General features: G+C 71.4%; 51 protein-coding genes and 3 tRNA genes (2 of these 54 only partly in view). 25 read left to right on the forward strand and 29 right to left on the reverse strand.

All coding sequences use genetic code 11. The features are described 5' to 3' along the window. Positions 1-475, forward strand: the 3' portion of a protein-coding gene (locus ACZ7L4_RS18525; protein WP_472103707.1) for a hypothetical protein. The gene continues 83 nt to the left of window position 1, outside the view; only the last 475 of its 558 coding nucleotides appear in the window; its start codon lies off the left edge, out of view; the stop codon is at positions 473-475. A gap of 151 nt (positions 476-626) precedes the next feature. On the opposite strand, the gene ACZ7L4_RS18530 is transcribed toward ACZ7L4_RS18525, so the two are convergent. Together ACZ7L4_RS18530 and ACZ7L4_RS18535 are read right to left on the reverse strand one after the other, a co-directional pair. Continuing rightward, the gene (locus tag ACZ7L4_RS18530; RefSeq protein WP_472103709.1) at positions 627-1,499 is read right to left on the reverse strand and encodes a spermidine synthase; all 873 of its coding nucleotides are present in this window, start codon (positions 1,497-1,499) and stop codon (positions 627-629) included. 33 nt (positions 1,500-1,532) lie between these two features. Continuing rightward, positions 1,533-1,958 carry a hypothetical protein gene (locus ACZ7L4_RS18535; RefSeq protein ID WP_472104060.1) on the reverse strand — a complete coding sequence of 142 codons (426 nt, stop codon included), beginning with the start codon at positions 1,956-1,958 and terminating at the stop codon, positions 1,533-1,535. 303 nt (positions 1,959-2,261) lie between these two features. On the opposite strand from ACZ7L4_RS18535, the gene ACZ7L4_RS18540 reads away from it, so the two are divergent. Next, the gene (locus ACZ7L4_RS18540; protein WP_472103711.1) at positions 2,262-3,629 is read left to right on the forward strand and encodes a tetratricopeptide repeat protein; all 1,368 of its coding nucleotides are present in this window, start codon (positions 2,262-2,264) and stop codon (positions 3,627-3,629) included. A gap of 24 nt (positions 3,630-3,653) precedes the next feature. On the opposite strand, the gene ACZ7L4_RS18545 is transcribed toward ACZ7L4_RS18540, so the two are convergent. Next, a complete protein-coding gene (locus ACZ7L4_RS18545) occupies positions 3,654-4,253 on the reverse strand; it encodes a histidine phosphatase family protein (protein WP_472103713.1) in 600 nt (199 codons plus the stop codon). A gap of 240 nt (positions 4,254-4,493) precedes the next feature. Here ACZ7L4_RS18545 and ACZ7L4_RS18550 point away from each other — a divergent pair, with 240 nt between their 5' ends. From ACZ7L4_RS18550 to ACZ7L4_RS18580, 7 genes are all read left to right on the forward strand, one after another. Continuing rightward, positions 4,494-5,423: a phosphatase PAP2 family protein gene (locus ACZ7L4_RS18550; RefSeq protein WP_472103715.1), complete on the forward strand. Its 930-nt coding sequence runs from the start codon at positions 4,494-4,496 to the stop codon at positions 5,421-5,423. Further along, positions 5,347-6,504, forward strand: a complete 1,158-nt coding sequence (locus ACZ7L4_RS18555) for a hypothetical protein (protein ID WP_472103717.1) — start codon at positions 5,347-5,349, stop codon at positions 6,502-6,504. Before ACZ7L4_RS18550 ends, ACZ7L4_RS18555 begins: the two co-directional genes overlap by 77 nt. A gap of 46 nt (positions 6,505-6,550) precedes the next feature. Further along, positions 6,551-8,137 (forward strand): hypothetical protein, encoded by a 1,587-nt coding sequence (locus tag ACZ7L4_RS18560; RefSeq protein WP_472103719.1) that lies wholly within the window; start codon positions 6,551-6,553, stop codon positions 8,135-8,137. Next, a complete protein-coding gene (locus tag ACZ7L4_RS18565) occupies positions 8,134-9,492 on the forward strand; it encodes an AAA domain-containing protein (RefSeq protein ID WP_472103721.1) in 1,359 nt (452 codons plus the stop codon). Before ACZ7L4_RS18560 ends, ACZ7L4_RS18565 begins: the two co-directional genes overlap by 4 nt. Positions 9,493-9,638: 146 nt before the next feature. Further along, positions 9,639-9,989 carry a hypothetical protein gene (locus tag ACZ7L4_RS18570; RefSeq protein WP_472103723.1) on the forward strand — a complete coding sequence of 117 codons (351 nt, stop codon included), beginning with the start codon at positions 9,639-9,641 and terminating at the stop codon, positions 9,987-9,989. Between the two features lie 133 nt (positions 9,990-10,122). Beyond that, entirely contained in the window at positions 10,123-10,764 is a 642-nt protein-coding gene (locus tag ACZ7L4_RS18575) for a bifunctional DNA primase/polymerase (RefSeq protein WP_450814228.1), read from the forward strand. Further along, a tRNA-Lys gene (locus ACZ7L4_RS18580) sits at positions 10,755-10,828 on the forward strand. The genes ACZ7L4_RS18575 and ACZ7L4_RS18580 overlap by 10 nt, the downstream gene beginning before the upstream one ends. A 149-nt stretch (positions 10,829-10,977) precedes the next feature. Here the strand turns inward: ACZ7L4_RS18580 and ACZ7L4_RS18585 are convergent. Continuing rightward, a complete protein-coding gene (locus ACZ7L4_RS18585; protein WP_472103725.1) occupies positions 10,978-12,267 on the reverse strand; it encodes a M6 family metalloprotease domain-containing protein in 1,290 nt (429 codons plus the stop codon). A gap of 306 nt (positions 12,268-12,573) precedes the next feature. Here ACZ7L4_RS18585 and ACZ7L4_RS18590 point away from each other — a divergent pair, with 306 nt between their 5' ends. Beyond that, positions 12,574-14,424, forward strand: a complete 1,851-nt coding sequence (locus ACZ7L4_RS18590; RefSeq protein ID WP_472103727.1) for a putative bifunctional diguanylate cyclase/phosphodiesterase — start codon at positions 12,574-12,576, stop codon at positions 14,422-14,424. Between the two features lie 28 nt (positions 14,425-14,452). Here the strand turns inward: ACZ7L4_RS18590 and ACZ7L4_RS18595 are convergent, their stop codons facing one another. From ACZ7L4_RS18595 to ACZ7L4_RS18605, 3 genes are all read right to left on the reverse strand, one after another. Next, the gene (locus tag ACZ7L4_RS18595) at positions 14,453-15,532 is read right to left on the reverse strand and encodes an LLM class flavin-dependent oxidoreductase (protein WP_472103729.1); all 1,080 of its coding nucleotides are present in this window, start codon (positions 15,530-15,532) and stop codon (positions 14,453-14,455) included. Positions 15,533-15,801: 269 nt separating this feature from the next. Next, the gene (locus tag ACZ7L4_RS18600; protein WP_472103731.1) at positions 15,802-16,533 is read right to left on the reverse strand and encodes a maleate cis-trans isomerase family protein; all 732 of its coding nucleotides are present in this window, start codon (positions 16,531-16,533) and stop codon (positions 15,802-15,804) included. 3 nt (positions 16,534-16,536) lie between these two features. Further along, on the reverse strand, positions 16,537-17,361 hold the full coding sequence (locus ACZ7L4_RS18605) for a maleate cis-trans isomerase family protein (protein ID WP_472103733.1): 825 nt from the start codon (positions 17,359-17,361) through the stop codon (positions 16,537-16,539). 346 nt (positions 17,362-17,707) lie between these two features. On the opposite strand from ACZ7L4_RS18605, the gene ACZ7L4_RS18610 reads away from it, so the two are divergent. From ACZ7L4_RS18610 to ACZ7L4_RS18635, 6 genes are all read left to right on the forward strand, one after another. Continuing rightward, on the forward strand, positions 17,708-19,114 hold the full coding sequence (locus ACZ7L4_RS18610) for an amidase (protein WP_472103735.1): 1,407 nt from the start codon (positions 17,708-17,710) through the stop codon (positions 19,112-19,114). Positions 19,115-19,222: 108 nt separating this feature from the next. Then, positions 19,223-20,155, forward strand: a complete 933-nt coding sequence (ehuB, locus tag ACZ7L4_RS18615) for an ectoine/hydroxyectoine ABC transporter substrate-binding protein EhuB (RefSeq protein WP_472103736.1) — start codon at positions 19,223-19,225, stop codon at positions 20,153-20,155. Then, on the forward strand, positions 20,152-20,895 hold the full coding sequence (gene ehuC / locus ACZ7L4_RS18620) for an ectoine/hydroxyectoine ABC transporter permease subunit EhuC (protein WP_472103738.1): 744 nt from the start codon (positions 20,152-20,154) through the stop codon (positions 20,893-20,895). Before ehuB ends, ehuC begins: the two co-directional genes overlap by 4 nt. Then, complete coding sequence (gene ehuD, locus ACZ7L4_RS18625) at positions 20,892-21,539, forward strand: ectoine/hydroxyectoine ABC transporter permease subunit EhuD (protein WP_472103740.1); 648 nt, start codon at positions 20,892-20,894, stop codon at positions 21,537-21,539. Before ehuC ends, ehuD begins: the two co-directional genes overlap by 4 nt. Continuing rightward, entirely contained in the window at positions 21,529-22,344 is an 816-nt protein-coding gene (gene ehuA / locus ACZ7L4_RS18630) for an ectoine/hydroxyectoine ABC transporter ATP-binding protein EhuA (protein ID WP_472103742.1), read from the forward strand. Before ehuD ends, ehuA begins: the two co-directional genes overlap by 11 nt. 175 nt (positions 22,345-22,519) lie before the next feature. Further along, positions 22,520-23,290, forward strand: coding sequence for an IclR family transcriptional regulator (locus ACZ7L4_RS18635; RefSeq protein WP_472103744.1), 771 nt, complete (start codon positions 22,520-22,522; stop codon positions 23,288-23,290). Between the two features lie 353 nt (positions 23,291-23,643). On the opposite strand, the gene ACZ7L4_RS18640 is transcribed toward ACZ7L4_RS18635, so the two are convergent. The 5 genes from ACZ7L4_RS18640 to ACZ7L4_RS18660 all read right to left on the reverse strand — a co-directional run bounded on the left by ACZ7L4_RS18640 (position 23,644) and on the right by ACZ7L4_RS18660 (position 28,734). Continuing rightward, a tRNA-Lys gene (locus ACZ7L4_RS18640) sits at positions 23,644-23,717 on the reverse strand. Positions 23,718-23,780: 63 nt separating this feature from the next. Continuing rightward, positions 23,781-25,451: an AMP-binding protein gene (locus tag ACZ7L4_RS18645; RefSeq protein ID WP_472103746.1), complete on the reverse strand. Its 1,671-nt coding sequence runs from the start codon at positions 25,449-25,451 to the stop codon at positions 23,781-23,783. 103 nt (positions 25,452-25,554) lie between these two features. Next, a complete protein-coding gene (locus tag ACZ7L4_RS18650) occupies positions 25,555-26,166 on the reverse strand; it encodes a lytic polysaccharide monooxygenase auxiliary activity family 9 protein (protein WP_472103748.1) in 612 nt (203 codons plus the stop codon). A gap of 160 nt (positions 26,167-26,326) precedes the next feature. Then, the gene (locus ACZ7L4_RS18655; protein ID WP_472103750.1) at positions 26,327-27,427 is read right to left on the reverse strand and encodes an SPFH domain-containing protein; all 1,101 of its coding nucleotides are present in this window, start codon (positions 27,425-27,427) and stop codon (positions 26,327-26,329) included. A 20-nt stretch (positions 27,428-27,447) separates the two neighbouring features. After that, the gene (locus tag ACZ7L4_RS18660; RefSeq protein WP_472104062.1) at positions 27,448-28,734 is read right to left on the reverse strand and encodes a peptidoglycan-binding protein; all 1,287 of its coding nucleotides are present in this window, start codon (positions 28,732-28,734) and stop codon (positions 27,448-27,450) included. Between the two features lie 234 nt (positions 28,735-28,968). Between ACZ7L4_RS18660 and ACZ7L4_RS18665 the strand changes: the two genes are divergently transcribed. From ACZ7L4_RS18665 to glxA, 3 genes are all read left to right on the forward strand, one after another. Then, a tRNA-Lys gene (locus ACZ7L4_RS18665) sits at positions 28,969-29,042 on the forward strand. Between the two features lie 487 nt (positions 29,043-29,529). Then, on the forward strand, positions 29,530-31,500 hold the full coding sequence (locus ACZ7L4_RS18670) for a glycosyltransferase family 2 protein (RefSeq protein ID WP_472103752.1): 1,971 nt from the start codon (positions 29,530-29,532) through the stop codon (positions 31,498-31,500). Beyond that, the gene (gene glxA / locus ACZ7L4_RS18675; RefSeq protein WP_472103754.1) at positions 31,497-33,434 is read left to right on the forward strand and encodes a radical copper oxidase GlxA; all 1,938 of its coding nucleotides are present in this window, start codon (positions 31,497-31,499) and stop codon (positions 33,432-33,434) included. Before ACZ7L4_RS18670 ends, glxA begins: the two co-directional genes overlap by 4 nt. Positions 33,435-33,488: 54 nt before the next feature. Here glxA and ACZ7L4_RS18680 read toward each other — a convergent pair whose 3' ends face one another. From ACZ7L4_RS18680 to ACZ7L4_RS18690, 3 genes are all read right to left on the reverse strand, one after another. Continuing rightward, positions 33,489-34,490, reverse strand: a complete 1,002-nt coding sequence (locus ACZ7L4_RS18680; protein WP_472103756.1) for a glycoside hydrolase family 6 protein — start codon at positions 34,488-34,490, stop codon at positions 33,489-33,491. Between the two features lie 334 nt (positions 34,491-34,824). Then, complete coding sequence (locus ACZ7L4_RS18685; RefSeq protein WP_472103758.1) at positions 34,825-35,496, reverse strand: class F sortase; 672 nt, start codon at positions 35,494-35,496, stop codon at positions 34,825-34,827. A 7-nt stretch (positions 35,497-35,503) separates the two neighbouring features. Next, positions 35,504-36,091 carry a hypothetical protein gene (locus ACZ7L4_RS18690; RefSeq protein ID WP_472103760.1) on the reverse strand — a complete coding sequence of 196 codons (588 nt, stop codon included), beginning with the start codon at positions 36,089-36,091 and terminating at the stop codon, positions 35,504-35,506. A 135-nt stretch (positions 36,092-36,226) separates the two neighbouring features. Here ACZ7L4_RS18690 and ACZ7L4_RS18695 point away from each other — a divergent pair, with 135 nt between their 5' ends. After that, positions 36,227-37,006: an HAD-IIA family hydrolase gene (locus tag ACZ7L4_RS18695; protein ID WP_385760173.1), complete on the forward strand. Its 780-nt coding sequence runs from the start codon at positions 36,227-36,229 to the stop codon at positions 37,004-37,006. A 24-nt stretch (positions 37,007-37,030) separates the two neighbouring features. On the opposite strand, the gene ACZ7L4_RS18700 is transcribed toward ACZ7L4_RS18695, so the two are convergent. The 7 genes from ACZ7L4_RS18700 to ACZ7L4_RS18730 all read right to left on the reverse strand — a co-directional run bounded on the left by ACZ7L4_RS18700 (position 37,031) and on the right by ACZ7L4_RS18730 (position 44,063). Beyond that, positions 37,031-38,092, reverse strand: a complete 1,062-nt coding sequence (locus tag ACZ7L4_RS18700) for a 2-aminoethylphosphonate ABC transporter substrate-binding protein (protein WP_472103762.1) — start codon at positions 38,090-38,092, stop codon at positions 37,031-37,033. Positions 38,093-38,124: 32 nt separating this feature from the next. Then, positions 38,125-38,922 carry an ABC transporter permease gene (locus ACZ7L4_RS18705; RefSeq protein ID WP_472103764.1) on the reverse strand — a complete coding sequence of 266 codons (798 nt, stop codon included), beginning with the start codon at positions 38,920-38,922 and terminating at the stop codon, positions 38,125-38,127. A gap of 140 nt (positions 38,923-39,062) precedes the next feature. Further along, positions 39,063-39,935, reverse strand: coding sequence for a 2-aminoethylphosphonate ABC transporter permease subunit (locus ACZ7L4_RS18710; RefSeq protein ID WP_472103766.1), 873 nt, complete (start codon positions 39,933-39,935; stop codon positions 39,063-39,065). Then, positions 39,928-41,001 (reverse strand): ABC transporter ATP-binding protein, encoded by a 1,074-nt coding sequence (locus ACZ7L4_RS18715; protein ID WP_472103768.1) that lies wholly within the window; start codon positions 40,999-41,001, stop codon positions 39,928-39,930. The genes ACZ7L4_RS18710 and ACZ7L4_RS18715 overlap by 8 nt, the downstream gene beginning before the upstream one ends. Positions 41,002-41,148: 147 nt before the next feature. After that, the gene (locus tag ACZ7L4_RS18720; protein ID WP_472103770.1) at positions 41,149-41,916 is read right to left on the reverse strand and encodes a GntR family transcriptional regulator; all 768 of its coding nucleotides are present in this window, start codon (positions 41,914-41,916) and stop codon (positions 41,149-41,151) included. A gap of 37 nt (positions 41,917-41,953) precedes the next feature. Beyond that, on the reverse strand, positions 41,954-42,667 hold the full coding sequence (locus ACZ7L4_RS18725) for a hypothetical protein (protein WP_472103772.1): 714 nt from the start codon (positions 42,665-42,667) through the stop codon (positions 41,954-41,956). 292 nt (positions 42,668-42,959) lie between these two features. Beyond that, positions 42,960-44,063, reverse strand: a complete 1,104-nt coding sequence (locus ACZ7L4_RS18730; RefSeq protein WP_472103774.1) for an ROK family transcriptional regulator — start codon at positions 44,061-44,063, stop codon at positions 42,960-42,962. A gap of 91 nt (positions 44,064-44,154) precedes the next feature. Here ACZ7L4_RS18730 and ACZ7L4_RS18735 point away from each other — a divergent pair, with 91 nt between their 5' ends. Together ACZ7L4_RS18735 and ACZ7L4_RS18740 are read left to right on the forward strand one after the other, a co-directional pair. After that, complete coding sequence (locus ACZ7L4_RS18735; RefSeq protein ID WP_472103776.1) at positions 44,155-45,237, forward strand: Gfo/Idh/MocA family protein; 1,083 nt, start codon at positions 44,155-44,157, stop codon at positions 45,235-45,237. 11 nt (positions 45,238-45,248) lie between these two features. Then, complete coding sequence (locus tag ACZ7L4_RS18740; protein ID WP_472104064.1) at positions 45,249-45,722, forward strand: heme-degrading domain-containing protein; 474 nt, start codon at positions 45,249-45,251, stop codon at positions 45,720-45,722. Positions 45,723-45,741: 19 nt separating this feature from the next. Here ACZ7L4_RS18740 and ACZ7L4_RS18745 read toward each other — a convergent pair whose 3' ends face one another. The 3 genes from ACZ7L4_RS18745 to ACZ7L4_RS18755 all read right to left on the reverse strand — a co-directional run bounded on the left by ACZ7L4_RS18745 (position 45,742) and on the right by ACZ7L4_RS18755 (position 47,909). Further along, positions 45,742-46,599 (reverse strand): fumarylacetoacetate hydrolase family protein, encoded by an 858-nt coding sequence (locus tag ACZ7L4_RS18745; protein WP_472103778.1) that lies wholly within the window; start codon positions 46,597-46,599, stop codon positions 45,742-45,744. A 143-nt stretch (positions 46,600-46,742) separates the two neighbouring features. Further along, positions 46,743-47,504, reverse strand: coding sequence for a YidC/Oxa1 family membrane protein insertase (locus tag ACZ7L4_RS18750; RefSeq protein WP_472103780.1), 762 nt, complete (start codon positions 47,502-47,504; stop codon positions 46,743-46,745). A gap of 87 nt (positions 47,505-47,591) precedes the next feature. Further along, positions 47,592-47,909 (reverse strand): DUF6412 domain-containing protein, encoded by a 318-nt coding sequence (locus ACZ7L4_RS18755; RefSeq protein WP_472103782.1) that lies wholly within the window; start codon positions 47,907-47,909, stop codon positions 47,592-47,594. 246 nt (positions 47,910-48,155) lie between these two features. Here ACZ7L4_RS18755 and ACZ7L4_RS18760 point away from each other — a divergent pair, with 246 nt between their 5' ends. After that, entirely contained in the window at positions 48,156-50,672 is a 2,517-nt protein-coding gene (locus ACZ7L4_RS18760) for an FtsX-like permease family protein (RefSeq protein WP_472103784.1), read from the forward strand. 31 nt (positions 50,673-50,703) lie between these two features. Here ACZ7L4_RS18760 and ACZ7L4_RS18765 read toward each other — a convergent pair whose 3' ends face one another. Genes ACZ7L4_RS18765 through ACZ7L4_RS18775 form a run of 3 tightly spaced genes read right to left on the reverse strand, consistent with a single transcriptional unit; the run spans position 50,704 to position 53,269 of the window. Then, positions 50,704-52,197: a sodium:solute symporter family protein gene (locus ACZ7L4_RS18765; RefSeq protein ID WP_472103786.1), complete on the reverse strand. Its 1,494-nt coding sequence runs from the start codon at positions 52,195-52,197 to the stop codon at positions 50,704-50,706. Then, entirely contained in the window at positions 52,194-52,418 is a 225-nt protein-coding gene (locus ACZ7L4_RS18770) for a DUF3311 domain-containing protein (protein ID WP_472103788.1), read from the reverse strand. Before ACZ7L4_RS18770 ends, ACZ7L4_RS18765 begins: the two co-directional genes overlap by 4 nt. A 50-nt stretch (positions 52,419-52,468) precedes the next feature. Then, the gene (locus ACZ7L4_RS18775; protein WP_472104066.1) at positions 52,469-53,269 is read right to left on the reverse strand and encodes a class E sortase; all 801 of its coding nucleotides are present in this window, start codon (positions 53,267-53,269) and stop codon (positions 52,469-52,471) included. A gap of 195 nt (positions 53,270-53,464) precedes the next feature. Between ACZ7L4_RS18775 and ACZ7L4_RS18780 the strand changes: the two genes are divergently transcribed. Next, on the forward strand, positions 53,465-54,511 hold the full coding sequence (locus ACZ7L4_RS18780; protein WP_472103790.1) for a tetratricopeptide repeat protein: 1,047 nt from the start codon (positions 53,465-53,467) through the stop codon (positions 54,509-54,511). A gap of 207 nt (positions 54,512-54,718) precedes the next feature. Further along, positions 54,719-55,183, forward strand: a complete 465-nt coding sequence (locus ACZ7L4_RS18785; protein WP_472103792.1) for a very short patch repair endonuclease — start codon at positions 54,719-54,721, stop codon at positions 55,181-55,183. Positions 55,184-55,282: 99 nt separating this feature from the next. On the opposite strand, the gene ACZ7L4_RS18790 is transcribed toward ACZ7L4_RS18785, so the two are convergent. Next, positions 55,283-55,851 carry the 3' portion of a protein NO VEIN domain-containing protein gene (locus ACZ7L4_RS18790; RefSeq protein WP_472103794.1) on the reverse strand. Its footprint extends 259 nt past the window's final position, so 569 of the gene's 828 nt are visible here — the last part of the coding sequence; its start codon lies off the right edge, out of view; it ends in the stop codon at positions 55,283-55,285.

Below are 55,851 nucleotides of genomic sequence, written 5' to 3' on the forward strand. Positions count from 1 at the left end.
CGGGGCGGCGGTGACGCTGTCGTGGTGGGGCGTGCACACGGTGATGGCGGGCACGGTGTACGACCCGCCGCAGGCGCTCCCCGTCGCGGCGACCCAGGAGGAACCGACCGCGAAGCCCCCGGTCTCATCCTCGACCCACCGCCCGGAACCGTCGGCGTCGACCTCCGCCCCCTCGGCGTCCCCGAGCCGCACCTCCCACTCCCCGAAGCCCACGCCCACCCCGCGCACGACGTCCCCGGCCCCACCGTCCTCCGGCTCCGTCAAGAGCTACGCGACGGCCGGCGGCCGCGCCGTCTTCGACCTCCAGAAGACGTCCGCGACCCTCGTCTCCGCGACCCCGGCGGCCGGCTGGTCGGTCCAGGTCTGGAAACAGCCCACGTGGATCCGCGTCGAATTCACCTCGGGCGCCAAGAAGGTCTCAGCCTTCTGCACCTGGCACGACCACGAACCAACGGTAGAAATCGCCAACTACTGACCCGATCAAGCCCCTGCGGCGATTGAGCAGCGGGGTACGGGGCAGCGCCCCGATCTTTTCGCCCTCGTCGGCGATCGGAACGCGGATTTTCAAGCCCCGCCGGCGATTGAGGCGCGGGGCCCGGGGCAGAGCCCCGCGACGTAGGCAACGACTACCGAAACACAGATGGCGGCGGCGCCGGAGACGCCTTCGCCGAGGCATCACCCACCGCAACCGCCCCACCCGCAAAATCCAAAAGCGCCTTACCGTGCTCAACCCGCCCCGGATGCGAATCCCCCGCCGCCCGCCGGGTCAGCTCACCCACGTCCAACACCCCCGCGGACGCGACAAGCACCGCGTTCCCGAACCGCTTCCCCCTCAGCACCGTCGGATCCGCGACAAGCGCGAGCTCGGGAAAGACGGCCGCCGCCGTGGCGATCTGCCCCCGCAAATACGCGAGCGGCGGCCCGTCCGCGACATTGGCGACGTACGTCCCCGTGGGCCGCAGCACCCGCCGCACCTCGGTCAGGAACTCCGTACTGGTGAGATGCCCCGGCGTCCGCGCCCCACTGAACACGTCGGCCACGAGCACATCGGCCCAGTCGTCGGGCAGCTTGGCCAGCGCCTCCCGCGCGTCGGCCGTCCGCACCCGAATCCGCTGCCCCGGATCCAACGGCAGCGTGGAACGCACGAGTTGGACCAGCGCCCCGTCGCGTTCCACGACCTGCTGCGTGGACCGCGGCCGGGTCGCGGCGACGTACCGCGCCAGCGTGAACGCCCCGCCGCCGAGGTGCACGGCCTGCACGGGCCGCCCCCGCTCGGCGGCCAGATCGATGACGTGCCCGATCCGCCGCTGGTACTCGAAGGACAGATGCGACGGGTCGTCGAGGTCCACGTGGGACTGCGGCGCCCCGTCCACGAGCAGCGTCCAGCCGGCCGGCCTGTCCCGGTCGGGCACCAGCTCGGCGAGCCCGCCGTCGACCTCCTCGACCACGGCTTCCCGCCCCGCGCGCCCGCGCCCCTGACTCCCTCGTGACCTTGCCATTCGGCCATTATCGACGGCCGCGCGCGGTTCGGCTCAGCGGCAGCTGTCCGCGGCGTCGATCATGCGCGCCGCCTCGTCGAGCGCGGCCCGCAGCACCGCGGGATCGGTGACCAGGTCCGTGGGCCGCTCCGCGGGGTCCGGCGGGAGCAGCCAGCCCGTGCCCTCGACGGGCGGGTCGGGCCGCACGCCGATCGCGAGGCCGCGGCCCCGGGTCTGCGTGCAGTCGCTGCCGGGCACGTCCCAGCCGTCCGCGGTGCCGGGCGGAACGAGGAAGCCGAGGGTGTCGCCGCCCCCGTCGTGCAGCACGGGGCCAACCGTTTCCGTACAGCCGCGGCGCAGGATGTCGACCGCCTCGAGGCCCTGCCGGGACGGCACCGTGACCAGGTCGCAGTCGCCGGGCGGCGGAGCGCTGCACTCCTCGCTCGGCCGATGCCGCACCGTCGTGGGGGGCGTGGGCAGTGAAACCGTGGGCTTGGACGCGTTCAACACGTCGGCCCCTCCTCACTCGTGGGGATTCGCCGCATGGTTCAACGCGCACGCGCTGTCAACAGCTACGGCGGCACGCCGCCGCAAAGGATGGCAGTTCATGGCGGATCGTGGGTGAGATATCCGGTTTGTAGCCAAACCCTGCGTGTCGCGGTCGTGACAGCCGGTACCTTCGAGCCTCGCCGGAACAAGGAAGTTGCGGCAGCCCTCCCCTCGGGATCCGGGCGCTCCCAACTTCCCTGCCGCCCGGCACGGTTCGCACGGGAGGACCCGCTCATGACGTCGTCGCCGATCGCCCCGGACACCTCGACGCCGCAGTCTCCACGGCCGAACCTCGCCTTCCGAGAGCTGCGCGGTCAGCGCTCACCGGGCGAGTTCGCGGCCGCGGTGCGGCGCGCGGCCCGGGAGATCGGTGAGCGGGTCAGCTGCGACGCGCGCTACATCGGACGCGTGGAGGCCGGCGAGATCCGCTGTCCCAACTACGCGTACGAGCGGGTGTTCCTGCACATGTTCCCGGGCCGCACCCTCGCGGACCTGGGGTTCGCACCCCGCTCTGCGGTACGTGGCCGGGGCGCGCGCCCCGTCTCCGCTTCCGCCGACCCGCAGTTTCCGTACGACGAGGAGAGCGACGTGCGACGTCGCGCATTCATGACCGGCATGACCGGCTCGACCGCCACCGTGGCCGTCGCGACCCTGACGCCCTTCGGTGTCCCCACGCTGCCCGCGGACCTCGACCGGCATCCGGCGCGGGCCGGGGTCGGCGCCGTCGAGGAGGCGATCCGGCGGATCCGGCTGCTCGACGACCGGCACGGCGCCGACGGCCTGTACCGGCGGGCCTCGGCCCCGCTGCGTACCGCCTTCGAGCTGCTCGACGCGGGCACGGGGCGGCGCGAGGTCACCGAGCGCCTGCAGGCCGGCGCGGGCGAACTGGCGATCTCCGTCGGCTGGTTGGCCCACGACTCGGGCCGCTTCGACGACGCGCGCTCGCACTACGCGGAGGCGCTCGCGACGGCGCGGATGGCGGGCGACGAGGCGCTGGAGGCGCACGCGTTCTGCAACACGGCGTTCCTGGCGCGCGACGCGGGGCACCCGCGCGAGGCGGTGCGCGCCGCCCAGGCGGCGGCCCGCGTGGCGTCCCGCCTCGGCTCGCCGCGCCTGCTCTCCCTGCTCGCGCTGCGCGAGGCGGGCGGCTGGGCGGGACTCGGCGACCAGTCCTCCTGCGAACGCTCCCTGGCCCGCGCGCAGGCGCTGTTCGCGCGGGGGGTGTCGGACGCGGATCCGGAGTGGATGTCGTTCTACGGCGAGGCCGAGCTGGAGGGCCTGGAGGCGCAGTGCTGGTCGGCGCTCGGCGGCTGGGACCGCGCGTCCCTGCACGCGCGGCGCGCGGTGGCCCTCCAGGACCCGCACTTCACCCGCAACATGGCGCTCTACACGGCCGAGTTGGCCGACGACCTGGCGCGCGCGGGCCATCCGGACGAGTCGGCCTCCGCCGGTCTGCGCACCCTCAATCTGCTCCAGGACGTCCGCTCGTCCCGCATCGAGGGCATGCTGGCCGCGACGGCCCGAGTACTGCTCCCGCACCGCCGCGCCCCGGGCGTCTCCACGTTCCTGGACACGCACGCGCTGTCGCGCCGCTCGGCGTAACTCCCCACGGGGGACGGGCCGGGCTCAGCCCGCCGTCAGGTGGCCCGTCTCGTTCCACGACTCCAGTGCGGGCTCCCCGTACGCCCATCCCAGTACGGACAGCGACGTCGGGTTCAGGCGGATCCGCGCGGCGAAGTCCAGCGGGAGGCCGAGCCAGCGCGCGCCGATCGAGCGCAGGATGTGGCCGTGGGCGAAGACGAGGACGTCCCGGTCGGCGGAGCGCGCCCACTGGACGACCTCGTCGGCCCGCGCCGTCACCTCGGCGAGCGTCTCGCCCTCCGGCACCCCGTCCCGCCAGATGAACCAGCCGGGCCTGAGCTCCTGGATCTGCGCCGGCGTCAGCCCCTCGTACGCCCCGTAGTCCCACTCCAGGAGCGCATCCCAGGGAGTCGCCCGCTCACCGAACCCGGCGAGCTCGCACGTCTCGCTCGCGCGCACCAGCGGTGACGTGCGCACCTCGACCCCGTCGAGCCCGTCGTACGGCGCGCGCCCGAGGCGCTCGCCGAGCAGTTTCGCGCCGCGCCTGCCCTCCTCAAGGAGCGGAATGTCCGTCCTCCCGGTGTGCCGTCCGGACAGCGACCATTCGGTCTGTCCGTGCCGGGCCAACAGGATGCGCGGTGCCATGAGGAGGCCTCTTTCGAAACTACAAGCATCTACAAGGGTTCAAGGGTGAACATAGGGCGAGCGGGAAGGATCGCCCCGTCCATCATCGCGCAACCCACAGGGAGGACGCCCGGCGGGCAACCCGCAGTGTGATCGCTGCGTCTAGGAGGGTCAGGGGTCGCCCGGACAGAGCCCCGTACACCGTAAGAGTGAGGCCGTGGCCAGAGGCCGCCGCACGAGCGAAGAGGGGGAGCGGCCCGCATGTCGCAGACCGACGAGGCACCGCGCACGGAAGCGATACCCGGCGCCGGGCTCCGCTGGTGGACGGAGCTGCCGCTGATCCTTCTGGTGTACGGCGCCTACTCCGCGGGCCGGCTGCTCGCGCGCGGGGACGTGGGTCAGGCCGTCGACCACGGTGTCGCGATACTCAAGGCCGAACAGGCCGTCCACCTCAACCTCGAACACCCGCTGAACCGTCTCTTCACCCGCGAACCCTGGCTCGGCGTCCCCGCCGACTTCTGGTACGCCTCGCTTCACTATCTGGTCACGCCGATCGTCCTCGTCTGGCTGTTCCGCCGCCGCGCGGAGATCTACCGGACGGCCCGGACCTGGCTGATGACCTCGACGATGATCGGCCTCGTCGGCTTCGTCCTGCTGCCGACCTGCCCGCCCCGGCTGCTCGCCGCGCACCACGGCTTCATCGACACGATGGCCCACTACAGCTCGTACGGCTGGTGGGGCGGCGCGGCCAGCGCCCCCAAGGGCATGGGCGGCCTGACCAACCAGTACGCGGCGATGCCCAGCCTGCACGTCGGCTGGGCCCTGTGGTGCGGTGTCCTGCTGTGGCGGCACGCGCGCTCCCCGTACGTGAAGGCGATCGGCGTCGTGTATCCGCTGATGACCACGATCATCGTGATGGGCACGGCCAACCACTACTTCTTCGACGCGCTCGCCGGGGTCGCGGTGATGGCCGCCGGTCTGCTCCTGACGAAGCCGGTGCGGCTCGTCGCGGCCCTCCTGAAGAACCGGGCGTACGGCGTGTTCGCGGGGGCGCCGGCCTCCCCTTCCGCCACGCACGCCCCGATTGTCAGTGGAGAGTGCCAGACTTTCCCGGGTGAGCGAATTCCCCGACAGCGCAAGGAAGCCACGTCGCACGACAGCAGCGACGGGGCTGCGGCACCGGCTCGCTGAGCTGCGCGGCCCGGACCATCCGCCGCGTCCGCTGGACGCCCGGGCCCTGGCCGCCCTCGCGGCCAATCCGGGCTGCCGAAGGCGGGCGCTCCTGGACGGCGCGGGCGTCGACAAGGCGCGCATAGCGGATGCGCTGGGCTCACCGTCCTCGTTCGGCCAGTCCCAGTTCGCCCTGGCCCGCGGCAATGTGTTCGAGGCGCGAGTGAAGGCGGACGGCGGCTCCGAACTGCTCAGGCTGGTGCACGCGCGCGTGGACGGCGCCGCGCCCGAGCCCACCCCCGATCTCGTACGGGCCCCGGACCTGTCGGCGATCGGCCCCGAGGGCCGCACGGCGCGCACGGCGCTGGCCCTGCGGGAGGCCGTCGAGTCGCCCGGGACCTGGACGTTCCTCGACCACCCGATGCTGGCACTGGACGTGGCGGGCAGCCCGGCGTTCCTCGAGCCGGACGCTGTGGTGGTGCATCCGGACGGCAGCTGGACGGTCGTCGAGATCAAGTCCTTCCCGATGATCGACGGCGCGGCGGACGCGTCGAAGGTGGGCGCGGCGGCCCGCCAGTCCGCGGTGTACGTGCTGGCCCTTGAGGAGGTCGCGGCGCGGATGCCGGACGCGGAGGTGCGGGTGCGCGACCGGATCGTGCTCGTGTGCCCCAAGGACTTCTCGAACCTGCCGGCGGCCTCGGCGGTCGACGTGCGCAAGCAACGCGCGGTGACGCGTCGCCAGTTGGCGCGCCTGACGCGCGTGGAGGACATCGCGGCGGCGCTCCCGCCGGGCACGGTCTTCGACCCTGAGCTGCCCGCGGCCGAGCTGACGGCGGCCGTCGAGTCGGTTCCCGCGACGTACGCGCCGGAGTGCCTGGCGGCGTGCGAGCTGGCGTTCCACTGCCGTGACCGTGCGCGTGAGCGCGGCGCGGTGACGGCCCTCGGCCGCCCCCTGCGCGCCGAACTCGGCTCGCTGACGACGGTCGACGCGGTCCTGGCCGCAGCCCGCGGCGAGGCGGGGGATCCTGCGGATCCGACGGTGGCGGCGCTGCGCCGTGCGGCGGAGTTGCGGCAAGAGGCGCTCGGGGGTGCCCGTTGCTGACCCTGAACACGCGGCACGTCGGCGCTGAACCCGAGAAGGAGCGCCGGTGAGCCTGATCAACCACCTGGCCCGGCTGGAAGCCACGAGCACGGGCCGCGCCCAACCCACGGCCACCGTTCGGCACCGCCATCTGTCCCAGCGCCCACTGGTGGTCGTGCCGCTCACGACGGCCGGCGAGACCGGCGCGCCGCTCGGCGCGCTCGTCGGCACCGAGCGCACGTCACCGCGCCTCCTGGTCGTCCCGCAGCCCCGCGACCGCGACCTCCGCTTCGCGTTCCTGACGCACCTGGCCGACGAGGTCCTGCCGTACATCGACACGTACGCCACCGAGGTCGAGGCGGCGGAGCGCAGCGAGGTCGACCCGGAGACCGGAAAGAAGGTCAAGGTCGAGGTCGAACTGTGCGCGGACGCCCCGCAGTTGATCGTGCCGAGCCGCGCGGGCATCGAGTTCGTCCGCCTGCTGGGCCGCTCCATGCGCTTTCGCCGCACCGCCGAGCAGGACCCGGAGACGCCCTACCCGGCGCCGCCGCACGTCCCGCTCCTCGGCCGCTGGCTCACGCACTTCGGGGAGCGCGCGCGGGTCCCCGGCTCCGCCCTTCTCCTCGCGATGACGGACTTGCTGTCGCGGCACTGGGCGACGGGCCAGTCGAGCCTGGAGGACCAGCACTTGGGCGCGCTGCTCGCCTGGATCGAGGCGCCGGAGGGCACGTCGGGCGCCGCGGCGGCGCTCGGCGCCGAGCTGGACCGCGACCGGCACGGCCAGCTGCTCTGCCCGCCGGCGGGCCCGGCCACGGATCCCGCCTTCGACAACAAGCTGCTCGCGCCCGCGATCGAGCGCTACGACAAGGCCCGTACGCGGTACGCGGCCGCCGAGGACGCGATCGAGGCGGAGGGCCGGCTCGCCGAACTGACCGCGGCGGAGCGGGAGATCAACGCCCTGGTCGAGTCCCGGACACGCCCCACCTGGGACGCGGTGTGGCGCGGCCTCGACCAGCTGTGCACGCTGCCCGAGGGCGGGTACGCGGCGGAGCGCTGGACCCGCGACCGCTGGTCGTTCACCGGGCACCGCGACCGGGTCCTGGCGGGCGAGCCCCCGCAGCCGCGCCGGGACGACGCGGTGACGGCGGCGAACAAGCTGGCCACGCGCGAGCGCGAGCAGGCCCGACTGGACGCGCAGGAGGCGCTGGACGACCCGCTGGTGATGGCGGGCCGCCGCCTCTCGGGCGAGGCCTTCGCCGGAGAGGTGACCGAGGTGGTCCCGGCGTACAACGAGAAGAAGCGCCCCCGCCCGCTCGTCACGCTCACGACGGACGACGGTCCGCGTCTCGGCGTGGGCGTGAAGGTGTACCGCACGCTCGAAGGCAAGCCGCAGACGGCCGAGTTCGTGGGGTACGAGGAGGACGACACCTGCGCGGTCGTGCTGCGGATCCTGGACAAGATGGGGCGCGGCAAGGAGCCGGCCGAGGGCTCGCTGCCGGAGAAGGGCGAGCGGGTGTGCTGGACGCTGTTCGAGCACGAGCAGCGCGGCGGCCCCAAGCTGCCGGAGCCGGAGGAGACACCGTGGACGCACGGCGGCCCGCCGGGGACGGACGCGGAGACGCCCGACACCGTGACTTCGGAGGACGTACTGTGACCGCGCCGACCCTCGCCCTCAGCCCGTCCGATGCGGCCGGGCAGGCGACCGCCGCCATCCTCCACGACACCCTGCACGGCACGGCGCGCGGCATCGTCGTCGACTCGCCCCCGGGCGCGGGAAAGTCGACCCTCGTGGTGCGGGCGGCGCTCGAACTCGCGGACGCGGGCCGCCCATTGATGATCGTGGCGCAGACGAACGCGCAGGTGGACGACCTCGTCCTGCGCCTCCACGCGAAGAACCCGGAGCTCGCCGTCGGCCGCCTGCACAGCAGCGACCCGGACGCGTACGACAAGGCGCTCGACGACCTGCCGAACGTCCGTCTGTCGACGAAGGCCGGCGACCTGGCCCCGCTGCCGGTGGTCGTCTCGACGGCCGCGAAGTGGGCGCACGTCAAGGACGTCGAGCCGTGGCCGCACGCGATCGTCGACGAGGCGTACCAGATGCGCTCCGACGCCCTGCTGGCCGTGGCGGGTCTTTTCGAGCGGGCGCTGTTCGTGGGCGACCCGGGGCAGCTGGACCCGTTCTCGATCGTCGGGTCGGAGCAGTGGGCGGGCCTGTCCTACGACCCGTCGGCCTCGGCGGTGTCCACGCTCCTCGCCCACAACCCGGACCTCCCGCAGCACCGCCTCCCGGTCTCCTGGCGGCTCCCGGCCTCGGCGGCGCCGCTCGTCTCCGACGCGTTCTACCCGTACACGCCGTTCCGCAGCGGCACGGGCGAGGGCGACCGGGAGCTGGACTTCACGGTGGAGTCGGACGGTTCGGGCCCCGACCGGGTCATCGACGAGGCGGCGGCCTCCGGCTGGGGCCTGCTGGAACTGCCCGCCGCGCACACGCCCCGTACGGACCCGGAGGCAGTCCGGGCGGTGGCGCAGGTGGTCCGCCGCCTGCTCGACCGGGAGGGCGTCACGCGCTCCGAGTCCGGCGAGGGCGCGCTGACGGCCGAGCGGATCTGCGTCGGCACCGCGCACCGCGACCAGGCGGCGGCGGTCCGGGCGGCGCTGGCGGACCTCGACGTCCACGACGTCACGGTCGACACGGCGAACCGGCTGCAGGGCCGGGAGTTCGACGTCACGGTCGTCCTGCACCCCCTGTCGGGACGCCCGGACGCGACGGCGTTCCACCTGGAGACGGGCCGCCTGTGCGTACTGGCCTCGCGGCATCGGCACGCGTGCGTGGTGGTGTGCCGGGCGGGCGTCGCGGACCTCCTGGACGAACACCCGTCGGCGGACCCGGTGCAGCTCGGGGTGACGGTGAAGTTCCCCGACGGCTGGGAGGCGAACCATTCGGTGCTGGCCCGGCTGAGCGAGCACCGGGTGCAGCATCCGGTCCACCGATCGAGCCCCGCCTTTTGAACGGGAGCCCGCGGGGTCCGGGGCAGAGCCCCGAACTTTTGAGCCCGCTCCCGGGCGGAGCCCGTTCGCCCTCTTGCGGCCCGACGGACAATGGAAGGTGGCCCGGCACGAACCCGCGGGCCACCCCGGCAACAGGAGGCCGCACCATGGCGGAGCCCGACCGTAACCACCAGCCCCGGCTGCGACCCGCCCCGCTGATCTTCGAACCCGCGGAGGCGTCGGCCGACCCGGAGCACTTCTTCGACCTGGAGTCCATCGAGGACCCCCGCGACCTGCTCACCCGTGCCACGGAGCTGACGCACGCGTTCCGCTCCGCGGCGGACCGGTCGATGGAGTTCCAGGCCGTCGCCGCGGCCCAGCTCGCCGACCCGCGCCGCTTCGACCGGCTCACCACGGCGGACATCGCGGAGCGCGCGGACTGGACCGAGGACTACGCGAAGAAGATGGTCGAGTTCGGCCGCGACCTGCTGCGCGGGACCACGGAGCAGTCGACGTAAAGAGGCCGGCCCGGGGCCGTAATGATCGTTTGGCATATGCCAGAGGGGCAAGATACTCCACCCCGCCCCCTCCTGTCCCGATTTTCCACAACCCCTGGGAATCGCCCCGTCACCCCCTGTAGATGTATGAGGCATGAGCACCGCGACGCCTCCGTACTCCCCCCACGCCCCGTCGGCCACGGCCCCTGGCGCGCGTGACCACTTCGACATCTGCGACGTCACCCCCGAGGGCGCGGCCTGGCTCGCCTCCGCCGGGGCGTACCCCCGTTCCACGCTCGCCCACTGGGAGGCCAGGCCCACGGCCCCCGTCGTCCTCCCCTGCGGATCCGTCTTCGACGTGGTGAACGTCCCCGCGATCTTCGGCCGGCGGATGTTAGACCGGCTCTGGTCCGAGGGCCCCGGCTCCGGGCCCGTCGCCACGCACCGGGGCCGCATGCTCCTGTTCACCGCGCCCGGCACGGCCCAGCGCCTGCCGTCCCTCCTGCGCTGGGAGGAGTGGGGCCCCTCCGTGCCGCCGCTGCTCTTCCACGGCGCCGGCGACGCGGTCACAGGACCCGCCCCCACGACCAGCGCCGCGCTCCGCCCCGACCAGCGCCAGGAGTCCCGCTGGGTGGTCGCCCCGGACACCCGGCACCCCTGGCTCCCGGGCGCCGAGGTCATGCGCTGGGCCTGCGTCCGGGCGGCCCGCGCGAGTGCGCAGGCCGCGGTGCGGATTTCGATTTTTCCTGCCACGGATCCTGGTGCTAATGTCTACGACGTCAACCGGCGCCATTAGCTCAGTTGGTTAGAGCAGCGGACTCTTAATCCGCGTGTCCGGGGTTCGAGTCCCTGATGGCGCACGTTGTCGGTGGCGGCCTGTATTCGCGGAAAACGCGAATCGGGCCGCCATCGTCGTTTCTGCGCGGCTTCGCCAATCAAGCCCCTGCGGCGTTTGAGCAGCGGGGTCCGGGGCGGAGCCCCGTGGCCGCAACACCGGTGCCGGTGGGGATCACCCGGCCGTCGTCACCTTCACCGTCCAGGCCCCCGAGCCCGTCCGGCCTTCGGCCTCCACGCGGATGTCGTCCCCCGGCACCGTAAAGGTCTCACCCACCCCCACCGGCGCATCGGCCAGCGGCGGATAGACGGACTCCCCGTAACAGGCCTCCGTACGCGGATGCGCGTCGAGCACCTCCATCGGCCCACCCCCGGACGAGGAATCGCTGCGCACCCGGTACACCAGGACGCCCCGGCTGCACGTCGCCGCGTCATTGCCGGAGCCACCCCGCGCCTCCAGGGCGATGGCACTGTCCACGCCCGTACGGATGACGGCGAGCTTGGTGCCCCCACCCGTACCGAACGGCGCACCCGCCCCCCGCGGCGCCGTACTCAGCGGCTCAAGGGTCAGCCGGGTCTCACCGCTCCGCTTCACGCACGCCACCTGCCGCCGGTCCAGCCACCCCAGCTTCCACTTGTGCCAGCCGAACAGATCCGGCGAGAGCCCGAACTGGCTGCCCATGACGTCCCAGTCCCCGACGTACGTGTCCCAGTCGCCCTTCCCGTCGGTGGGCCGGTGGTAGAGGTCCGGCAGGTCGAAGACGTGGCCCGTCTCGTGCGCGAGCACATTGCGGTCCGGCGGGTGCCGCTCGAAGACCGTGACGATGCGGCGGATGTCCGTGCCGTCCGCGTGCATCGGCCGGTCGAAGTTCACGACCTTCGTCGCGTCGGAGTCGACACCGGGCGCGTCCGGATCGGCGACGAAGTAGACGACGTCGTACTTGCTGAAGTCCGTGTGCGGATCCGCCGCCGCCAGGGCGTCCCGCAGATACGCGCTGCGGTGCCCGGCGTCCCAGTCGCGCTGTATGGCGTACGAGGTCGAGGCGTGCGGCATCTGGATCCACCGCCGCTGCGGATGCGGGACCAGGGAGAACTTCCCGTACGAGGCCCGGTCGAAGAAGCGGCTGGTGGACGGGAAGTAGTCGGAGGCCAGTTGGTCGGGCGTGGACAGGGGCCGCGAGTCGGGGAACGAGAGGAAGACCATCACGGCGTTGAGGGTCTTCGTGGGCTTCGGGTACGCCGAGTTCCACGTGTCCAGCCCCTCGGAGTGGTGCGCCGCGGTGCGCTCGAGGGCGCAGGGCCCGGCGAACGGAACGGCCGCGGCCGGCCCCGCGACGAGCCCCATGGCGGCGACGGCGGCGAAGGCGGTGAGCGCCGCCGTGAGTGCACGCGGGCGCGGCTTGTCCACTCCCCCGAGTGGCTGCGGACGCGGCAAGTCGACCTCCGGGACGGGAATGCGGGGCACCCAACCCAGAGTGTTGGTGTTTATATGGATCTGCCCTGTTTATCTGGCCCGGATGAGTGAGTGGACGACACTCCGGCCGAACACGGAACGTCACAGTCGATCGGCCGCGATCGGGCCACGACAGAAGGTGTGGCAGCACCGAGCAGAAACGATCTACCGGGGCGGGGTCCGGCCGTCCGGAACCCGTGCACACTGCAATCCAGGCTGGATAGGCCGTCCGACCTGCCTCTATGATCGGCACACTTTCCTGCCGGGACCCGGCCGCAGCAGTCCACGCAACCATCCGACGCACCACGGGAGCGAGCGGTGAGCGCACAGCCCGAAGGGCCCACGACCGCGCGCCGGGTGGCCCCACCCGGCCAGATCACGGAGAGTGATGATCTGCGGTCGGCTTCGCGGCCCCCGTCCGCACAGGCCCTCTACCGTCCGGCGTTCGCGACGTCGCCGCTGGCCATGGCGGTCGTCGACCGCGACGGCGTGATCGTCGGGGCCAATGACGCCGCTCGCGCGCTGCTGTGCGGCGAGGACACCGGCGAGGCGGCCGCGGAGGGAGCCGGAGCGGACGCCGGGCAGCTCGTCGGCCGCACCGCCGACGAACTGCTCGACCTGCACTCGGACCCGCGCACCGCGGACGCCTACCGGGAGATCCTGCGCGGTCGCCAGGCCCGGCTCAGCCGCACCCGCCGCCTCAAGCACCCCTCGGGCCACTCGGTCTGGCTGCGCGTCACGGTGTCGCCGCTCCCGGACGCGGAGGCCGTGCTGCTCTCGCTCGGCGACATCACCGCGCACCGCGGCCTCCAGGACCGGCTGCACCATCTGGAGCTGCACGATCCGCTGACCCGGCTGCCCAATCGCGCGCTGTTCTTCGAGCGCGTCTCCGCCGCCCTGGAGGCGGGCGCGTACGAGAGCACGGGCGCGACCGGGCGCGTGGGGCTCTGCCTCCTCGACCTCGACGGGTTCAAGGCGGTCAACGACTCGCTCGGGCACGCCGTCGGCGACCGGCTGCTCCTCGCCGTCGCCGAGCGGCTCACGCACTGCGCGGACCGCGCGCAGAGCGCCACGGGCGCCCCGCTGGTGGCCCGGCTCGGCGGCGACGAGTTCGCGCTGCTCGTCGAGGACTCCACCGGGACGGAGCAGCTGGCCGAGCTCGCCCGGACGGTGCTCGACGCGCTGCGGGAGCCCTTCGACCTGGCCGGCCACGAGGTGTCGGTCTCCGCCTCGATCGGCGTGGTCGAGCGGCAGGTCACGGGGACCAGTACGACGGCCCTGATGCAGGCGGCCGACACCACGCTGTACTGGGCGAAGGCCGACGGAAAGGCCCGCTGGACCTTCTTCGACCCGGAGCGCAACGCCCACCGGATGACCCGCCAGGCCCTGTCCTCCAGCCTGCGGCCCGCGGTCGACCGGGGTGAATTCGCTCTGGAGTACCAGCCGTTGGTGGAGATGGCGGGCGGCGGACTGAGCGGGGTCGAGGCGCTGGTGCGCTGGCGGCACCCGCAGTTCGGCCTGCTGACGCCGAATCGGTTCATCGGACTGGCCGAGGAGGACGGCTCCATCGTGGAGCTGGGGCGGTGGGTGCTGCGGACGGCCTGCGCGCAGGCGCGGCGCTGGCAGGTGGAGCACCGGGAGGCGCCGCCGGTGTTCGTGAGCGTGAATGTGGCAGTGCGTCAGATGTGGGACTCGGACCTGGTGGCGGACGTCGCGCAGATCCTCGCCGAGACCGGACTGCCGCCGGAACTCCTGCAGTTGGAGCTGATCGAGTCCGCCGTGATGGGCCCGACGGGGCGGCCGCTGCAGGCCCTGCGGGCGCTGAACGACATGGGTGTGCGCATCGCCATCGACGACTTCGGCACCGGGTACTCCAACCTCGCGTACCTCAGCCGGCTGCCGGTGTCGGTGCTCAAGCTCGACGGGGCGTTCGTGCGGGGGTTCCGGGAGGACGGGGACGCGCCGACGGAGCCGGCGGACACGATGATCGTGGAGGCGCTCGTGCAGTTGGCGCACCGGCTCGGGCTCACGGTGACCGCCGAGTGCGTGGAGACGGCGGAGCAGGCGGAGCGGCTGCGCCGGCTCGGCTGCGACACCGGGCAGGGCTGGCTCTACTCGCGGCCGGTGGCGGCGGATCGTATCTCTGGGCTCCTCGCGGAGCGCGGGTGATCCGCCGCCGTCGGACGGTCCTCGGACGTCAGGCGCGCGGCAACCCGTAGGCGTCGGCGATGAGTTCGTAGGAACGCAGGCGTACGTCGCCGCCGTGGGCGTTGGCCGTGAGCATCAACTCGTCGGCGCCCGTGCGCTTTTGCAGCTCGTCGAGGCCGGAGCGGACCTCGTCGGGGGTGCCGTGGATGACGTTGGAGTTCCAGGACTGGACGAAGTCCCGCTCCATCTCGTTGAACTGGTACGCCTCCGCCTCCTCGGGCGTCGGTACGAGGCCGGGGCGGCCGGTGCGCAGCCGGACCATGTTGAGGGCGGCGGCGAGCACCTGGCGGCGGGCCTCCGTGCCGTCGTCGTCGGTCGCGAGGGCGGAGACGCCGATCAGGGCGTACGGCTCGGCCAGCAGCTCGGACGGGCGGAAGTTCTCCCGGTACAGGTCGAGCGCCGGGAGGGTGTTCTGCGCCGAGAAGTGGTGCGCGAAGGCGAACGGGAGGCCGAGGGTCGCGGCCAGGCGGGCGCTGAAGCCGGAGGAGCCGAGGAGCCAGACCGGCGGGCGGTTCGGGTCCTGTACGCCGCCGGGGGAAGTGGCCTGGACCGGGCCCGGGACGGCGTGGATGCGGGAGTACGGGTGGCCGTCGGGGAAGTCGTCGTCGAGGAAGCGGGTGAGCTCGACGAGCTGCTGCGGGAAGTCGTCGGCGCCCTCGTTGAGCCGGTCGGTGCGGCGCAGGGCGGCGGCGGTGGCACCGTCCGTGCCGGGAGCGCGACCGAGGCCGAGATCGACACGCCCCGGGGCCATCGCCTCAAGCGTGCCGAACTGTTCCGCGATCACGAGCGGGGCGTGGTTCGGGAGCATGACGCCACCGGAGCCGAGGCGGATGCGGTCGGTGTGGGCGGCCAGGTGGGCCAGGATCACGGCGGGGCTGCTGGAGGCGACGCCGGGCATCGAGTGGTGCTCGGCGACCCAGTAGCGGTGGTAGCCGCGGGACTCGGCGAGGCGGGCGATGTCGACGCTGGTGTGCAGGGCCTGCGTGGCCGTGCGACCCGCTCCCACGGTGACCAGGTCCAGGACGGAGAGCGGGGTGGGTGCGGTCCCGAGGGCTGCGCCGCGGATCACGGGTCCTCCTGCGAATACGTACGTACGGGTGAGTGTCTCGACCCCGACGTAACGGAGGCCTACTCCGCTTTATTCCCGCATCGTGGCCGGGGCCGCCGTCCTGGGTGCGCGGCACCGGGGGCCGCCTTGCCCACCCTGCCGCCCAAGGCGGCAGATTGCCCAAGGCGGGACCGGCATCGGGCGGTGCCGACAAATCAAGCCCCGCCGGCGATTGAGGCGCGGGGTCCGGGGCGGAGCCCCGAGGCGTAGGACCGGGGGGCCGCAACCCGTCAGACCTGGACCACCGGCTCCTTCGTGAAGAGGGCGCCCAGGGCCGGAGCGTTGACCCGGCGGTCGACGAGTCGCAGCGCCTCCCAGACCGTGACCTGGTTCGCCGTGAGGACCGGCTTGCCGAGTTCGGCCTCCAGGTCGCGGACGTACGCCGCCGTGTGCAACGCCGTGTCCGGCAGCAGCACCGCGTCCGCGTCGGGATGGTCGCCCGCGCGGGCCATGGCGCGGACCTCCTCCCAGCCCCACGTCCCCACCTCGGCCGCCGTGATGATCCCGCTCCCCCGGACGGCCAGCACCTCCGCCCCCGCCGCCTTGAGGAACGTGGCGAAGTGGTCCGCGACGTCCTCCGGATAGGTCGCGGCGACCGCCACCCGCCGCGCCCGCACCTCCCGCAGCGCGTGCGCGAACGCGAAGGACGTACTGGAGGCGGGCAGCCCCGCCGCCATCGCGAGGCCGCGGACCTGTTCGTGCGCGCCGTCCCAGCCGAAGACGAAGCTCCCGGACGTGCACGCCCAGACCACCGCCTCCGCCCCGGACAGCCGCAGCTCCTCGACGCCCGCGGCGAGCCGGTCGGGCGCGCCCATCTTCAGCAGCGCGTCGACCCGGTGCGCGTCCTCCCCGATGTCGGTGTGGACGACGGGCAGCCGCACATCACTGTCGATCAGCATCTCGATGCGCGGGTAGTCGTCCTCCGCGGAGTGTCCGGGGTAGAGAAATCCCAGCGAGGTCATGCGCTATGCCCACCCTTCCTGTTCCTTCGGCCGTTCCCTCGGCAGCTCCTCCGGAGGCAGCGCCTCCGGCAGCTCCGACGGGGGCCAGACCCGCGCCGCCGGATCGAGCAGCGCCTGGTACGGCCCCACAGCACGGGTACCCAGCCGGGCGAGGGCTGCCCACATCGTGACTTGATTGGCCGAGATCACCGGCACCCGCAGCTCCGCCTCGAGCTGCGGGATGACGTCGTACGTCGGCAGGTTGGTGCAGCTGATGAAGAGCGCCTCGGCCCCGGAGCCCACCGCTTCCCTGGCCATCTCCGCCACATCCCGGTACGGCACCCTCCAGATGTGCCGGGTCAGCCCGAGGAAGGCCCGCCCGGTGACCGTGATCCCCGCCTCCGCCAGATACTCCTCCAGCGATTCGGTGACCGACCGCGTATAGGGGGTGACGAGGGCGATGCGCCGCGCGCCCAGTTCGGACAGGGCCTCGAGCAGGGCCCCCGACGTGGTCACGGCGGGCAGCTCCCCGGCCCTCCGCATCGCCGCGCACAGCGCCCGCTCCCCCGCGAGCCCGCCGACGAAGCTGCCGGAGGCGCACGCGTAGGCGAGGACCTCGGGCTCGGTGGCGCCGAGCGCGCGCACCGCCTCGCCGAGCGTCTCGTGCTCGCTGACGAGCCGCGCCAGATCGAGTCCGACCTCGACGGGCACGAACGGCGTACGGGTGAGATGGAGGGAGACGTGGTCGGGTACCCAGCGCCACAGCTCGCGGTCGAGGGCGAAGTCGAACGGGGCGACGACGCCCACGCCGCGCTGCGGTTTCGGTCCCCCCAGGAATGAGACGTCCATGAGCAGGCCCCAAGTTCAGCTGTCTGATCATTGCCGGTGCGGTGCTTGAGCCGGCGAACCGCCGGGACGTCGGGACAGCGACACAGCGCGAAACTAGGTGCAGGAACCCTGGTGGAGTACCTCTGTTGTCGACGGTAGGTTCCGGTGCCTGCGGGGTCAATCCGCACATGTCGGCAGGTCCCACGATTCTTGCCGAGTTCACGAATTCGCCGCCCGTTCCCGACTCCTCGCCCCCAGCAGAGCGGATCTTCATTGCCGGACGGTTTCGCGGCGATGTCCGTGCCCGACGAGGTGTTCCTGGGTAGGCCCCCGGCAACGTATCGCGAGCGCTGGTGCTGGAGGGCGGATGACGAGCGAGCTCATCGGACTGACCGCGCAGGACCTCATCGAGGGATATCGCAAGGGAGAGTTCAGCCCGGTCGACGCGACCCGCGCCGTGCTCGCCAGGATCGAGGAGACCGAACCGGCGCTGAACGCGTTCGTGCGGGTCGACGCGGCGGGTGCGCTGGCCCGGGCGGAGGAGAGCGCCCGGCGGTGGCGCGAGGGCGATCCGGTGGGCCTGGTCGACGGGGTGCCGGTGTCGGTGAAGGACATCCTGCTGCAGAAGGGCGCGCCCACGCTGCGGGGCTCGCTGACCGTCTCCGAGCAGGGCCGCTGGGACGAGGACTCGCCGTCGGTGGCCCGGCTGCGCGAGCACGGCGCGGTCCTCGTCGGCAAGACGACGACGCCCGAGTTCGGCTGGAAGGGCGTGACCGACTCGCCGCTGTCGGGCGCGACCCGCAATCCGTACGACACCTCGCGCACCGCCGGCGGTTCGAGCGGCGGCAGCGCGGCGGCCGTCGCGGTGGGCGCGGGGCCGCTGTCGCTCGGCACGGATGGCGGGGGTTCGGTGCGGATCCCGGCCTCGTTCTGCGGGATCTTCGGCCTCAAGCCGACGTACGGGCGGGTGCCGCTGTATCCGGCGTCGGCGTTCGGGACGCTGTCGCACGTGGGGCCGCTGGCCCGCACGGCGGCCGACGCGGCGCTGATGATGGACGTGATCTCGGGCCCCGACCCCCGGGACTGGTCGGCCTCGGGCCCGCCGACCGGCGGCTTCCGGGACGCGCTGCACGGCGGGGTGCGCGGCCTTCGGGTCGCGTACTCGCCGACGCTGGGCGGACAGGTGGCGGTGCGGCCCGACGTCGCCGCGGTGGTGCGCGCGGCGGTGACCCGGCTCGCCGAACTCGGGGCGTACGTCGAGGAGGTGGATCCGGACTTCACGGATCCGGTCGAGGCCTTCCACACCCTGTGGTTCAGCGGGGCCGCGCGCGTGGTGCAGCATCTCCCGGCGTCCAGGCGGCAGTTGCTCGACCCCGGACTGCGCGAGATATGCACCCGGGGCGCGCGGTACAGCGCGCTCGACTACCTGGCGGCGGTCGACACCCGGATGGCGCTCGGGCGGCGGATGGGCGCCTTCCACTCGACGTACGACCTGCTGGTGACGCCGACCGTGCCGATCACCGCGTTCGAGGCGGGGGTCGAGGTGCCGCGCGGCTCCGGCCTGCGACGATGGACGGGCTGGACCCCGTTCACGTACCCCTTCAACCTGACCCAGCAGCCCGCCGCTTCGGTGCCCGTGGGGCTCGACGGGGACGGACTTCCGGTCGGCCTCCAGCTCGTGGCCGGGCGCCACAGGGACGATCTCGTGCTCAGGACCGCGCACGCGTTCTACGAGTCCGGGGTGGCGAGTCACGCCAGTCCCAACAACGCTTGAATCGCGTGAAGTTAGGACATGGCCGTATTGCCGTGAATTCAGATCTCGGCTTTGTCAAGGGCCGAAAACGATAGGCATACCTCCCGGGGCTTCGGGTAATGGCGCGCCATGGCTCCACCACTTGGTAACAATGAGGGATTCATCGCCAGACCAGTCCGCCGCCGCTCCCTGCTCTACGGTGCGGGGGCGGCGGCGCTGGGTGTTTTCGGTGCCGCGGCCTGTACCCGCGTACCGGAGGAGGGGAAGGTCGAGGGCGGGGATCTGCTGGACCGGCTGCGCGACGCCGGGGAGGTCAAGATCGGCGTCGCGGGTGAGGTCCCGTTCGGATACATCGACGAGAACGGCGAGGTCACCGGAGAGGCGCCGGCGATCGCCAAGGTGATTTTCCCCCGTCTCGGTGTGCCCAAGGTGAAGGCGGTGCCGACCCAGTTCAGCGCGCTGATTCCGGGCCTCACCCAGGCGCAGCAGTTCGACGTGGTGTCGGCGGGGATGTACATCAACCCGGACCGCTGCGCACAGGTGCTGTTCTCCGATCCCGACTACCTGATGCCCGACTCGTTCATCGTGCGCAAGGGGAACCCGCACGGCATCAAGACGTACAAGGAAATCGCGGACAAGAAGCTGAAGTTCGCGACGGGCACGGCGTACGCGGAGATCGATACCGCCAAGGCCCTCGGCATCAAGGACATGCTGATCCTGCCCGACCAGGTCGCGGGCCTCGACGCCGTGCGCCAGGGCCGGGTCGACGCCTTCGCCGGCACGGCCGTCACGGTCCGTACGGTGATCAAGGGCAAGAGCGGGGTCGAGGCCGTCGAGCCCTTCCAGCCCTACGTGGACGGAAAGCCGGTCTACGGAGCGGGCGGATTCGCGTTCCGGAAGTCGGAGAAGAACCTGCGCGACGCGTTCAACAAGGAGCTGCACAAGCTCAAGGACAGCGGTGAACTCCTGCGCATCATGGCGCCCTTCGGCTTCACCAAGGAGGAGATGACCGACCTCACGGTCGAGAAACTCTGCCCCCCTGCCAAGGGAGCCGCCTCATGATGTCCGCGAAGTTCTTCGAGAACTGGTTCCTGCCGGGTATCTGGATCACGCTCGAGATCACGATCCTCAGCGCGATCTTCGCCTTCGTCGTCGCGATCATCATCGGCGTGCTGCGCACGTCCAATGTGTGGTTCGTGCGCTTCCTTTCCGGGGCGTACTTCGAGATCTTCCGCAGCACGTCGTCGCTGGTCTTCATGTTCTGGATCGCGTTCACCGTGCCGATGCTGTTCCAGATCAAGTTCGATCCGCTCTTCTCGGGCGTTCTGGCGCTCAGCATCACCTACGGCGCCTACGGTTCGGAGATCGTGCGCGGTGCACTCGCCGCGGTGCCGCCCGCCCAGCGCGAGGCCGGCATCGCCCTCAACTTCACGCGCGCCCAGCGCCTGCGCCGCATCGAACTCCCGCAGGCCTGGCCGGAGATGATCCCGCCGTTCAACAACCTGCTGATCGAGCTGCTCAAGGGAACCTCGCTGGTGTCCCTCATCGCGGTGGCCGACATGACGTTCGCGGGCAACCTCAAGCGACTCGTCTCCGGCGACAGCGCGCCGATCTACACGCTGCTGCTCGTCCTGTACTTCGTGTTCGCCTTCATCTTCACGCGCCTCATGCGCCTGCTTGAGCGCCACGCCAAGAGCCGTGTCGGCCAGGCGCCCGAGCAGGGCGGTCTGCGCGTGCTCCTCGGCGGGATGCGCTCCAAGTCGACGATCGACGCCGTGACCGGTGCCGGAGGTGCCAAGTGAACTGGGACTGGTCGCACGTCGCGGACTTCATGCCGCAGTTCTGGGACGGCCTGCTCGTCACGCTCCAGGCGCTCGTCGGGGGCGCGGTCATCGCCTTCGCCCTCGGCCTTGTGTGGGCGATCGCCCAGCGCTCGAAGTTGAAGTGGATCAGCTGGCCGGTGACGGCGGTCACCGAGTTCATCCGGAACACCCCGCTCCTGGTGCAGCTGTTCTTCCTCTTCTACGTCGTTCCCTCCTGGGGCATCTCGATGTCCCCGCTGGTCACCGGCGTCGTCGGGCTCGGCCTGCACTACTCGACGTACACGTCCGAGGTCTATCGGGCCGGCATCGACGGCGTGCCCGTCGGCCAGTGGGAGGCGGCCACGGCGCTCAACCTCCCCAAGGGCCGCACCTGGCGCGCGGTGATCCTGCCGCAGGCCGTGCGCAGGGTGATCCCCGCGCTCGGCAACTACGTGATCGTCATGCTGAAGGAATCGCCGCAGATCATGGCGATCGGTGCGCTGGACATGCTGGGCGAGGCCCAGGGCTTCAGCCAGACCACCTTCACCTACGAGGCCATCAGCGTCGTCGGTGTCGCCTTCATCGTCATCGCCTACCCGGCTTCTCTTCTTCTGCGAGTTTTGGAGCGTCGTCTTGTCCGCTGACAGCAGCACTTCCCAGGAAATCCCGAATCCTGCCGTCGACGGCAGCGAGCTCATCCGCTTCGACAAGGTCACCAAGCGGTTCGGCAGCAACACCGTCCTGGACAACCTGGACTTCTCGGTCGACTCCGGCAAGCACGTCACGCTGATCGGCCCGTCCGGATCCGGCAAGACCACGATCCTGCGGCTCCTGATGACGCTGATGAAGCCCGACGAGGGCACCATCAAGGTCGGCGGCGAGTACCTCACGCACGAGCAGAAGGACGGAAAGCTCGTCCCGGCCGGCGAGAAGCACATCCGCGAGATCCGCAAGAACATCGGGATGGTGTTCCAGCAGTTCAACCTGTTCCCGAACATGAACGTGCTGCGCAACATCACCGAGGCGCCGGTCAACGTGCTCGGCCTGTCCAAGGACGAGGCGGAGCACCGGGCCAAGGAGCTGCTCGACATGGTCGGCCTGGGCGACCGCTGCGAGGCGTACCCGTCCCAGCTCTCCGGCGGTCAGCAGCAGCGTGTGGCGATCGCCCGCGCGCTGGCGATGCGCCCGCAGGTCCTGCTGCTCGACGAGGTCACGTCGGCGCTCGACCCGGAGCTGGTGGCCGGCGTCCTCGACGTCCTGCGGGACATCGCGCACAGCACGGACATCACCATGCTGTGCGTGACGCACGAGATGAACTTCGCGCGGGACATCTCGGACCAGGTCCTGATGTTCGACTCGGGCCGCATCATCGAGTCCGGTTCGCCGGAGAAGATGTTCGGGGAGCCGGAGCACGAGCGCACCAGGGAGTTCCTGAGCGCGGTCCTGTGACCAGCCGCTCACCGAGTGGTGCATGACTTTGGCATATGCCATGGTGGCGCGTTCCTGTTGAGAGGCACGGGGCGCGCCACCAATCTCCCCAACCGGCGCCCCCGAAAGGGGTGTTGGCGGCTATCGTGGACTTCAGCCCAGCTGTCCGGAACCGGTCCATGCAGGGGGAAGAACCGTGGCGCTGAAGCACGAGCAGGGTGCGTCCTCGCACCAGCCGCACGAGGCGGTGCAGCACGCGTTGCGCGTGCTGGAGACCGTCGCACACCGAGGCGTGGGCGTGACCGACACGGAGCTGGCGCGGGTCACGGCGCTGCCCGCCGAGCAGCTGACTGTCCTGCTGCGCATGCTGCGCCGCGAGGGGTACGTCCAGCAGACCGCCGACGGGGCGTACATCACCGGCGAGACCCTGAGCAGGCTCGGTGCGGCGGACGGCCATGCGGCCGCGCTCACCGCGAAGCTCCAGGGCACGCTCGACCGGCTGCGGGACGACGTGGGCGCGGCGGTCTACATGAGCCGCTACGTCGACGGGGAGATCCGGGTCACGCAGATGGCGACGGGGCCCGAGACGCCCGCGGTCAACGAGTGGGTGGACTTCCGTGTCTCGGCGCACGCGAGCGCGATCGGCAAGAGCCTCCTCGGGCAGCTGGACATGAACGGGCGGCGGGATCATCTGTCCCGGCACAAGATGGCGCGGCTCACGTCGCGGACGATCACGAACGAGAAGGTGCTGCTGTCCCGACTGGCCTCGCAGCCGGCGACGGTTCCGGTGCTGGATCTTCAGGAGTACGCGGTGGGTACGGTGTGCGCCGCGGTTCCCATCACGGCGGGGGCGTCCGTCGGGTGTCTGGCGCTTTCCCTGCCGGTCGAGCATGCGCATCGGTTGCACGATGCGGCGGAGCAGCTCAACAAGGAGGCGGCGCCGGTCCTCCTGTCCTTGGCCATCTGACCGCTCACCGGCGACGGCGTTACGGCCACGGGGCTCTGCCCCGGACCCCGCGCCTCAATCGCCGGCGGGGCTTGATTGGCCCACCCGCGCTTGTGCCCGATCGCAACGACAAGAGCCCCCCGCTGATGCGGAGGGCTCTCACCTTTAGGTGCGCCATCAGGGACTCGAACCCCGGACACGCGGATGCTGTATTCCCCGGGGGATAACCCCCGGACCCCCAGCCGCGCTTGTCGGCGACGGCGATAAGGCCTCGGGGAGCGACTGCTTTCGCCCGACAGCGGGGCCAATTTTGCCCGCCCGGGCCGAGCGCACGACGAAGGCCCCCGCTACTGCAGGGGCCTTCGGTTTGTCTGTGCGCCATCAGGGACTCGAACCCCGGACACGCGGATTAAGAGTCCGCTGCTCTAACCAACTGAGCTAATGGCGCCGGTTGACGAGGTAAATACTACCTGGCCCCAGGGGGTGCTTTTGACCACCGGGGGCGCAGGGGTCACGGCGGGGTGAGGAGGTGGTCGCGGGCGTGGTCGCGGTAGGTCGTCGTCAGGGTCGTGCGGTCCTCGGGGGTCAGGGGGCGGTAGGCGGGGGCGGTCGGTGGGCGCCACCACAGGGTGCCGCCGGACCAGAAGCCCTCGCGGCGCAGCTCCCCGCGCCGCACCTTGTTCGTGGCCGTGACCGGCATCCGTTCCACCACCCGGATGAAACGGGGCGCCATCTTCGTTCCCAGGTCGGGCTGCGAGCGGAGGAAGGCGTCGAAGCCGGCCGGGTCGAAGGCGCGGCCCGGGCGGAGCGCCACCGTCGCCATCACCTGGTCGCCCGCCACCGGGTCCGGCACCCCGTAGACCGCTACGGCCGCCGCGTCCGGCCAGCGGGCGAGGATGTTCTCGATCATGGCGGGGGCGAGGTTCTCGCTGTCGACGCGGATCTTGTCGTCGCCGCGCCCGGCGAAGTAGAGGAACCCGTCCGCGTCCCGGTAGAAGTGGTCGCCGGTCCAGTACCAGCCGTGTTCGCGGACGCGCTCCGCGTACGCGGCGTCGTTGCGCCAGTAGCCCTCGAAGGGTGAGCGGCCGCGGTTGACCAGCTCGCCTATCGCCTCCGCGCCGTTGAGGAGACGGCCGCCCTCGTCGAAGCGGGCCGGCGGGCACTCCGTCCTCGTCTCCGGGTCGAGCACCGCGAGGTCGCTGCCGGGGGCCGCCAGGCCGATCGCGCCCGCCGGGGTGCCGGACGTCCGCTGCACCGCGGCGCCGCCCTCCGACGACCCGTACCCCTCGACGAGCCGCGCCCCGAACCGCTCCTCGAACCGCGCCGCGTCCACGGCCCCGGCCTCCGTGCCGAACCCCATCCGGAGGGGGTTGTCGCGGTCGTCCGGGCGCTCGTCGGTGGCCAGGATGTACTGGACGGCCCGGCCCACGTAGGTGAAGTACGTCGCGCCGAATCGGCGTACGTCGCCCAGGAACCCGGACGCCGAGAAGCGGCGGCGCAGCGCGACCCCCGCCCCCGCCGCGACGGCCGGCGCCCAGTCCGCGATGACCGCGTTGCCGTGGAAGAGGGGCATGCAGATGTAGTGCACGTCGTCCGGGCGGACCCCGAAGTTCGAGACCAGCGACTGGCCCGCCGCAGCCAGCCGCCCCTGCGTGCACAGCGCCGCCTTCGGGGCCCCGGTCGACCCGGAGGTGAAGTAGAGCAGCATGCGGGTGCCGGGGCCGACCCGGTCGTCGACCTCCGGTTTCGCGCCCTCGTACGGCGTGAGCAGCTCCTCGTACGCGTCGGTGTCGGTCACCAGGATCCGGATGCCCGGGAGGTCGAGGCCGTCCAGCAGCGGGAGGTGGGCCCGCTCGGTGACCAGGACGCGGCACTCGGTGTGGGTGATGTCGCGGGCGAGCTCGGCGCCGCGCCGCGTCGGATTGAGGCCGGCGACGGCGGCGCCGGAGAGCGCGGCCGCGCCCAGCCACTGGGGGAACTCGGGGGTGTTGTCGAGGAGCAGGCCGACGTGGGGCTGCGCCGACCGCGGCAGCAGCTCACCGAGGAGCGCCGCGCGGGAGGCCGCCCCGGCCGCGACCTGGTGGTGGCTGAGCACCTGATCCTCGTACGCGAGCCCGGGCCTGTGGTCGCCCCAGCGCGCCCGGATCAGCTCCGCGAAGGTGCGCGTCGTCATGGATCCCATGGCGGCGAACCATAATTGACGTATCGTCAGATGTGGAGAGCGCCGACAACCCCGCCGACCGGAGCCCCAGTGCGCCGTGGGGCGGCGCACTGGGGCCGCGGGCTCAGAACGTCACGTCCGAGCACGCGTAGAAGGCGTTCGCCGTGTCCGCGACGGTCCACACCGCGAGGATCACGTGGTGGCCCGACTTCCCGGAGGGCAGCGTGCCGGAGTGCGACAGCGTCGCCGGCGGCTGCCCGCTGAACGGGACGGTGAGGAACGGGGCCGTCTGCAGGGCCGACCGGGTCAGCGGCTTGCTCTGGTCCCAGCCGTCCTTGGTGATGTAGTAGCGGAAGTCCGTGGTGGAGTGCCGCGCGGTGAACTGCCAGCGGAAGGTCTGGCTCTGACCGCCCGTCACCTTCGTGGTCGGCCACGCGTTCCCGTTCGGCTGCTTCGGGGCGTCGAGCGCACTGAAGTTGCCGTGCCCGGCCGAGCAGAGCTTGCCGTCGGCGGGGCCCGCCGCCGGGAAGCCCTTGGGGCCCTCGACGCTCTGCGGCTCCCACTGGATGTCGCCGCAGCCGCTGACGCCGCCGTTGGCACAGAGCTTCTGCCTGCTGACCGGCAGATCGGTGTAGCCGTGGCCGCTGGCGCCGCCCGCGGAGAGCGCGAACGCCCCCGCGGTCGTCAGGCCGAGCAGGGCCGCGTACGCCTTCGTACGCTTCGAGGTCTTTCGCATGCTGCCGCTCCTGGGGGGTGTTGGGAGTGCCGGAAGCCGTGCGCACAGCGATGGTTCAACAGTTCAGGTCTAGACCAACGCACAATGTAGGACCGTGAGTTGAGCATGTCCAGACCAATCGCAATTCCCGGCACGAGCCCTTCCGCTCACCCCCGGAGCGTCACTCCCCTCGGCCCGTGTAGAACGCCACCGTCAGGTCCTTCACGAGCAACTTCCGCTCGTAGTCGTCGAGATCGACGAGGCCGCGCGCGGTCAGCCGCGTCACGGTGTCCTCCACCGAGTCCACGACCGTGGTGAGGACGCTGTCCCGGCGCCGCGCGTCGAGGGCCGCGATCCGGCGGCGCCGCATCGCCGCGGCCACCTCCGGCTCGTACTCGATGCGCGTGGGCTGCGCCGAGTACACCTCGATGCCGACCGGGGCCGCGTCCTCGGCGAGGCGCCGGGTGAGCAGATCGCCGAGGGCCTCGGCGTTGCGCAGCACGGGCGCGTCCCGGTCGCCGACCACGGCGGGCAGCCTGGAAAGCACCCGCGCCAGCCCGGCCTCCACGCACTCGCGCAGATACGTCTCGTGGTCCTCGGTGCCGAGCGTCGCCCGCGCCGTGTCCTTGATCCGCCAGGCGACGAGCACGACGACGCGCAGCGCCTCGCCATTGGTGTCGACCGCCGGCATCGGCTCGCTGCGCCAGTGCCGAAGGCGCAGGTCGACCCGGCGGCGCACGAGCAGCGGGTTCAGCCACAGCAGTCCCGGCCTGCGCACGCTCCCCCGGTAGCGGCCGAAGCGCGTGAGCACCCAGGCCCCGCCGGTGCGCCCGCGCGCGAGCCCGCCGACGCCGAACAGGGCGAGCACCCCGGACCCGGCGATCGCCGCCCACTGCGCGGGGCCGAACCCGGCGCCCGCGTATCCGTCGAGGCCCGCGAGGTCGGTCATGATCCGGGGCAGCGCCCCCGCCCAGCCGAGCGAGGCCGCGGCCCCTGCCGCGCCCACCGCCCCGCCGAACACCCCGAAGGCACCGGGCAGCGCCCGTCCGGGCCGCTCCTCCAGGCCGGGGTCGACGGAGGGCGCGGGCCGGGCCGGAGCCGCTGGTGCGGGCGTCCGGCGCGCGCTCGACCGCTCGACCTGGGCCTTGGTGACGACCGCGGGCCGCAGCGGCACGGCCACCGGGTCCGGGTCGTCGCGGAAGAGGAGGTGGACCGGGATCTCGGTGGTGGACTCGTTACGGATGAGCCGCGCGGCGCGCGCCCCTCCGTCGGTTTCGCTCATGGAACCCTCCGCGTTGCGCGTCATGAGAACAGCCGGCGCCAGGTCTCGGGGCCGGGATAGCCGTCGGCCGCCTTGCCGCGCCAGCCCTGGGCCCGCTGGAAGGCCTCGACGTTGCGCCGGTCCGCCTCGCTCCAACGCGGTCCGGGGCCCTTGGTGTAGAACTTGCCGAATCCTTTCTTCACGAGCTGCCTGCCGAGCCGCGTGACGTCGGAGTTCTCCGCGCCGGGCCGGAACTTCGCCTTGCCCGGGAAGCCGGAGGCCCCGGTCCGTTCGGCGCCGCCGCTGCCGGTGGACGGGATGCTTCGGCCCTGGCCCGTCGACAGGTACGACCAGGTCGTGGGCCCCGGGATGCCGTCCGCCGCCTCGCCGCGCCAGCCCTGCGCACGCTGGAACGCGCGCGTGGCCTTGCGGTCCGCCTCGCTCCACTTCGGCCCTGGCCCGACCCGGTAGAACCGCTTGCCGCCCCGCTCTACGAGCATCTCGCCGAGCCGCGTCACGTACGCGTTGTTCCTGCCGGGGCCGAAGTACTTCGCGCCGGGGAACTTCGTCGTCGCGCTCACCCCGGAGCTGCCGCCCGAGACCGCCCGGTACCGGTACGCGACGTAACTGCTCGAGTGGCTCCAGTACGCGTACGGGGTGGACTGCACCCGCGTGCCGGGCTTGGTCTGCTCGTACGCGATGTACCGGGTGCGGGACGCGTCCGTCCAGCCGCCGAAGATCGTGACGTGCGAGCCCTTCTCCGGGTCGGCGGGGTTGTGGAAGAGCAGCATGTCGCCGGGCTGCAGCTGCGCCTTGGTGATCCGGGTGCCGTACTGGGCGAGGCTGCCGGTCCACTCGTTGCCCGGCAGGCCCCACGCCATGGAGACGAAGCCGGAGCAGTCCTGGCGGTAGCCGTCCTTCCAGTACTTGTTCATGTTGTACGGGACCTTGGCCTCGACCCACTTCCTGGCGCGGTCGAGGATCGCGGCCCGGGAGGTCTTGCGCAGGGTCGGGGACTTGACCAGGGACACGGATCCGGCGGCCGGGGCCGGCGCCCCGTGCAGCGGGCCGCTGCCGCCCTGCGGCGTCGTGCCGCCCACGTCGTCCGGGGGCGGGGTCAGTGGTCTGGCCTCGTGGTGTTCGGCCGCGGCCGCCGGGGTGGTCTGGAGGCCGCCGATGACGGTGCCCGCGGCGGCGGCGAGAACCAGGGCGTGGCGGGCGCCCACCTTGGTGCGCACCGGGTGGGGCACCGCGCGCCGCCACTCGGCGCAGCCTGCGCAGTCGCAGTCCTCGGCCGGGTCGACGTCCTCGAAGACCGGGGCGCCCATCGGCTCCGCCGTGTCCCCTCGCTCCATCCGCTCCATGCGATTCCCCTCACACTCCGGTGCCGGACTTTGGAATAACGAGCCTCGATTCCGCACGCAGGAAGCGTCTCAACTGTCCAGACAAGTCGCATGTTGACGGTCCGAAAGGTTGAAATCACCAGAATTCACCCAGTCCCTCGGCGTGTCGAGTGGTCAGAAGCACCCCGGAGGCTCGGGTAAAGTTATGGACGTCGACAGGCGCCATTAGCTCAGTTGGTTAGAGCAGCGGACTCTTAATCCGCGTGTCCGGGGTTCGAGTCCCTGATGGCGCACCTAAGCGAAGGCCCCCGCAGCAGCGGGGGCCTTCGTCGTACGTTGAGCCCGGGTGGACAGATCAAGCCCCGCCGGCGATGGAGGCGCGGGGTCCGGGGCGGAGCCCCGTGGGCGCGACCACGGAGTGGCGCAACCCGCATCAAGGCCGGTAAACACCATGTATCGGCCTTGCGATCATGAACCGGGGCACAGCACTCTGTCATGGAGCCATTGGCTCCCAAGATGCTTACGGTACAAGGCAGTTGAAATGGGCACCGTGTCACGCCGGGCCCGAGCCGGTTGCCGAGCGCGCGGGGAGGGGGCCCCGCCCATGAACCGATGTCGAGGGGGGCATCATGCAACCGGAAGGCCGCCGTACCAGTCTTACGTAAGTAGGTAAGGGTGGGACGGTGGCCCGCCAGTGATACGTCCGGGGGCACGGTCAGGGGGCCCGTTCCCGGGCGCAGGACCGACGACCACGCGGTGACGCGTGCGGGGGGATGACTCATGACGTCGACGCCGACGGGCGCCCGGCCGGAATTCGACCCGTCCGAGACGACCCAGCTGCGAGTGCCACCGCACCGCACTGGCGGTTTCCGGCGCATCAGGAAATCGTTGCCGCGCTACGACTACGAGCACTACAGCCGGCTCGCCGGGCCACTGACCCAGCCCGACCCGAACAAGCCGTACAAGGTGCGCTACCGATCGCTGCTCTCACAGGAGCCGCACAGGATCCGGGCCGCGCTGATGCTGGGCGCGGCCCCGCTGCTCTCCCTCGTCCTGCTGTTCTGGCTGATGCAGCCCGAACACTGGACCGAACGGGACTATCCCGCCTACGACTTCCTGCCCGCGCTCGACATCGTGATGCTGGTGTCCATCGGGCTCATCGAGTTCTTCCGCTGCATGAACGTGCTGTCGAACGCGCACGCGACGCTGGTCGCCCGCGACCCGATCCCGGTGGTCCCGGAGACCGGCACCCGCGTCGCGTTCCTCACCTCGTTCGTGCCCGGCAAGGAGCCGCTCGAGATGGTGACGAAGACCCTGGAGGCGGCGGTCAAGCTGCGCCACCGGGGTCTGCTGCACGTCTGGCTGCTCGACGAGGGCGACGACCCCGCGGTCAAGGAGGTCTGCGAGCGGCTCGGCGTGCACCACTTCTCCCGCAAGGGCGTCGCGAAGTGGAACCAGCCGAAGGGCCCGCACCGCGCCAAGACCAAGCACGGCAACTACAACGCCTGGCTGGACGCGCACGGGGACGAGTACGACTTCTTCGCCTCCGTCGACACCGACCACGTGCCGCTGCCCAACTACCTGGAGCGGATGCTCGGCTTCTTCCGCGACCCCGATGTCGGCTTCGTCATCGGCCCGCAGGTGTACGGGAACTACGACAACTTCATCACCAAGGCCGCCGAGTCCCAGCAGTTCCTGTTCCACGCGCTGATCCAGCGGGCCGGCAACCGCTACGGCGCGCCCATGTTCGTCGGCACGTCCAACGCCGTGCGCATCAAGGCGCTCAAGCAGATCGGCGGCCTGTACGACTCCATCACGGAGGACATGGCCACCGGCTTCGAGATCCACCGGCACCGCAACCCGTTCACCGGCAAGAAGTGGCGCTCCGTGTACACGCCGGACGTGCTCGCGGTCGGCGAGGGCCCCAGCGCCTGGACGGACTTCTTCACCCAGCAGATGCGCTGGTCGCGCGGTACCTACGAGACGATCCTCAAGCAGTACTGGAAGGGCTTCTTCACGCTCCCGCCGAGCAAGCTCTTCAACTACACGATGATGATCATCTTCTACCCGATGGCCGCGATGAACTGGATCCTGGCGGCGCTGAGTTGTGCGCTGTTCCTGGGTCTCGGCGCCTCGGGCGTGAACATCGACCCGACGATCTGGCTGATGCTGTACGGCAACGCGTCGGCGCTGCAGATCGGCCTCTACGTGTGGAACCGCCGGCACAACGTCTCGCCGCACGAGCCGGAGGGCTCCGGCGGCGTGGCCGGCATGGTGATGTCCGCGCTGTCGGCGCCGCTGTACGCGAAGGCGCTCTTCGACGCCGTACTGCGCCGCAAGAGCAAGTTCGTGGTGACCCCCAAGGGCGATTCGGCAAGCCCCGACCGCTGGTTCGGGACCTTCCGCTACCACTGGTACTTCATCCTCATCTTCGGCGGCTCGATCGGCGCCGGCTTCTACTTCGGCCACTCCCACCCGGCGATGATCACGTGGGCCTCCTTCGCGCTGCTGATCACCGCGGCGCCGATGTTCGCGTGGCGCTACATGCTGCGCCAGGACAAGAAGAAGCCGAAGCAGCAGCCCGCCGAGGCCCCGCAGCCGGAGCCCGCCGAGCGCCCGGCGCCCGCGCGGACGCACACCGCGCCGCAGCAGAAGCCGAGTTGGGCCGCCCAGCCGCACGACGGTGGCGCGCGGGTGGACTGGGGCAATGAACAGACCAAGCAGATTTCCCTGGGGGGACGTAACAAGTGAAAGACGGTGCGAGCCGCCGCCGTGCCCGGCGCATAGTCATCGGCACGGTGGTGGTCCTGGCGCTGGCCGGGATGAACGGACCCTGGCTGTACCGCTTCGGATCGGCCAAGTATCACGAGTACAAGATCAACAAACCGGAGTACAAGGCCGAGAACGGGCACTGGGACGTCATCGATTTCCCCAAGGACATGCGCCTGAACACGATTCACGCGGCGCTGTTGCACACCGGGAAGATCCTGCTCGTCGCCGGGTCGGGGAACAACCAGAAGAACTTCGACGCGAAGAAGTTCGACACCCGGCTCTACGACCCGGTGAAGAAGACCATCAAGAAGATCCCGACGCCCAGCGACCTGTTCTGCACGGGACATACGCAGCTGGCGAACGGGAATCTGCTGATCGCGGGCGGCACCAAGCGCTACGAGAAGCTCAAGGGCGACGTCACCAAGGCCGGCGGCCTGATGATCGTGCACAACGAGGACCCGGACGCCCCCAAGACCATCAAGGCGGGCACGGTCTTCACCGGCAAGGAGAACGGGAAGTCGTTCGTCGCCAAGGACAACATCACGATCGAGCGCGCCAAGAAGGTCTTCGACAAGGCGACCGGCAAGTTCCTGCGCAATGAGCCGGGCCTCGGCCGGGTGTACGTCGAGGCGCAGCGTTCGGGCTCCAAGTACGAGACCGGCACCCAGGACAACTACCGGGTGCAGGGCCTGACCGGCCAGGACGCCCGCAATGTGTACGGCATCGCGCAGAAGCTCGCCCTGGACAAGAAGGACTTCCAGGGGATCAGGGACAGCTTCGAGTTCGACCCGGTCGCCGAGAAGTACATCAAGGTCGACCCGATGAACGAGGCGCGCTGGTACCCGACGCTGACCACGCTCTCCGACGGCAAGGTCCTCTCGGTGTCCGGGCTCGACGAGATCGGGCAGTTGGTGCCGGGCAAGAACGAGGTGTACGACCCGAAGACGAAGAAGTGGACGTACCTGAAGGACGTCCGCCAGTTCCCGACCTATCCGGCGCTGTTCCAGATGGAGAACGGGAAGATCTTCTACTCGGGCGCGAATGCCGGTTACGGTCCGGACAACGTCGGTCGCAAGCCAGGTATTTGGGATCTGACGAACAACAAGTTCCAGAAGATTCCCGGGCTTTCGGACGCGAACATGATGGAGACGGCGAACACCGTCGAACTGCCGCCCGCGCAGGACCAGAAGTACATGGTGGTCGGCGGCGGTGGTGTCGGCGAGTCCAAGCTCTCCAGCGAGAAGACCCGGATCGTCGACCTGAAGGAGCGGAGCCCGAAGTTCGTGGACGGGCCGAAGCTCGACAAGGGGACCCGGTACCCGCAGGCCTCGGTCCTGCCGGACGACTCGATCCTCGTCTCCGGCGGCTCGGAGGACTACCGCGGGCGCGGCGACTCCAACATCCTGGAGGCCCGGCTCTACGACACGAAGAAGAACGCGTTCAAGCGGGTCGCCGACCCGCACGTGGGGCGCAACTACCACTCGGGCTCGCTGCTCCTGCCCGACGGGCGCGTGCTGTTCTTCGGCTCGGACTCGCTCTACGCCGACAAGGCCAACACCAAGCCCGGCACGTTCGAGCAGCGCATCGAGATGTACACGCCGCCGTATCTGTACCGGGACTCGCGGCCGGCCCTCGAGGGCGGCGAGAAGACGATCCGGCGCGGTGGCTCGGCGACGTACAGGACGGAGCACGCGTCGTCCATCAAGACGGCCCGGCTGATCCGGCCGAGCGCCTCCACGCACGTCACGGACGTGGACCAGACGTCCATCGCGCTCGACCTGAAGAAGTCAGCGGACTCGGTGACGGTGTCCGTGCCGAAGAGCCGGTCGCTGGTGGAGTCGGGCTGGTACATGCTGTTCGTGACGGACGACGAGGGGACGCCCAGCAAGGCGCAGTGGGTCCACGTTCCGTAGACGAAAGCGCGTGACACGTGAGAGGGCGGGAGGGGAACCTCCCGCCCTCGTGCGTTACTTGGCGTCCGCCAGCTTCATGGCGTACTCGCCCCACCACTCGCCCGCCTTCGGGCCGCCCTTGCACGTGCCGTCGGACTCGCCCGGGCGCTTGACCCACAAGTAGGCCTTCACCTGCGGGTCGCCGGTCTTGGTGGTCGGCTTCTCGCCCAGGGCCCGGCCCGGCGGGTTGCACCAGCGCTCGTCGGCGGCGCCGCCCGTGTACGGCCCGTTGCCGTTGCGGCTCGTGTCGACCACGAACGGCTTGTTGCCGACCTTCGCCGACAGCTCCTTGCCGTACTTGACCGACTCGTCGGTGGTGTAGAAGTTCGACACGTTGACCGAGAAGCCGTCGGCCTGGTCGATGCCGGACCACTTCAGCGGCTCGTAGATCTGGTCCGGCTTGCCCCAGCCCGCGTTGCCCGCGTCGAGGTAGACCTTCGTGTCCTTCAGGGACTTGAACTTCGCGATGGCGCCCTTGAGCAGGTCGTAACGCTCCTCGTGGAACTGCTCCGGCGTGCAGTTGTCCACCATGTGCTGCACCGCGTCGGGCTCCAGGATCACCGTCGCGGGCCGGTCCCCGATGCCCGCGGCGACCTGGTCGATGAACTCCCGGTACGCGTTCCCGTCCGCCGCGCCGCCGCCCGAGTACTGGCCGCAGTCGCGGTGCGGGATGTTGTAGACGACGAGCAGCGCGTCCCGGTTCGCCTTCTGGGCGGCCTCGGTGAAGCCGCGCGCCTGGTCCTGTGCGTTCTCCGGCAACAGCCATTCACCGCTGGGCTGTTCGGCGATCTTGCGGACCTTGGCGGCCTCGGCGTCCTTGCCGTCCTTCGCGAGGGCCGACGCGGCCTTCGCGGCCTTGCTGTCGGGGTTGACCCAGAACGGGTCGGCGCCCCTGGGCTGTTGCTTCACGGGGTCGGTCGCCCCGTCCCCCTCGTTGTCCCCGCCGCCGGAGGAACAGGCGGACATGAGCAGCGCCGCCCCCACGACGACCGCTCCAGTCCTCAGTTTCCGGTACATCCACTCCCCCTTGGGTGCACTGTCTGGCTCTCAATCCTGGCATACGCCGCTGCCGGGCCACGAGCGCGTACGGCGCTTGTCAAGGACCTGTTACAGCGTGCGCGGACGGGCTCCTCGGGAACCCTCGACCGCGCTATGGGCTGATCTGCCCATCCGTTCTAAAGTCGTGGTGAGCGGCCCCAGACCTCGGCCGGTCCGATCCGACCGACCACCACAGCCTCCCGTGCCGAGGCCGGGCCCTCCCGCAGCCCGCCGCCCGCACGGTCGAGGACCGGTCCGGTCGGCGGCCCCTGGGGGAGCGGGCCGCCGATCGGACAGGTGGGGCCGCGTGCTCTCAACTCGCCCTCGGCTGGGCGCTGGTCACGTCCGACAGGTACGCGGACACGACCACGTTCGCGTCGTACGTTCCCGAGGCCTTGTCGAAGGTGCCGCCGCAGGTGATCAGGCGGAGCTCGGCGCGCCCCGAGCGGTGCGGCCCGTACGCCTCGGCCGGGTCGAAGTTCTCGCGGGAGAACACCCGGACGTCGTCGACGGTGAAGGAGGCGACGGAGCCGTCGGCCCGCGTCACCCGCACCGTGTCCCCGGGCTTCGCCTCGCTGAGGTGGTAGAAGACGGCGGGCCTGCTCTCGGTGTCGACGTGCCCGACGAACAGGGCGGTGCCGCGCTCCCCCGGTGCCGCCCCGTCGCCGTACCAGCCGACGACGCCGGCCCGCGCGTACGGCGGCGGGTCGACGGCGCCGCTCCCGTCCAGGCCGCGGGGCACGACGGGCGCCTGGACGCGCAGCGCCGCGATGTCGACGCGGCGCGGCTGCGCGCCCTCGACGGGCCGGTGGGCGGGCGGCAGGTCGACGTCCGAGGGGCGGCCGACGGCGGCCGCGTCCCCGGTCGTCGGCGAGGACAGGTTCAGATCGGTGGCGCCGTGGCCCCACAGCCACAAGCCGAGCAGCAGCACGGCCCAGGCCACTCCCGTGAGGAGTCGCCCGGCCCCCTGCGACCGGTCATTCATGGCGGACTCAGTGCCTCGTCGGCGAACCGGAGGACCTGCGGCGGCGTGTGCTGCGGACGGCGACGGCGACCGCGGCGACCGCCGCGAGGCCCAGGCCGATGAGGGCGTGCCGGGTGCCGGGGCCCTCGCTCGGCGCGGCGGAGGGGGCCCGGTGGACGGCGAGCGCCTGCCGCTGCGCGGTGCCGCCGCCGCCCGCGTGCACGAGGGCGGTCGGGGACGGGGCGGACGAGGCGCCCTCGGCGGATCCGTCGAGGACCCGGAGGGTGCCGGTGACCTTGCCCTCGACCCCGTCGCAGGTCACCGAGACCGGGTAGGTGTCGGGGGCGGCGGAGGACTTCACGCGGGCCTCCGCGAACAGGGTGGGTTCGTCGGCGGAGGGCGCGAGCCGGGCCGGGGAGACGAAGGCGGCGGAGCTCGCGCTGCCCGCGGCGCCCTCGCAGCCGGTGACCCGCAGGTCGACGTCGGTGCCCGCGGGTGCCTCCCGCGGGGTGACGGTGATCGTTCCTCCGCCCTCGGCCGCCTGGGCCGCGGTGGCCGGTGCGGTCACCAGGACGGCCGCCCCAGCGACACCGACAGCAAGCAGTCCTGCACGCATCGTGAACCTCCTCACGTCAGGGTCACGCTCCTGGCCGCGTTCCGCATCCCGAGAGGCTCCCGTGGCAGGTCACACCGGGCGGGGCTCGTGCATACGATGGCAGCCAGTCGATCGAGCGCCGAGGAGTCCGCACACATGGCAGAGCCCAAGCCCATCGAGTCGTGGCTGACCGACATGGACGGTGTCCTCATGCACGAGGGGGTGCCGATCCCGGGCGCGGACGCGTTCATCAAGAAGCTGCGGGACTCCGGCAAGCCGTTCCTCGTCCTGACGAACAATTCCATGTACACGGCCCGTGACCTGCACGCACGCCTCAACCGGATCGGCCTGGAAGTCCCCGTCGAGAACATCTGGACGTCCGCCCTCGCGACCGCCCGGTTCGTGCGCGGCCAGCGGCCGAACGGCACGGCGTACGTGATCGGCGAGGCGGGTCTGACGACGGCGCTGCACGAGGAGGGCTACATCCTCAGCGACTCCGACCCCGACTTCGTGATCCTCGGCGAGACCCGTACGTACTCGTTCGAGTCGCTCACCAAGGCCATCCGGCTGATCAACGGCGGGGCCCGGTTCATCGCCACCAACCCCGACAACACCGGCCCCTCCACGGAGGGCGTGCTGCCCGCGACGGGCTCGGTGGCGGCGCTGATCACCAAGGCGACCGGCAAGGACCCGTACTTCGTCGGCAAGCCCAATCCGCTGATGATGCGGACGGGGCTCAACGCCATCGGGGCGCACTCGGAGTCCAGCGCCATGATCGGCGACCGGATGGACACGGACGTGCTCGCGGGCCTGGAGGCCGGGATGACGACGTATCTCGTCCTGACCGGGCTCACCGGCCAGTCGGACATAGACCGTTTCCCGTTCCGGCCGACCGAGGTCGTCGACTCGATCGCGGACCTCGTCGACCGGGTCTGAGGAACGTACGGCGGCGGCCGGGGCTCAGCTGCCGGTCGCCGTCTTCCATTCGTCCACGTACGTCTGGAGGTTCTTGGCGACGTCGTTCCAGTCCGGCTCGAAGATCTGGACGCCGTCCATGATCTTGGCGAGTTCGACGGCGTTGTCGTCGGTGGCCTTGACGTCGGCGCGCGGTGAGAAGCCGCCGCCGACGGAGCTGACCTGCTTCTGCTGCTCCGCGTCGAGCATGAAGTCCAGGAGCTTCTTGCCGTTGGCGGTGTGCGGGGCGTTCTTCACGAGGCCGCCCGCGTACGGCAGGGCGAACGAGGTCGGCTTGCCCGAGGCCTTCTTCGGGAACCAGATGCCGAGGTTGGGCATGTCCTTGGACTGGGCGTAGTTCATCTGCACGTCGCCGTTGGCCACGAGGAGTTCGCCCTTGTCGACCTTCGGGGAGAGCTTGCCGGTGGAGGCGGACGGGCCGACGTTGTTGGCCTGGAGCTTCTTCAGGTAGGCCATGGCCTGTTCCTTGCCGCCGAAGTCGTGCATGGCCTTGACCAGCAGGGCGGTGCCGTCGCCCGCGACGCCGGGCGTGGAGTACTGGAGCTTGTTCTTGTACTTGGCGTCGAGGAGCTGCTCCCAGGTGGTGGGCGGGGTCTTCAGCTCCTTCGTGTTGTGGACGAAGCCGAAGTAGTTGTTGACGACGGACGTCCAGGTGCCGTTCGCCGCCTTGTCGGCGCCGTCGACCTGGTCCGAGCCCTTGGGCGTGTACTTCGCCAACAGGCCCTTCTCGTCGGCCTGTTGGATGAACGGCGGGAGGGTGACGAGGACGTCGGCCTGCGTGTTGACCTTCTCGCGGACGGCGCGCTGCACCATCTCGCCGGAGCCGCCCTCCACGTAGTCGACCTTGATGCCGGTCTTCTTGGTGAAGTCCTTGAAGACCTTGTCGTACCAGCCGTCGCCGTTCTCGCCCTTGAGGCCGTCGGCGCTGTAGACGGTGACGGTCTTCTCGTCGGAGGCGGCGGAGCTGCCGCCGCAGCCGGTCAGGGTCGCGGCGAGGGCGAGGCTGCCGGTGACGGCGGCGACGGTGGTGAGCGTGTGCTTGCGCATGGCGTGCTGAACTCCCGTAGGGCGAGGGCGGGTTAGCGGTACGAGGCCTTGGTGCGGAGCCGCGAGACGGCCAGCAGGACGAGCAGCGTGGCGGCCATCAGGACCACCGCGATCGCGGAGCCGGTGAACAGGGAGCCGCGGTCGGTGGTCGCGTAGATCTGCACCGGGAGCGGCATCCAGTCGGGCGGGTAGAGCATCATCGTGGCGCTCAACTCGCCCATGGACAGGGCGAAGCAGAGGCCGGCGGCGGCGTTCAGGGACGGCAGGAGCAGCGGCAGCTTCACCTTCCACAGGACGTACGCGGGCCGGGCGCCGAGGGAGGCCGCGGCCTGTTCGTACGCCGGGTCGAGGCGCTGGAGCGCGGCGGACACCGACTGGTGGGCGAAGGCGGTGACCAGGATCGTGTGGGCGATGATCACGATCCAGCGGGTGCCGTTGAGCAGCATCGGCGGCCGGGAGAACGCCACGAGGACGGCGAGCCCGACGACGACGGACGGCACGGCGACCGGCAGCATGAACAGGGCGTCCATGACGCGGCGCCCGCGCTTCTTCAGCGCGGCGGCGGCGAGCGCGGCCCACCCACCGACGACCAGCGCGAGCACGCTCGCGGTGACGGCCGTGACCAGGCTGGTGGTCAGGGCGGAGAGGGACTCGCCGCGGGTGGCGGCCTCGTAGTGCCCGCCGGTGAGGCCGGAGGGCAGGGCGCCGGACCAGTTCGTGGCGAAGGACGCCGCGAGCACGACGAGGAGGGGAAGGGCGAAGAGGGGCAGGAAGAGGACGAAGAAGAGGCCCCAGGTGACCCACCTCGCCGCCTTGCTATGCACGAGCACGAGGATTCGCCTCCCGGCTGAGAGCGCGCCCGAGGGGCGCGTGCGGACGGTGTCGGTCGGTGGCCGCGCCGCGGGGCGCAGCGGCCGACGGCGGGCTCTCGGACCCGGGACGCCCCCTCCCGGCCCCCGAAGCGGAGCGCCTACGCACCGACACGGCGGCTCACCACCCGGTACAGGCCGTAGAGGCCCACGGAGACAAGGACGTTGACGACGGCGACCACGCAGGCGCCCGGGTAGTCGGACTCCAGGATCGCCTTGCTGTAGACGAGGGTCGGGAGCGTCGTGACGCCCTTGGCGCCGGTGAACAGGACGATGCCGAACTCGTTGAGGCACAGGACGAGGACCAGCGAACCGCCGGCGGCCAGCGCGGGCAGCGCCTCCGGCAGGATCACCTGCCGCACGATCCGCGCGGGCCGCGCCCCGAGCGACGCCGCGACCTCCAGCTGCCCCGTCTCCACCTGCGAGAACGCGGCGAGCAGCGGGCGCATCACGAACGGCGTGAAGTACGTGATCTCGGCGAGCAGCACGCCCCATGGCGTGGCCAGGAACTGGAAGGGGCCGGTGGCGGCGCCGGTGACGTCCGTCCACAGCCCGTTGGCCATGCCCACCTGCCCGTAGACGAACAGCAGGGCGAGCGTGATCAGGAAGGACGGGAAGGACAGGAACACGTCGATGAAGCGGGCGACGGCCTTCGCTCCGGGGAACGGCACGAACGCGACGATCAGCGCGAGCGCGAAGCCGAGGACGAGACAGCCGGCCGTGGACCCGACGGCCAGCCACACCGTCGTGCCGAGGGCTTCGCGGAACGCGGAGGACGCGAAGACATCGGCGTACGGCTTCAGCGAGGTGCCGCCGGTGTCCGGGGTGAGCGACTGCTGGACGACGAGGAAGAGCGGGTAGAGGAAGACGACCGCGAGCGCGGCGACGGGCGGCAGCGCCCATATCCAACCGCTGTTCCACTTACGGGACTTGGCGGCGCCCTGCCGAGGCGCGGCGAGCGTGGCGCTAGCCATGGGCGCCCACCCCCGCGGTGAGGAGTACGGCGTCCTCCGGTGCGAAGTGCACGGTCACCCGCTCCCCCAGCGACGGCGGCTCGCGCAGTTCGCGCAGGTCGGCCTTGACGCGGTGGCCGTCGACGTCGACGTAGAGGCGGTGCGTGGCGCCCCGCCACTGGACCTCGGCCACCTTCCCCGTCAGGGAGTTGGGCCCTTCGCCGAGGCCGACGAGGTGCGGGCGGACGCACAGGGTCGCGGTCGCACCGGCGGTCACGTCCCGCGTCGGGACCTTCAGCTCGGCGCCGCCGAACGAGACGGTGTCCGTGCCGACCCGTACGGGGAGCAGGTTGGCGTTGCCGACGAAGGAGGCGGTGAACTCGGTGCGTGGGCGCCGGTACAGGTCCTGCGGCGTGCCGACGTCCTGGAGGCGGGCCTGGTCCATGACGGCGATGCGGTCGGCGAGGGTGAGCGCCTCGACCTGGTCGTGGGTGACGTACAGGATCGAGACGTCGGGCAACTCGCGGTGCAGGCGGGCCAGTTCGGCGAGCATCCCGGAGCGGAGCGTGGCGTCGAGCGCGGACAGCGGCTCGTCGAGCAGCAGCACACCGGGCCGGACGGCGAGGGCGCGGGCGATGGCGACGCGCTGCTGTTGGCCGCCGGACAGCTCGCGCGGGTGGCGCTTGGCGTAGGCGGCCATGCCGGTCAGTTCGAGCGCCTCGGCGACCCGCCCCGGGATCTCCCCCTTCGGCACCTTCTGCGCCCGCATCCCGAAGGCGACGTTGTCCTCGACGCGCAGGTGCGGAAAGAGGGCGTAGCTCTGCACGACCATGCCGATGCCGCGCCGGTGCGGCGGCAGGTCGGTGACGTCGCGCCCGCCGAGGAGCACCCGGCCCGACGCGGGCCGCACGAACCCGGCGACGGCGCGCAGCGCGGTGGTCTTCCCCGAGCCCGAGGGGCCGAGGAGAGCCATCACCTCGCCGGGCTCGACGGTCAGGTCGAGGGAGTCGAGAACGGTGGTGCCGCCGTACGCGACCGACACCCGGTCGAACCGGATGCCGCTCAGCTTCTGGTCGTTGTCTCTCACGGCGGCCACGCTCCTGGCGGCGGATGTCGCACGCGGAGCGACCCGGCAACGGGACGGTGAACGGGCACCCAAGCTTGGACCAGACCCGTTATTGTTCTGTGACCTGCGAGCGGCGTGACGGGTCAACTGCCCTCGGGAGAGCGGGGGTTACCAGCCGTCCGAGCCCAAACGCGCGGTGAACGAGAACCGGTCCCCCCGGTAAAGCGTCCGCACCCGCTCCGTGGCCCGGCGCCCCGTGTCGTACGAGATCCGGTGGATGAGCAGCATCGGCAGCGCGGGCGGCGTGCCGATGAGCAGGGCCTCGCGCGGGGTCGCGAGCACCGTCTCGATGCGCTCGTCGGCCGAGCCGAACTCGATGCCGAGGCGGTCGTGGACGTAGGAGTAGAACGAGGAGTCGGGGTCGAACTCGGCGTCGAGGCGCGGCACCCGGGACACCGGGACGTAGGTCGACTCCAGGCCGACGCGCTCGTCGTCGGCGAGCAGCACGCGCTCCATGTGCCAGACGGGCTCGCCGCGCTCCAGGCCGATCTCGGCGGCGAGCGCGGGCGGGCAGGGGAAGCGTTCGAGGCCGATGAGGGTGCGGCCGGGGCGCCGGCCCTGCCTGCGCACGCCCTCCGTGTACGAGGCGAGGGAGAGCGGCTGCGCCAGCTTCGGGCCCGCGACGACGGTGCCCCTGCCGTGCCGCCGCAGCCGCCCTTCGAGCAGCAGCTCGCGCAGCGCCTGCCGGACGGTCTCGCGCGCCACCTCGTGGCGCAGGGCGAGTTCGCGCTCGGCGGGCAGGAGCTCGCCCTCGCTCAACTCGTCGACGAGCGCGGCGATTTGGGCCTTCACGGCGTAGTACTTCGGGATGCGCCCGTGCTCGGGGATGCCGTCGCGCACGGGGGCGCCGGGGGCCTGGTCGTTCGGGTAGTCCACGCGGGGATGGTCGCAGACGCGGGTGAACGGCCGGCGTTCAGCGTCCGCCGACGCGGAGCCGCCGGGCCCCCACCACGAGCGCCGCGCCGCCGAGGAGGAGGGCGCCGGCCGCGGCCCCGAGGCCGAGCAGGGCGCGCGGGCCCGTGCGGGCGAGTTCCTCGGCGAGGGTCGGGCCCGGTCCCGCGGCCTCTTCGATGGTGAACGGGTAGTCGTCGGACTCGCCCACCCATTCGCCGTCGTCGTCCTTGCGCCGGACGAGCGCGGCGTTGGCGACGACGCGGTCGGGCGGGGTGCCGTCGGCGAACGCGAGGCGGACGTCGACGGTGACCGTGTCGCCCGCGCCGACCGAGAACCCCGGGAAGCCGTCGAAGACGCCGATGTTCTCGTCCCTGTCGGTCCGCTCGACCGTCACGGGGCGCCAGCGGCCCGCGTCCCGGAACTCCAGCGTGATCCGCTTCGGCGTCAGTTTCCGGGTCCGGTCGACGAGGACGAGGACGGGGTGGAGGTCGGCGCAGCGGGCGGCGGTGGTGTTGGTCAGGTCGAGCGAGAAGCGCCGGGGGGCGTCGCCGGGGTGGTAGGTGGCGGGGCCCTCGTCGATCCGGGTGTCGACCGGGAAGTCGCCGCCGTGCTTCGCTGCCGCGCAGGCCGGGGTGCCGGTGTCCGCGGTGGCCGCGGTCGTGGGGGCGAGGGCGGTGAGGGCGGAGGTGGTGAGGGTGGTGGCGGCGAGGGCGAGCGGGCGGCGCAGTCGCATGAAGGCCCTTCACTGTTCGCGGAGTTGACGACAGTCGTGGGCCAGAACGTTTCCATCGCGGGGCGACCGGGTGGGGTTTGCGCGCCGCGACGCGCGCGGCGGTTCCCTCGTTCAGCCCACCCGGCACCGGCGTTACGCTCCCGGGGCTCCGCCCCGGACCCCGCGCCTCAATCGCCGGCGGGGCTTGATCTGGTCGACTGAGCCTTGGGCAATCTGCCGCCTTGGGCGGCAGGGTGGGCAAGGCGGCCCCCGGTGCCGCGCGCCCAGGACGACGGCCCAAGCCACGGGGCCCTTACGACCGAGCCGCTCGCCCGAACAGTGGGGCCAGGATCATGTGGGCCGCGCCTTCCACCGCCTGGGTGTCGCCGCCGGGAGCCGCCCGGACGGGTATCGCCGGGCCGCCGCCCTCACGGCCCGCGCGAGCCGCGACGACCCGCTCCACCCCCCGTACGAACCGCGCCTCGTGCGCCGCCACCGTCCGCCCACCGAGCAGCACCGCGTCGATGTCCAGCAGGCTCACCAGATTCGCCGCCCCCTCCCCGAGCACCCGCGCCGCCTCGTCGAGCCCCCGCTCCGTACCGGAGGCGACCGCCGCGAGGCAGATGGCCTCGATGCAGCCCCGGTTGCCGCAGCTGCACGGCGGACCGTCCAGCTGGATCACCTGGTGGCCGAACTCACCCGCGCCCGTGCGCGCACCCCGGTAGAGCGCGCCGTCGAGGACGAGGCCCGCGCCGAGCCCCGTACCGAGGTGGAGGTAGGCGAAGGAGCGCTCGCCCTCACCCTCCAGGGCGAGCCCGAGCGCCGCCGCGTTCGTGTCCTTGTCCACGACGACCGGCAGGCCGAGCCGCTCCGCGAGCGCCTCGCGCAGCGGGAAGCCGTCCCACTGCGGGAACCCGGTGACCCGGTGCAGCACCCCCTCCGTGTGGTCGAGCGGCCCCGGCACGGCGACCCCGACGCCGAGGACCGTCCGACCCCCGTCCGCGTCGAGCAGCGCGTCCACCTCGCAGGCGGCGGCCGCGAGCACCGCGTCGGCCCCCGCACCGAGGTCGAGCGGCGCGCGCCGGGCCGCGACGACGGCCCCGGACAGATCGGCGAGCACGGTGTGCAGCTCGTCGCGGTCCAGGTGCAGGCCGACCGCGTGCGCGGCGCCCGCGAGCAGCCGCAGCACCGTGCGCGGCTTGCCGCCCGTGGAGGCCCGGCGTCCTGCCTCGACCGCCAGCCCGTCGGCCCGCAGCCGCGCCGTGATCTTGCTGACGGCCTGCGGGGTGAGCCCGGTGCGCTCGGCGAGCTCAAGGCGGCTTATCCCCGCCTCCCCCGCCGTCCGCAGCAGATCGAGCACGAGCGCCGCGTTGTGCCCGCGCAGGGCGCTCAGGTTGGCGCCCACCGTCGCGGCCATGGTCCTCCTCACGGTGCTCCTCACATGTGCGGTCACCAGTCCATTGTCTCCTGCGCTTGCACTTTGGCAACACCGTTGCTTAAGTGGAGGCATGACTGGTACGAGTGCAGCCCTCCGCGTGGGCCTGGTCGGCTACGGCCTGGCGGGCTCCGTCTTCCACGCCCCGCTGATCGCCGCGACCGAGGGCCTGACCCTGGACACGGTCGTCACCTCGAACCCCGAGCGGCAGGCCCAGGCCCGCGCCGAGCACGGCGAGGGCCTGCGCTTCGTCGCCTCCCCCGACGACCTGTGGGAGCACGCGGACGACCTTGACCTGATCGTCATCGCGTCGCCGAACAAGACGCACGTGCCGCTCGCGAAGGCCGCCATCGCCGCGGGCCTCCCGGTCGTCGTCGACAAGCCGGTCGCGGGCACCGCGGCCGAGGCCCGCGAGCTCGCCGAACTGGCGGAGAAGCAGGGCGTCCTGCTCTCGGTCTTCCAGAACCGCCGCTGGGACAACGACTTCCTGACCCTCCAAAAGCTTCTGGCGGACGGCGAGTTGGGCGACGTCTGGCGCTTCGAGTCCCGCTTCGAGCGCTGGCGCCCGCACCCCAAGGGCGGCTGGCGCGAGTCCGGCAACCCGGAGGAGATCGGCGGCCTGCTGTACGACCTCGGCAGCCACGTCGTCGACCAGGCCCTGGTCCTGTTCGGCCCGGCCGTCTCCGTCTACGCCGAGTCGGACGTGCGCCGCCCCGGCGCCGAGGCCGACGACGACACGTTCATCGCGATCACCCACGCGAACGGCGTCCGCTCCCACCTGTACGTCTCCGCCACCACCGCCCAGCTCGGCCCGCGCTTCCGCGTCCTCGGCTCGCAGGCGGGCTACGTGAAGTACGGCCTCGACCCCCAGGAAGCGGCCCTGCGCGACGGCAAGCGCCCGACGGCCGGCGAGCCCTGGGGCGCCGAGGCCGAGTCGATGTGGGGCCGGGTCGGCTCCGGCGAGTCCCCGCAGACCGGCGGCGGCCGCCCGCTGGCGACGGTCGACGGCGACTACCCCGCGTACTACGCCGCCGTCGCCGCGGCCCTGCGCGACGGCGCCCCGAACCCGGTGCCCGCCACACAGGCCGCCGACGCGCTCGACGTCCTGGAGGCGGCCCGCGTCTCGGCCCGCGACGCCAAGGTGGTGACCCTGTGACGAAGCCGGTCATGGCCAACCCCGAGAACGCCCCGCAGATCCCCGAGTTGGAGGACCAGGAACGCCGCCTCGTCCTGGACTCCTTCACATACGACGACGCCTGGGCTCTCGGCAACCTCCTGGTCGACCTCGCCCGCGAGCGCGAAGCCCCGGTCGCGATCGACATCACGCGCGGCGGCCAGCAGCTGTTCCACGCGGCGCTGCCGGGCTCGACCCCGGACAACGACGCGTGGATCGCCCGCAAGCGCCGGGTGGTCGAGCGCTACCACGCCTCGTCCTACCTGGTCGGCAGCCGCTTCCGGGCCAAGGGCACGACGTTCGAGGACGCCTCGCGCCTCGACCCGGACACGTACGCGGCCCACGGCGGCGCGTTCCCGATCTCCGTACAGGGAGCGGGAGTCGTCGGCGCCGTGGTGGTCTCGGGCCTTCCCCAGATCGAGGACCACAAGCTGGTGGTGGCGGCCCTGGAACACTTCACGAAGTAGCCCTACCGCGGCGGAGCGGCTATGCCGGCTTCAACTCCTGCCGCTGCCGCCCGAGGCCGTCGATCTCCAGCTCCACCACGTCGCCCGCCCGCAGATACGGCTTCGGTTCGGGCTGGCCCATGGCGACACCCGCCGGGGTACCCGTGTTGATGACGTCGCCGGGGTACAGGGTCATGAACTGGCTGACGTAGCGCACCACTTCGGCGACCGGGAAGATCTGGTCGGCCGTCGTGCCGTCCTGCTTCAGCTCGCCGTTCACCCACAGCCGCAGGCCGAGCGCCTGCGGGTCCGGGACCTCGTCGGCGGTGACCAGCCACGGGCCGAGCGGGTTGAACGTCTCGCAGTTCTTGCCCTTGTCCCAGGTGCCGCCGCGCTCGATCTGGAACTCGCGCTCGGACACGTCGTGCGCCACCGCGTACCCGGCGACGCACGCGAGCGCGGCCTCGTGGGACTCGACGTAGCGGGCCGTGCGCCCGATGACGATGGCGAGCTCCACCTCCCAGTCGGTCTTCACGGAGCCGCGCGGCACGAGGACCGTGTCGTCGGGCCCGACGACCGTGTCGGCCGCCTTGAAGAACACGACCGGCTCGGCGGGCGGCTCGGCGCCGGTCTCCGCCGCGTGGTCGTGGTAGTTCAGCCCGATGCACACGACCTTGCCGATACGGGCCACCGGAGGGCCGATCCGCAGCCCCGACGCGTCGAGGACGGGCAGTTCCCCGGCCGCGGCCGCGGCCCGTACGCGCTCGATCGCGGCGTCGTCGGCGAGGAGCGCCCCGTCGACGTCCGTGACGAGTCCGGACAGGTCGCGCAGCGTTCCCTTGGTGTCGAGCAGCGCGGGGCGCTCGGCTCCGGCGGGACCGACTCGCAGCAGCTTCATGGTGTAACTCCCTCTGCAGTAGGAGGAGCCTCCACGGCCCGGTGCGGCGTGCAGCCATCGGAGGACTGGTCGATCCTCCAAGGAGAACGTCCAGTCCGCAATACCCCGTTCACGGACTGGACCCGGATCACCGGCGGGAGCGATCAGAGTGCGGGCGCGGCCGCCGCCCCACCCGCGTACGGCATGTCCCGATAGAGCACGGCCCGCTCGATCGAACTCCACGTCGTCGACGTGACGACGTACAGCGCGGCGGCGAGCGGCACGAAGGCGACCGTGAACAGGGTGAAGAAGGACATCAGCGGCATGAACCTGCCCATCGCCGCCATGCCCGGCACCGGCTGGTCACCCTCCGGCCGCGGCGCCTGCGCCATCTGCCGCTTCGTCCGCCGGTAATTGAAGGTCGCGACGGCGGCGACGAGCGCGAACAGCGCCACGTAGACGAGCCCCTGCTCCCCGAGGAGCCCGCCGTGCGCGAGCGCGTCGTGGAAGCGGCCGCCGAGCGGGGCCGCGCCGAGGGTGTGGCCGAGCAGCGCGTTGGGCTCGCCGCCGATGCTCCGGTTGGAGAACAGGTGGTAGAGCAGGAAGAACGCCGGCATCTGGAACAGCATCGGCAGGCAGCCGGTCAGCGGCGACACCTTCTCCTCGCGGTGCAGCTCCATGATCGCCTTCTGCATCGCCTCGGGGCTGTTCTTGTGCTTCTTGCGCAGTTCGGCGATGCGCGGCTGGAGCTTGGCCCGCTCGCGCTGCCCGCGGGCCGCGGCGCGCGACAGGGGGTGGACGAGGAGGCGTACGAACGCGGTGAACAGGATGATCGCCGCGGCGGTCGCGGAGGCGTGCAGGAGCGGCTGGAGCAGGTCGGCGAGGTGTGCGACCAGGCCGGCGAATACGGACATGAACGACGACATGGGTGAGCCCTCCAGGGGTCTCGTCGTGCCGGAATCAAGAAGAATGAATCGGCGTGACGGACCGGTGAGCCCAGAGGGTTCAGGGGTTCAGCAGCCCGTCGGGACGGGACGTCCGGGCGCTCGGGGCCTGGGACGGCCGGAGGCGTCGGGATCGCGCTGCGGCAGGAACGCGGTGCGCCGTTCGCGGTCCCGGATGGCGGTGCGCACGCGGGTGCGCGCCACGGCGGGCGCGGAACGGGCGGCCAGGACGGCGCAGGCGGCGAGCGCGGAGCCCGCGGCGGCGGTCGCGGCGAGCGCGACGGCACCGACGAAACTGCCGGTGTCGACGAGCGCGGAACCGAGGAGGACGAAGAGCAGCAGGGCGACGGGCCGCAGTGCCGTGGTGCCACTGGTCGTGCGTGCCATGCGCCTGCCTCCTCTCGCCGCCCGGGTGCGTGTCTCCCGCCAGTTATACAGGCTCGGTCACGACCGGCTGGAGGAGGCGTCGCGGTACGAGCAGCGCCCGGCAGCATCCCGACGTCCTCCAGTTCGACCGGCCCGCCCCCGTTACGGGGGTTCTCCCCACCCCGCACACGGGCGCCACTCCCATGGGCGCGCACGGCCTTCGTCCCTAGCGTGATCGGTGGGATCAGGCGGAGGGGACGAGGGGACATGTGGAAGCTGGCCAGGCGCACCATCCGGTACCGGGGGAAGAGCCTGACGGCGACCTTCCTCGCGCTCTTCCTCGGCACGGTCACCGTGATGACCTGCGGTGGGCTGCTGGAGACCGGCGTACGCAACAACGCGCCCGCGCAGCGGCTCGCGCGGGCCGACCTCGTGGTGACGGGCGACCGGTCGGTGACCCCGCCCGCCAAGGGTGACGACACCGAGGACCCGGCGATCATGCCCGAGCGGGTCCCCGTACCCGCCGCGGCACTCGACCGGGTGCGGGGCGTCGAGGGCGTCCGCGAGGCCGTCGTCGAGCGGACCTTCGACGCGGCGCTCGTAGGCGAAGTGCGGAACGGGGCGGGCCCGGTGAAGGCGCAGGCGCACGGCTGGGCCTCGGCCGCCTTCGCGCCGTACGGAATCGTCGAGGGCAGGGCGCCGGCGCGGGACGGCGAGGTGGCGCTTGACACCGGGACGGCTCGGGCCGCCGGCGTCGGCCTCGGTGACAAGGTCCGGATCGCGGCCGGGGACGGTACGCGGAAGTACACCGTGAGCGCGGTGGTGAACACCGCCCGGCAGCTGGACCGGGCGGCGCTGTTCCTCTCCGACGACGCGGCGCGGGCGCTCGCCCCGGCGGTCGCGGACATCGCCGTGACGACGGACTCCGGCACGGACCTCGGTGACGTGCGCGACCGGGTCGCCGCGGCACTCGACGGGCAGCCGCTCGAGGTCGTGTCCGGCGACGGCAGGGGCACCGTGGAGTTCCCCGAGGTGCTGACCGGCGGCAGCGATCTGGTCGCGCTTGCGGGGGTGTTCGGCGGCATGACCACCATCGTCGCGATCATGGTGGTGTCCGGGACGGTCGCGCTGTCGGTGGGCCAGCGGCGCCGGGAGTTCGGGCTGCTGCGGTCCATCGGCTCGACGCAGCGCCAGCTGCGGCGGATGCTGCTGACCGAGACGCTGATGGTCGCCGTGGCCGCGGCGGGCGCGGGCTGGTTCGCGGGACCGCCGGTGGGCCGATGGCTGTTCGGCGAGTTCCAGGACACGGGCTTCGTCTCCGACTCAGTGACGTACGCGCAGGGCTGGATCCCGGCCGTGGCCGCGGGCGGTGCGCTGCTGATCACCGCGCTCCTCGGCGGCTGGATCGGCGCCCGGCGCGGGGTGAACGTCAGGCCGGTGGAGGCGCTGCGGGAGGCCGAGGTGCAGCTGCGCTGGGCGCACCCGCTGCGCATCGCCTTGGCGGTCCTGTTCCTGTCCGGCGCGACCGCGCTGGCGATCCTCACCGTCCTGCTCTTCGACGGACCGATCGCGGGCAGCACCGCGGGACCGACCGTGCTGTGCGCCGTCATCGGGTTGGCGCTGCTCGGACCGGGCCTCACCAAGCTGATGGCGTGGCTGATCGGCGGACCGGTGCGCCGATTCACCGGAGCCGAAGGAAAGCTGGCCGTCTCGCACGCCCGGGTCCGCGCCGTCCGCATGGCCGCCACGGTGACGCCACTGATGCTGGCGACGGGCATGGCGACCGGCAACCTCTACCTCCAGACCACGCAGATCGACGCCACGAAATCGGCGTACGCGGCCAACCTCCGGGCGGACGCGGTGCTTTCACCGGCGGCGGGCGGGGTCTCCGACGCGCTCCTGGCCGAGGTCCGGCGCACCGAGGGCGTCGAGGCGGCGAGCGCCTACGCCACGAGCACGGGCTTCGTCGACGGCGTGACCGACGAGGACGGCATCCCGCTCCAGGGCGTCAGCGCGCGGCAGGCCTCCCTCACCACGGCCGTACGACCGGTCGCGGGCAGCCTCGCCGAACTCGACGGGAACACCGTGGCGCTGACCACCGAGCGGGCGCGCGAACTGCACAAGGCGGTCGGCGACCGCTTCACGCTCCGCCTCGGCAACCGCGCCGAGGTCGACGTCCGCGTCGTCGCGCTGTTCGAGGGCCGCCCCGGCTACGAGACGGCCTTCCTGCCCGCCGATCTGCTCGCGTCCCACACGGATCTGGGCCGGCCCTCCCAGATCCTGGTCCGGGCCTCGCCCTCGGCCGTCGCCGGTCTCGCGACCCTCGCGCCGGGTCTGGACGTCACCGACCGCGAGACGCTGATCGAGTCCCATGCCGAGGACGCGCAGACCCAGGCCTGGATCAACTACCTGCTGATCGCGATGATCGTGGCCTACACGGTGCTCGCGGTGGTGAACACCCTGGTCCTCTCCGTCGGCGGCCGCCGCCGGGAGTTCGCGCTCCAGCGGCTGATCGGTGCCACGAAGGGCCAGGTCATGAAGGCGCTGACCATCGAGTCCCTGATCGTCGCCGCGATCGGACTGCTGCTCGGCACGGCGGCCGCGAGCACCTCGCTGATTCCTTTCGCCCATGCGGCCGCGAACACCTGGATGCCGTCCGGGCCCTGGTGGATCTACGGGGCGATCGTGACCGGTGCCGTCTCGCTGTCACTGGCCTCGACGCTGCTGCCGGCCTGGTCGGCACTGCGCACCCGGCCGGTGGAGGCGGCCGGGGCGCAGGAGTAGGAGCGGCCGGCCCGGGATCCGGTGGGAACGGCTACCCCGCCGCCCCGACCGGATCCCGGGCCAGCACGTCCTCGTCCGCCCGCTCGTCGCGGTCCGCCGGACGCGCGTACGTCACGGCCAGCGTCACCACGAGATTGACGGCGAGCGCGACGATCCCGGCGTTCACCCCGAACACGGGATCGCGCCCGCTGAACACGAGCCCGCACACGACACCGACCCCGACGACGAGCCCGCTCACCGCCCCGGCGAAGCTCAACCTCCGCCACACAAGCCCCACCAGCAGCATCGGCACGAGCTGCGCCATCCCCTCGTACGAGATGAGGGACAGCCGTACGAGGGTGTTGGGCGCGGCATACGTGAGGACCAGCGCGAGCGACCCGGCCACCACGACGACGACCTGCGCCCCGGTCTTCTGCGCCCGGGAGACGCCCCGCCACCGCGGCACGAGGGAGAAGACGCTGCTCCCCCACATCGTCCCGATGACCAGCATGAACACGGCCATCGGCACGATCGACGACAGCGCGGCGGCAACCCCGACGATCCCCACGACCCACGCGGGCAACGAATCGACGACGAGCTTGAACAGCGCGAGATTCGACTCGGCCCCGGTGAGCCCCGGCACGACGAACAACGCCGCCATCCCGAGCAGCATGGGCACGAACAGCAGCACGTTGTACGCGGGCAGCCACATGGCATTGCGCCGCAGCGCGTCGGCGCTGCGCGCGCCCAGATACCCGGCGACGGTGGTCGGGAAGATGACGACGGTGAGCGCGTTGAGGAAGGTCGTGGTGGCGAACCACCCCTCCCCGTACGGCGATCCGCCACTCCCCGGCAGCGTCAGCCAGGCACTCTTCTCCTCGACGAGCCGGTCGAGGAACGCCCCGTAGCCGTCGAAGTAGTGCAGCGGCACGTAGAAGGCGAGAAAGGCGAGGGTGACGATGACGAGCAGGTCCTTGAGGACCGACACCCACGCACTTCCCCGCAACCCGCTCACCACCACGAACAACGTGGTGACGGCGAAGCCGATGAAATAGGCCCAGTTGAGGCTGACGGCACCGTAGGAGATCGTCGAGACGACGACGCCCATCCCCGTGATCTGCAACTGGATGTACGGGAGCAGGAACACGGTGACGAGGACGGCGACGGCGGCGCCGAGCCAGGGCCTGCGGTACCGGTGGGCGACCATGTCGGTGATGCTCACGAGCCCGTGCTGCCGCGCGTAGGACCACAACAACGGCCCGACGACGTACCCGATGGCGTACCCGCAGGACATGTAGGCGACGACGTACAGCACCGGGGCGCCGTAGTTGTACCCCCACCCGGCAGCGCCCAGGTAACTGAAACTGGTGTACCCCTCCCCCGCCATCAGCACCCACACGAACACGGCCCCCAGCGAGCGCCCGCCCACGGACCACTCGGCGAGCCCGCCCCCGCCGCCCTTGCCGCGCACGGCGAGCAGCCCGAGGGCGACCGTGGCGACCATGAAGACGCCGAAGAGGGTGGTGGCGACGGCGGCGTCGCTCATGACCGGCCCCGCTTGAGCCGCTGGTCGCCGCGCCAGGTGAGCCAGGCGGCGAACGGCGTGACGAGCGTGGCCCCCAGCAACCACACGAACAGGAACGGCAGCCCGAACACGACGGGTTCGACGCGGTTCACGAGGGGCAGCGCGCCGATGTAGAGCACGAAGGGGACGAGGAGCCAGAGCAGGTGCGGGCGTTGCCGGAGCAGATGGGGCCGTTTGATCACGAAACGGCAGCTTAACGGGGGTGTCGGTCGCTACCGGGGACGCATGGCGACTACCTGGGACGCATGGCGCTGAGCTTCCCCCACACGATGAGCCGGTACTTGGAAGTGAACTCGGGCGTGCAGGTGGTGAGGGTGATGTAGTACCCGGGGCTGTCGTACCCGGCCCCCGGCACGACGCCACTGCGCGGCACGGGATTGATCACACCGCCGTCCCCGGCCGAGGTCTGCGCGAGCGTCTTGTCCACGACGTACGTGTACGAGGCGGACTTCGTCTCGACGGTGAGGGTGTCGCCGCGCCGCAGCCGGTTGATGTACCGGAACGGCTCGCCGTGCGTGTTCCGGTGCCCGGCGAGCGCGAAGTTCCCGGGGCGGCCGGGCTGCGCGGTGTCCGGGTAGTGGCCGACGTAGCCCTGGTTGAGGACGGCGGACTTGCTGATCCCCTGGGCGACGGGGGCGCGCAGGCCGAGCCGTGGGATGCCGAGGATGGCGTAGGCCTGGTCCCAGTCGGGCCGGGGCGCGGGTTTGGCGGGGGTGTCGGGGTCGACGGACGGATCGTCGGTGGGGGTGTCGGTGGGTTCGGCGGTACCGGCGGCGGGTTCGGTGGATTCACCGGCCCCCGATCTCGCTCCGGGCCCGTCCCCCCACTCCTGCTCCAGGGCCTGCACCTGATGGTCGGCGCCGGCCCTGGCCTGCCGATTGGTCCACCACAGCTGGTGCACGACGAGCAGCAGCACGACGAGGCCGAGGGTGACGGCGGCCTCGGCGCTGTTCCAGAGCAGGCGGCGGGCGGCGGACCGGTGGGCCCGCCCTTGGGTGACGACGGCGGGCCGGTCGGTACGCGTCCTGGGCATACGTTGCAGCTGCACGCGCGCAAGATAGATCGCGGGGCGCGAAGTCACCAGGGGCGGGGCGCGGGGAGTACGGGGAGTACGGGGAGTGCGTGGGGTGGTGGGGCGGCGGGGTGTCGGCCAGGCGTGCGGTGGCCGGGTGTCCGCGACCCGATCGGGCGGGTCCCTGCGAAAGCTTCCGGCAGTACGGTGTCCCCCATGCGCCCCGACACCCCTGCCACGCCCGCCGAGAACGCCGAGACCGATCGCGCGAACCACGTCGCGGAAGCCGAGCGCCTGGAGCGCACGGCGGCGATGTACCCGGAGGACGCCGAGCACCTGCTCCTCCAGGCCGCGGCCCACTACGAACTGGCCGAGGCCCGCGACCGCGCGACCACCCTCTACGACAACCTGCTGGCCGCCGACTCCCCCCAGTCCCCCGCCCTGATCCGCGCGCTCAAGGCGGCGAACCTGTGGGAGTACGGCCACGAGGCGGAGGCCCGGGCGATCATCACGGGCATCCGCACGGCGGCGCCGCGCGACCCCGCGCCCTGGGTGATCGTGGCGGAGTCCCTGGAGGCCCACGACGAGCTGGAACAGGCCCACGAGACGTTCACGGAGGCCCTGGAACTCCTGGTTACGTCTTCGGAGCGGGAGACAGGGGTCCCCCTTCCGAAACACCCCCTGCTCCTGGGCCGCCACCGGGTGCGCCGGATGCTCGGTTCGGAGCACGACGCGTGGGACGCCCTCGCCGACCAGGCCAACCGCACGCCGGTCTCCCTCGACGAACTCCACGACCCGAAGCGCACGTGGGCCCTCGGCTCGGAGAACCCGGCGGAACTCCAGGCCGAAATCTCCCGCCTCCGCGCGGAACTGGGCACGTACCGGGAGGCGTTGTCCCGCCCGTTCCCCGTGGCGGTCCTCCACTGGCCGTCGCCGGAGTACACGGAACTCCTGTCGGCGTACCCGAGGCTGACCTCGGAATACCCGTCGTACGAGGCCCACTTGACGTCGATCGAGACCTCGCTGCGCGAACTGACGACATCGGGCACACCCAACGTCGGCATCGTCACGGGCACGGTCCCCTCCTACGAGGCCTTCGCGGCGTCAGAGGGTTCGTCGCCGGAGGACGTGTCGCTGCTGCCGCAGTATGCGACGACGCTGGCGGCGCGGGGGCGCGCGGTTGCGTGGCCTCCGGCGGCGGGGAGCGAGTGCTGGTGCGGGTCGGGGGTGGCGTATTCGGGGTGCCACGGGGGCGGGGCGTAGATCCCGTTAACAGACGCCCTGTTGGAGACCGCAGCCTACGTTTGCCTCAGCGGCGCAGGCGGCAACGAGGCGAGCTGGTTTCGGTGCCCGCAAGCTATTCAACCGGGCAACTTGTACGCTTCCGCTCCAAGAATCCGGCCTACTCCACGGCCGTCACCGTGGAGTAGGAGCTGGCCCGCCGAAGTCTCACTCAGCGGAAGACTGACCATGAGCTCACCAACGGACCCCGGCTGGGAGCCCCCCGAGGGCTCTTGGGCGTCATCTGCTGCCCGACGCCGCAATATGCAGGCAATCCGAAGCCGGGACACGAAACCAGAGCAGGCTATCCGGAGACTCGTTCATGCCCAAGGCCTCCGCTACCGAGTCTCGGCCCGTCCCCTCCCTCACCTCAGGCGCACGGCGGACATGGTGTTCAGGCCGGCGAAAGTAGCCGTGTTCATCGACGGTTGCTACTGGCATGGATGCCCCGAGCATTACGTGCGCCCCAAGACCAATGAGGGCTACTGGACTAGCAAGGTGGCCGGAAACGTCTCCCGAGATCGGGACACGGATCAGCAACTCCGGGCAGCGGGGTGGACCGTACTCCGATTCTGGGAGCACGAGGCAGCCGAGGAGTGCGCGCACAAGGTCTGTGAGGCGGTACGAGAACGGAAGCCCTCAACGGGTGAGTAGTGCAGCACCCACACCAAACTCGCCTCCACTCAGCCGAGAACATGATGCCTCATGCGAAAAACGAGGAGCGGGACCCGCCTCTCGGAATCGTCAGCATTTCTAGACGGCGCCGACCTTGAGAATCGGGGCCAATCGTGGCACCCCGGTCTCCAATGCATCTTCAGGCACCTCAAGGCGTGTCGACTCCCAACGCCCCAGCCGTGAACGGTCTCCAGGTACGACTGAATCTATCCAGGACCGCAGCACCGTGGCCATGTGCTCCAGCTCAAGCTTCGGGCTCAAGCGCACAATAACCAGTTCCCACTGCGGATCACGACGCATCGTCTCGAATTCGTTCCGGGACAGATAGATTGTCCGACGTTGCCGTCGAACAGTGGCCTTCGCTTCTATATGCACCGCGCAGTTTCCAGCATGAACCCCTACGTCATATCCATATCCGTCCGACACTGCCGCGACGTGCTCTACGGTTCCATCCACTGAGGCCGTAAGCCACTCGACAAGCGCCCTTTCCCCCGCAGCACCGATCTCCTCACGGCGAGCCGTGTCGACCTTCCCCCATGCAGCCCTCATCTCCGTGAACGCTTCGTGGTCCTCCAGCCCTAAGGCAGACGCCGCGCGTAGCGCATCATCAGGAAGTTCATCCGGCCCACGCACCAATAGGTCCGCAT

The sequence above is a fragment of the Streptomyces sp. NPDC107575 genome, assembly GCF_055657265.1.

Coding starts and splice junctions, on each gene's coding strand:
- ACZ7L4_RS18755 (WP_472103782.1), bottom strand. CDS start 47,909: ATGGCACGCACGACCAGTGGCACCACGGCACTGCGGCCCGTCGCCCTG.
- ehuB (WP_472103736.1), top strand. CDS start 19,223: ATGGCTCCACCACTTGGTAACAATGAGGGATTCATCGCCAGACCAGTC.
- ACZ7L4_RS18760 (WP_472103784.1), top strand. CDS start 48,156: ATGTGGAAGCTGGCCAGGCGCACCATCCGGTACCGGGGGAAGAGCCTG.
- ACZ7L4_RS18650 (WP_472103748.1), bottom strand. CDS start 26,166: ATGCGAAAGACCTCGAAGCGTACGAAGGCGTACGCGGCCCTGCTCGGC.
- ACZ7L4_RS18700 (WP_472103762.1), bottom strand. CDS start 38,092: ATGCGCAAGCACACGCTCACCACCGTCGCCGCCGTCACCGGCAGCCTC.
- ACZ7L4_RS18695 (WP_385760173.1), top strand. CDS start 36,227: ATGGCAGAGCCCAAGCCCATCGAGTCGTGGCTGACCGACATGGACGGT.
- ACZ7L4_RS18550 (WP_472103715.1), top strand. CDS start 4,494: ATGTCGCAGACCGACGAGGCACCGCGCACGGAAGCGATACCCGGCGCC.
- ACZ7L4_RS18670 (WP_472103752.1), top strand. CDS start 29,530: ATGACGTCGACGCCGACGGGCGCCCGGCCGGAATTCGACCCGTCCGAG.
- ACZ7L4_RS18600 (WP_472103731.1), bottom strand. CDS start 16,533: ATGACCTCGCTGGGATTTCTCTACCCCGGACACTCCGCGGAGGACGAC.
- ACZ7L4_RS18730 (WP_472103774.1), bottom strand. CDS start 44,063: ATGGCCGCGACGGTGGGCGCCAACCTGAGCGCCCTGCGCGGGCACAAC.
- ACZ7L4_RS18740 (WP_472104064.1), top strand. CDS start 45,249: ATGGCCAACCCCGAGAACGCCCCGCAGATCCCCGAGTTGGAGGACCAG.
- ACZ7L4_RS18685 (WP_472103758.1), bottom strand. CDS start 35,496: ATGAATGACCGGTCGCAGGGGGCCGGGCGACTCCTCACGGGAGTGGCC.
- ACZ7L4_RS18690 (WP_472103760.1), bottom strand. CDS start 36,091: ATGCGTGCAGGACTGCTTGCTGTCGGTGTCGCTGGGGCGGCCGTCCTG.
- ACZ7L4_RS18750 (WP_472103780.1), bottom strand. CDS start 47,504: ATGTCGTCGTTCATGTCCGTATTCGCCGGCCTGGTCGCACACCTCGCC.
- ACZ7L4_RS18530 (WP_472103709.1), bottom strand. CDS start 1,499: ATGGCAAGGTCACGAGGGAGTCAGGGGCGCGGGCGCGCGGGGCGGGAA.
- ehuC (WP_472103738.1), top strand. CDS start 20,152: ATGATGTCCGCGAAGTTCTTCGAGAACTGGTTCCTGCCGGGTATCTGG.
- ACZ7L4_RS18785 (WP_472103792.1), top strand. CDS start 54,719: ATGAGCTCACCAACGGACCCCGGCTGGGAGCCCCCCGAGGGCTCTTGG.
- ACZ7L4_RS18545 (WP_472103713.1), bottom strand. CDS start 4,253: ATGGCACCGCGCATCCTGTTGGCCCGGCACGGACAGACCGAATGGTCG.
- ACZ7L4_RS18745 (WP_472103778.1), bottom strand. CDS start 46,599: ATGAAGCTGCTGCGAGTCGGTCCCGCCGGAGCCGAGCGCCCCGCGCTG.
- ACZ7L4_RS18725 (WP_472103772.1), bottom strand. CDS start 42,667: ATGCGACTGCGCCGCCCGCTCGCCCTCGCCGCCACCACCCTCACCACC.
- ACZ7L4_RS18655 (WP_472103750.1), bottom strand. CDS start 27,427: ATGAGCGAAACCGACGGAGGGGCGCGCGCCGCGCGGCTCATCCGTAAC.
- ACZ7L4_RS18570 (WP_472103723.1), top strand. CDS start 9,639: ATGGCGGAGCCCGACCGTAACCACCAGCCCCGGCTGCGACCCGCCCCG.
- ACZ7L4_RS18680 (WP_472103756.1), bottom strand. CDS start 34,490: ATGTACCGGAAACTGAGGACTGGAGCGGTCGTCGTGGGGGCGGCGCTG.
- ACZ7L4_RS18735 (WP_472103776.1), top strand. CDS start 44,155: ATGACTGGTACGAGTGCAGCCCTCCGCGTGGGCCTGGTCGGCTACGGC.
- ACZ7L4_RS18645 (WP_472103746.1), bottom strand. CDS start 25,451: ATGGGATCCATGACGACGCGCACCTTCGCGGAGCTGATCCGGGCGCGC.
- ACZ7L4_RS18710 (WP_472103766.1), bottom strand. CDS start 39,935: ATGGCTAGCGCCACGCTCGCCGCGCCTCGGCAGGGCGCCGCCAAGTCC.
- ACZ7L4_RS18780 (WP_472103790.1), top strand. CDS start 53,465: ATGCGCCCCGACACCCCTGCCACGCCCGCCGAGAACGCCGAGACCGAT.
- ACZ7L4_RS18575 (WP_450814228.1), top strand. CDS start 10,123: ATGAGCACCGCGACGCCTCCGTACTCCCCCCACGCCCCGTCGGCCACG.
- ACZ7L4_RS18540 (WP_472103711.1), top strand. CDS start 2,262: ATGACGTCGTCGCCGATCGCCCCGGACACCTCGACGCCGCAGTCTCCA.
- ACZ7L4_RS18775 (WP_472104066.1), bottom strand. CDS start 53,269: ATGCCCAGGACGCGTACCGACCGGCCCGCCGTCGTCACCCAAGGGCGG.
- ACZ7L4_RS18605 (WP_472103733.1), bottom strand. CDS start 17,361: ATGGACGTCTCATTCCTGGGGGGACCGAAACCGCAGCGCGGCGTGGGC.
- ACZ7L4_RS18660 (WP_472104062.1), bottom strand. CDS start 28,734: ATGGGCGCCCCGGTCTTCGAGGACGTCGACCCGGCCGAGGACTGCGAC.
- ACZ7L4_RS18610 (WP_472103735.1), top strand. CDS start 17,708: ATGACGAGCGAGCTCATCGGACTGACCGCGCAGGACCTCATCGAGGGA.
- ACZ7L4_RS18765 (WP_472103786.1), bottom strand. CDS start 52,197: ATGAGCGACGCCGCCGTCGCCACCACCCTCTTCGGCGTCTTCATGGTC.